Raw genomic sequence first — 57,671 nt, 5'->3', positions numbered from 1 at the left:
CAAGCCTCCGATACTGTTTGTCATTGATCATCGACTCCGCCGGAGCCTGGCATGAATCATTGATTGAATGAGCGTTCAGCCCCCGCAGGTGGTCAGGCCACCGCGACCTCCACCCGGCCTGCGTTCAGGCGCACCGGCCAGACCCGCAGGCGCTGCTGCGGATACTCCAGGCAACTGCCGTCCTCAAGGCGGAAATGCTGTTTGTAGAGTGGCGAGGCAATCACCAGATCGCCCTTGATGCTGCCGATCAGCCCGCGACCGATGACATTCGCCCCGGATTGCGGGTCATGATTATCGACGGCATAGAGGGTCTTGCCCTCGGCAGCCGGCAGGTAGAACAGCGCCACTTGTGCACCGTCGAGCCAAACGACGACGCCGGAGTTACTCACCAGATCCTCCTGGCTGCACACCGCTTGCCAGGCATCGGGATTGACCAGGGAGAAACTGGAATAAGCGCGCTGGGTATCGGACTGGCTCATCAGGCAATCTCCTCGATGACAGGGATAAGGTGGAGTTCAGAGGCCATGATCGGCCGGCGCTGACCGCGTTCCTGGACAAAATGGATGTCCGGGTCCGGGCGTTGATCGTTGACGAAGGTGCGAAAGCGCTTGAGTTTTTCCGGGTCTTTCAGGGCGTTGGCCCATTCGCATTCGTAGCGGTTGACCACCAGCTGCATCTGCGATTCGAGCTCAAAGCCAAGCCCCAGGCTGTCGTTGATGATCACGTCCTTGAGGTAATCCAGGCCGCCCTCCAGGCTCTCGCGCCAGACCGAGGTGCGCTGCAATTTGTCGGCGGTGCGGATGTAGAACATCAGGAAGCGGTCGATGTAACGGATCAGGGTGGCGTCATCGAGGTCGGTGGCGAACAGTTCGGCGTGGCGTGGGCGCATGCCGCCGTTACCGGCCACGTAGAGGTTCCAGCCTTTCTCGGTGGCGATCACGCCAACGTCCTTGCTCTGCGCCTCGGCACACTCACGGGTGCAGCCGGAGACTGCGAACTTGAGCTTGTGCGGCGAGCGCAGGCCCTTGTAGCGATCCTCGAGGGTCAGGGCCATTTGCACGCTGTCCTGCACGCCGTAACGGCACCAGGTGCTGCCGACGCAGGACTTCACCGTGCGGGTCGATTTGCCATAGGCGTGCCCGGTTTCGAAACCGGCCTCGATCAGCTCGGCCCAGATGTCCGGCAACTGATGCAACTGAGCGCCGAACAGGTCGATGCGCTGGCCGCCGGTGATCTTGGTGTAGAGGTCGTATTTCTTCGCCACCACGCCAATCGCGATCAGTTTGTCGGCGGTGATCTCGCCCCCGGCGATGCGCGGCACCACCGAATAGGTGCCGTTTTTCTGCATGTTGGCCATGAAGGTGTCGTTGGTGTCCTGCAACGGCACCAGCGACGTGTCCATGATCGGCTGGTTCCAGCACGAGGCGAGGATCGAGCCCACCGCCGGTTTGCAGACGTCGCAGCCGGTGTGGCCCCGGCCATGTTTGGCCAACAGTTCGTCGAAGGTGATCACGCCCTCTACCCGGACCAGCGCATAAAGCTCCTGGCGGGTGTAGGCGAAGTGTTCGCACAGGCTCTTGTCGACACTGACGCCACGGGCAATCAGCTCATGCTCGAACACTTGCTTGAGCAACCCGGCGCAACCGCCACAGCCGGTACAGGCCTTGGTCTGCGCCTTGAGCTGGCCCAGGTCGGTGCAGCCGCCGTCGATGGCCGAACAGATGGAACCCTTGGTGACGTTATGACAGGAGCACACCGTGGCCGACTCGGGCAGCGCACCCGGGCCCAGGGTCGGCGCGCCTTCGGAGGACGGCAGAATCAGGCTGGCGGGTTCCGACGGCAAGGCGATGCCGTTCTGCATGTATTGCAGCAAGGTGTCGTAGTAGCTGTTGTCACCGACCAGCACTGCACCGAGGACGTGTTTGCCACTGGCATCCACCACCAGGCGGCGATAGCTGGCGCTGGTTTCGTCGATGAATTGATAGCTGCGTGCGCCCGGGGTGTTGCCGTGGGCGTCGCCGATGGAGCCGACATCCACCCCCAGCAGCTTGAGCTTGGTCGACATGTCGGCACCGATGAACGGCTCGGCGACTTCGTTGCACAGACGGGCCGCGACGCTGCGCGCCATCTGGTAGCCCGGCGCGACCAGGCCGAACAGGCTGCCGTTCCATGAAGCGCATTCACCGATGGCGTAGATGTTCGGGTCGCAACTGAGGCACGTGTCGTCGATCACCACGCCACCGCGCGGACCGATCTGCAGCGCGCATTGACGAGCCAGCGCGTCTTGAGCGCGGATACCGGCGGAAAACACGATCAGGTCGGTTTCGAGGAACTCGTCATTGGCGAAATTCATGCGATAGCGGTACTGCTCGCCCGCACTGATCGATTGAGTGGCGCGGGACAGGTGTACACCGACGCCCAATCGTTCGATCTGCGCCTTGAGCGCCTGGCCACCGAGGTCATCGAGTTGTACCGGCATCAAGCGCGGCGCGAATTCCACCACGTGGGCTTCAAGGCCCAGGCTCTTCAATGCGTTCGCGGCTTCCAGACCCAGCAAGCCCCCGCCGACCACCACGCCACGCCGGGCATTGGCCGCCGCCGCCCGAATGGCATCGAGGTCTTCCAGGGTGCGATAGACCAGGCGCGATTGACCTTCGGCGCCTTCGATTGGCGGAACAAACGGATAAGACCCGGTGGCCAGAACCAATTTGTCATACGTGACGCAACCTTGCGAGGTGACCACCTGACGACGGACGCGGTCGATTTCCAATACCGGCACACCCAGATGCAGCGTAACGCCGGGCGTCTGGTAAAGCGACGCATCGGACAGCGCCAGCGACTCGGCATCACGACCTGCGAAGTACTCGGAAAGATGCACACGGTCATAGGCCCGCATTGGCTCCTCACTGAAGACGTGCAGCCGGTAATGCTCCAGCGCTCCCCGCTCGATCAGCTGTTCGACACAATGATGTCCGACCATGCCATTACCGATCACGATCAACGTTTGCATCTTGTTCAACGTGGCAACATTGGAATTCATAGAAAGCACCCAGCCCGAGCCAATCACGGTTTTAAAAGCAAAAAAAAACGCCTGAAACCTTGCGGTTCCAGGCGTCTTTGCCTGTTCTTTTGCGGTGTTGAAATCAGGCATCTATGCCCGGTCCACCGATGCTGCCCACGACCTGTTCGGCCAATCGATCGTCGTTGACCGAGGGGGCTGTCCACACGAATGCGTTCCAGGTGGACCTGATGTCAGCCTTGCAGCCTTTGTGCCAGCCTGCGACAGAGAGACTTCAACTGTCTGGAAACACTGACTCTTGAGCCCGGGAGGATTGTCACGACGCTGGAACTACCGCAGGCGAACGCGTTTTGCGGCGCTTCCGACTGGTGCACGTTGTTGCCCATGGCGCTTTATAAAAGTGCATGGACCGTTCGATTCCACAGCTCGTTGGAACTCAAGCCTGTTGTTGGCAGCGATCAGCTTTTCCGGTCAGCGCTGTCATGTCGTCGTCACATCTACCCATCACAATGGGATCAGCCAAAAGGATTTGGCCCATCTACAGAGAGTCCGACCGACGCCGGGCTTTTTTCATTGCTACGACATGCTTTTCACGAAACGCTCACAAGATGGGGCGCAGATTGGAAGCACAAAAGGATTTGACCCCAAACAGAAGGCCCGCCATTGCGCGGGCCTTTTGCTGCCTGCATTGATCGCATGACGAACCGATTCAATCCTTCGCAAGGTGAAACTGACGGCCAGAACCTGAACTGACAGCGAACCCGGCCATTACGCCGTGGTCACAACAGCTGATGGCAACGCAAATGTTCAGTGGCCTCAGGCCAACTTCATTCACGAGCGATGCCTGCAATTCACACCTTTCAGGGTGCGCCGGATAACCTCAGTGGGTTCGGTTCCTGCCTGATGCAGGTACTTGCCGCTGCTCTCATCCCCTGCTCCCTCGGCGGAGTACGCAAATGACTCAATCAATGCGCTTCTTCCTCTCGTTCTTCCTCGCGATTGCAACCTTGGCATCGGCCGGTTTCCTGAACAATGCCGCAGCGGCCACCGCCGAGGATCTGAATACCGACGCTCGACAAGCCTTGCAGGCGCTCTACAAGACCAACCCATTCTCCGAAACCATCTCGCATCAAGCCAAGGCTGTGCTGGTTTTCCCGAACATCATCAAGGCGGGTCTCGTGTTCGGCGGCAGCTATGGCGAAGGCGTTCTAATGAAGGGCACGAAAGTCGAGAACTACTACAACTCCGTCAGCGGTTCATGGGGGCTTCAGGCCGGCGCCCAGTCGTATGGCTATGTGGTTTTCCTGATGACCGACAAAGCCGTGGACTATGTCGCCAAAACCAAGGGCTGGGAAATCGGTGTAGGGCCAACAGTTGTGTTTGTGGATGAAGGGGTTGCGAAGAACCTGTCCAGCTCAACGCTCAAAGACGACGCCTACGCATTCATCTTCGACCAGCAAGGATTGATGGCGGGGGTCAGTATCGAAGGAACGAAGATTTCGCTGATCAAGCGCTGAAGTCAGGTGTCTGACTGCCCATCGCAAGCGTGATGGCAGCCTGTGCCAACCGGGATGGGTTTTCCCGTTTAGGCTAGGCTGTCCTCACCCCTGGCGCACAGACGCACCTGATGATTGGGAAGCTATCTGGACGAGCAAGGCTGTTTCGACCGTTCATTGATACAGGTCTAAACATTGGACGAACGAATCCTGATAATGACTTTCCGGTTTTCAGGTAGGCCTTAAATGACTTCACAGCTCTTCCAGGTTCACGGCCTCGTGAGTTTTACCCTTGCCATCCTCCTGCTTTTCCTCGGCAAGACCCTCGTCCAGCACAACGCCTTTCTCCGTCAATACTGCATCCCCGAATCCGTGGTCGGCGGCTTTGTCTGTGCGGCGGTGACGTCCTTGCTGTACTTCGGCCTGAATATCCAGATCGAATTCGATCTGCAAGTTCGCGACACCCTGCTGCTCTATTTCTTTGCCGGCATTGGCTTGAAGTCGGACATGCGCCAACTGCTCAAGGGTGGGCGTCCGCTGCTGATCCTGCTGTTGCTCGCCGCCGTGTTCATCCTGTTGCAGAACTCGCTGGGCATGGGCGTGGCCCAGGCGTTTGGGCTTGATCCCAAGGCGGGCTTGATGGTGGGCTCCATTTCCCTCACCGGTGGGGTGGGCACCACCCTGGCCTGGGCACCGCTCTTCGTCGAAAAACTGGGCATCGGTAACGCCCACGAACTGGGTATCGCCAGCAACACCGTCGGCCTGATTGCCGCTTGCGTCATCGGTGGCCCGATCGCCAACCAGCTGATTCGCCGTTATCAACTGACGCCGTCCAGGGATGCGGAGCTGGAAGTCGGCATTCTCGAGCAACAACCGGGCAAGGCGCTGGACTACTACGACGTGCTCTGGGCCTGGATGTGGCTCAACCTGACCCTGATGCTCGGCTATGGACTCAACCTGCTGCTGGTCGATGCTGGCATCACCCTGCCCAGGTTTGTCAGCTGCCTGTTTGCAGGCATCGTCATTCACCACCTCGTTCTGGCCTTTGTCGGTGATCAGCGACTGAAAACCTGGAGCGGTGCCAGCCTGGGCCTGTCGCTGATCTCCGACATCTGTCTGGGCATGTTCTTGACCATGGCCCTGATGGGGCTTCAGCTATGGCAACTCAACGGCGCGTTGATGTTCATTCTGTGCGCAATGACCCTGCAAATCCTGCTGACGGTCGCCTATACGTACTTTGTGGTCTTCCGCTTTATGGGGCGCAATTACGAAGCCAGCGTGATCGCTTCCGGATTCGGCGGGATTGCCCTCGGCTCCACGGCGACGGCCATCGTCAACATGTCGACCGTGACGCAAAAGTACGGTGCGGCGCACCAGGCCTTCCTGATCGTGCCGCTGGTGTGCGGCTTTTTCATTGACCTGGTCAATGCCGTGATCATCAGCCTGTTCAGTGGTCTGTAGCGACCTCAGCCCGGCTCTCGGAGGGCCAGACACACCGAACTCAGGAAAGCGGACGAAAGGAGCAGCAGGATCGATGCCGCAAGGATAGGCTCAGAGATAGAGTGTGCCCCAGCCCTGATCCGGCCAGGCACGATCTCAAATGCGCCTCTTGCTACAGGGGAACCGGGATGACGGGACACACTGCGCCCCCATGGTCGTCATGGCTCCTGCTATCCCTGCTCGCCGTCGATCTGGCGCTGATAGCCGGCTGTTCGGGCAAAGCCAGTACGGCTCGATATTCAGCCCCCGGCACTGGCTCGGCCTGCTATGCAAAAGCCCTCCCCACTGTCGGCGAAGGTGGCCTCGCCTGGGGCGACACCCTGGACATGGCTCGCCAGAAATCCCTGAGTAATTGCATACGTTATTCCGGCCGATCCGGCGGCACGCCAAGCACCTGCAAAGTGGTGATGGCGGAATGTAAGCATTGATAGAGCGGTTTTTCATTTCTGCGTCGCTTTTGCATTTCTGTGCGACAGATCCCACTTCAGGGGCTCCCGTTTCACACGCTCGCGGTGTTAGTTTTGAAAGGTTTCTGATCGACCGATCAGATATTTCTTACAAACCGCCTGCAAAGGAATGCCCCCAGCAATGGATTTTTCCCTCAAGCACCTGGCTGCGACCACCCTGATGCTCGCCAGCCTTTCGTCGTTCACCACCGCTGCCCACGCCAACATCACCCCGCAACAGAGCGCGATCATCCTCAAGACCTTCAGCGATGCATCGGTCAAGGATTTCCGGCAGTTCCTGGCAAGCCTGGCCAAGAGCGATATCGCCAAGACCGACGACCTCGGCGCGGCCATCCGTGCCTTCCTCGACAACAAGACGCTTAGCGCTGAACAGCAAAACGAAATCCATCGTTTGCTTGGCCTCTATGCCCGGGTGAAATACGGCAGCGCGGCCACCGAAACCCTGAAGGAGCTGGTGGCCATTCCGACCGTGAACGTGGACGGGGTGGCCCAGCACGACAACCCCGAATTCCTCAAGATTGCCGAGAAGATCAAGGGGCTGGCACAGGCGTTCAACCTGAACTTTCGCAACATCGACAACCGCGTCTACGAGATCTCCCTGGAAGGCAGCGGCGCTGAAGTCGTGGGCATTCACGCCCATGCCGATGTGGTGCCGGTGACGCCGGAAAATTGGGTGCTGCAGGACGGCACCCGCCTCGACCCGTTCAAGGTCACCCTGATCGGCGATCGCATGTATGGCCGCGGCACCGAGGATGACAAGAACGGCATCGTGGTGGCGCTGTACGCCATGAAGATCATCAAGGAAGAGAAACTGCCGCTGGCCCGCAATTTCAAGCTGCTGGTCGACACCACCGAAGAGACCACGGGTGACGCCATCCCCTACTACTTCGAACGCAACCCGACGCCCAACTACAACCTGGCGCTGGATGGCGGCTACCCGGTGGTAATCGCCGAGAAAGGCTACGGCACGGTCATGGCCAGCTTCGCCAAGCGCACCGCACAAGGCAAGGGCGCGCAAATCACCTTGATGACCGGCGGCCTGGCCACCAACCAGATTCCGTCGACATCGGTCGCGACCCTGGTGACCGACAAGCCCGCCGAGCTGGCCGCCAGCCTGCAAAAGGCCGGCACCGAGTATGCCAAGCGCAACGGCGGCAATTTCGAGATCGCCGCCAAGGTCGACGGCAAGGACGTCAAGCTGACGGTCACCGGTGTGTCCGCCCACTCCTCCGAGCCCGAGTCCGGCGTCAACCCGGTGGCCAGGATGCTCGACTTCATCAATGGCCTGGACGGCAAGGTCGCGCTCAAGCACAACCAGATCACCGACGCCGCCCGCTACGCCGCCGACAACTGGGGGCTGGACTACCTGGGTGGCAAGCTGGGGGTCGGTTTTGCCGATGAATTCATGGGCCCGCTGACCACCTCCCTGACCTATGTCGGGATGGACGACAAAGCCTTCAGGCTCGCGGTCAACCTGCGCGTGCCGAAGGGCAAATCCCCGCAAGTGCTCAAGTCCGAAATCGCCGCAAAGCTGGACGCCTGGAGCAAGCAAACCAGCATCACACCAACCTTTGACCTGTCGATTGCCGAACCGATGTACCGCAATCCCGAGGGTGAATGGGTCAAGGCCCTGCTCGCGGTGGCCAGCGAAAACCTCGGCATGGAACACAAGTTCGGCACCTCCGCCGGCGCCACCTCCGTGCATGAACTGCCCAACGGCGTGCAATTCGGCCTGGCGATGCCGAATGTCAAATACACCGGTCACAACGACAACGAGTTCAAGACCACCGAGCAGTTCCTGCTGGACTTGCAGATCGTGACCGAAATGATGGGCCGCATCGGGCAATTGCCGAAGCTTTGATCCCCCTTCGGACCCGCCGCCCTGGCGGGTCCATTCCTTTCACTTCCAAACCACATGCCGCCCCCTGTAGGAGCGAGCCTGCTCGCGAAAAACCCAAGGGCGCCACGGGCCGTCTGGTTTCCCGCGTCATCGTTACCCTCCATCGCGAGCAAGCTCGCTCCTACGGGTCGATTTGATCCAGCACCCGGTTCGCCGTGATCTCCGCCAGCATCACACTGTTGGAAATGCCCAGCAGCGCATTGCGCGACCCACCGTCCAGGTGATCCACCAACTGGTGGACCATCACATCGACCGACGCGAGAGTTTCGACCAGATAAACCATCAAGGTTTCGGGACTCGCCTGCGGGTCCACGGTGAACAAGGTGCCGGGGGTGCGCGGTGTGGCTTTGATATCGGCAATCGAGGGGATGTGAAAATCGGGGGCGGCTTCGTTGAGCCTGGTTGAGTCGGGTTCATGTGGGGAGACCGGATCGGCCTCCGGTGGGTTTGGCGTTACCTTGAACATGATCTTCAATTCCTGAGTGATGCGGTCACCACTTCGCGACTAAACGAAGGGGTGGCAGCTGTACGCAGGTTAGTCGACCGGGGAATTGAAGAAGCCGGCGCACCCGAAGGTGCCCTGCGCACAGCCACCATCAAATACAGGTGTAAATACCTGTCTGACGGACACTTGAGCGACTTCAATTACCACCAGGCGACTAAACCCGATCACTGATGAGCAGTGACACGAATCAAGTTACCGACGGCCTGCGAGGCGCACAAGCCGGCGGATTCTGGCGTAACCGTAGGCAACGGCGCAAGGTCTTGTAGCTTGCATGAAGTAACCTTAAACACCTTTAAACAAGCGCCCTCCGGCGCCTTTTGCCGGTTACCACCTCTACTACCCCAATCGCCGTGAGCATTCTTCAGCGTTCGGCGTAGTGGTGGACGCTCTGCGTTACAAGCGCTGAGTCATCCATGGTCAAGATGCCTGGATGGCACGGATGAAATACGTGAGTGATTCCGATTTCAAATAAACACCGGGAAATACTCGGTTTGATCTAGGCTTGAATGAAATCACGCGGGAAAAAACCATGTCCCTCGCTCCCGGAAATCTATTGGCCCTGGCTTTGGGTGTCTTCTTTTGCACAGCCGTGTGCGGACAAGGGGTAGCGGACACCGATTCCCCTCCGGCAATACTTCCGTTGGAATCCGAGACTGCGCCAACACTCATTGCCTACCCCCCGCTTGCCGAGCCACTCGCCCGCGGTGTTGTCATTATCCAGTATCGAACGGAACACGCCAGGATCATGCCGGTATTTGGCAAAACGGCTGTTGAAGTATCACCACGTCTCGGCCACCTCCACGTGACCGTCGACGACTGGAAAGGCACATGGGCGCACACCAGCGAAGACCCGATCATCCTGGTCGGACTGACGCCCGGCACTCACAAGGTTCTTCTTGAAGTGGCCGACCCGACTCACAAGATCCTCACCAGTACGACAGTGAGCTTTATCGTTCCGCAGAAGAAACCGGCGGACGTTCCCCACATTGACAATGATCACGCAGTAAAACCATGACGATTGAGTGTTCATAGCTGACTGCGGTGGTGTGAGTAGCCTCTGATTTCGAAAACACATCTAACTGACTACGCTGTTTTCAAGTCTTTTCGCCAACCTGCACTGCGTTTTACTTCTGGCTGCACAACGCCCCCCTCAGGGTGACGGCAGATAGCCCATCACTCGTGACTCGCCCATCAGCAGCGGGCGATTCAGTTCCGCGCTGGCACGCAGGTACTCGGCCACCAGGGTGATCCGCTTCAGCTTGCGCAGGTCTTCGCTGTAATACATCCAGAACTGCCGCGTGACCTCCACTTCACCCGGCAGCACTTCGCACAGGCGGGGATCGGGGCCGGCGAGGAAGCAGGGCAGGATGGCCAGCGCCCGCCCTTCCAGGGCTGCGTGGTAGTGGGCGACCACGCTGGTGCTGCGCAGGCGGCTGTTGGCGCCGGGCATCAGGTCGTTCAGGTAGAGCAGCTTGAAGCTGAAGGCCAGGTCTTCGACGTAGGTCACGAACGGGTGGCCGGCCAGGTCCTCGCGACAGCCGATCGGCGGATGATTGGCCAGGTACGCAGGCGTCGCATACAGGCGCAGGCGGTAGTCGCACAATCGCGAGCACACATAGGGACCGCGCTCGGGCCGTTCCAGGGTGATGGCGATGTCCGCCTCGCGCCGTGACAGGTTGATGAAGTGCGGGACCGGCAAAATGTCCGCCGAAATGTTCGGGTAGTGCTCGAGGAAGTGGCTCATCTGCGCCGTGATGAAACAGGTGCCGAAGGCTTCGGTACAGCCGATGCGCAGGTGCCCGGAGAGTCCCCCGGTGGTGCCGAAAACCTGCTCGCAGGCTACCAGCAGCGTACTTTCCAGGGATTCGGCGTGGCCGACCAGACGCTGCCCCTCCACGGTCAGGACAAAACCTGCGGTTCGCGACTTCTCGAACAGCAGAGCGCCCAGGCACTGCTCCAGGGCCCGGATGCGCCGTGACACCGTGGTGTAGTCCACTCCCAGGCGGCGGGCCGCACCGCTGGCGGTGCGAGCACGGGCAACTTCGAGGAAGAAACGCAAGTCGTCCCAGTTCAGCGGATTCTGCGTTGTGCTTTTTTGCATATCCATCGGGCTTTTCTGCCAATACATATGGGAAATATGCACTTATATACTCGCATCTCACCCAGCTTGGCCAGCGTCGTTTTCAGGCCGGGAAGGCACCCTCCCAAATAATAAATATCGAGGGCTGACAGCATGAGCGCATGGATAAACACCGGCTTGCACGCCGGACACAAGCAGCTGCGCAACAGCGCAATCGCGGCCACGATTCTCGTCTGCCGTTGGTCCGCCCTCCTGCACCGCCCTCTCTGCACTGCAGGGTCATCCAGGCGGCAATAACTCCAGCACATCAGCATTCAGGTGGCGTCCCGCATCGGGTCGCTGCCCGGGTACCCGTACGCCCCTCAAAAGGCCGAACAACAAAAACAACTAGAAATGCGGAGCCTCACCATGACGACCGACCATCCGAACCACGTCCAGACCTGTGCACGGGTCAGGGCCAACCCCAAGTTCCAGCGCCTCGCGCGTCAGCGTGCACTGCTGGCCTGGACGCTGAGCGGCGCGGTCCTGGCTATCTACTACAGCTTCATCATGGTGGTGGCTTTCGCCCCTGCCTGGCTGCACCTGCCGCTGCACGACGGCAGCCACCTCAGCCTCGGCATGCCAATCGGCGTCACGATCATCCTGTTGTCCTGGCTACTCACCGCCTGGTACGTGCACCGCGCCAACACCCGCTTCGACGTGCTCAGTTCGCAGATCCTGCAGGAGTCCCGCGCATGAAACGCCTGTCCGCCCTACTCGCCCTGAGCCCTGTGCTGGCCCATGCCGAGCCCATCGTTGCGCAGAAGCAACCGCTCAACCTGCACGCCATCGGCATGTTTTTCGTCTTCGTCCTCGCCACCCTGCTGATCACCTGGTGGGCGGCACGACGCACCCGCTCCGCCGCCGATTTCTATAGCGCCGGTGGCGGTATCACCGGCTTCCAGAATGGCCTGGCCATCGCCGGTGACTACATGTCGGCGGCCACTCTGCTGGGCCTGTCGAGCATGGTCTTCGCCAAGGGCTACGACGGCTTCGTCTATATCATCGGCTTCTTCGTCGGCTGGCCCATCGTCACCTTCCTGATGGCTGAGCGCTTGCGCAACCTGGGGCGCTACACCTTCGCCGACATCGTCTCCTACCGCCTCGATCAAACCCGCGTGCGCAGCTTCGCCGCCCTTGGATCGCTGACCGTGGTGTGCTGCTATCTGGTGGTGCAGATGGTCGGTGCCGGTCAACTGATCAAACTGCTGTTCGGCCTCGACTACCGCACGGCGGTGGTGGTGGTCGGATTGTTGATGCTGGTCTACGTGATCTTCGGCGGCATGCTCGCCACCACATGGGTACAGATCACCAAGGCGGTCCTGCTCCTGGCGGGCGGCACCACCCTGGTACTGATGGCCCTGAGTCGCTTCGACTTCAGCTTCGAGACACTGGCCGCCCAGGCGGTGGCCGTGCATGCCAGCGGCGTGCAGATCATGGGCCCCGGCACTTTGCTGGCCGACCCGATCAACGCGGTGTCCTTATCCCTCGGACTGGTCTTCGGCATTGCCGGCCTGCCGCACATCCTGATGCGCTTCTTCACTGTGCCCAATGCCAAGGAAGCGCGTAAATCCGTACTGTTCGCCACCGTGTTCATCGGCTTCTTCTTCCTGGTGGTCTGCGTCCTGGGCTATACCGCCATCGTCATCGTCGGCACGGATCCTCAGTACTACGTCGATGGCAAACTCGGCGGGGCCATGATTGGCGGCGGCAATATGGTGGCCATGCACCTGGCGAAGGCGGTGGGCGGCAACCTGTTTCTCGGTTTCCTCTCTGCCGTGGCTTTCGCCACCATTCTCGCGGTGGTGGCCGGCCTGGCCCTGGCCGGTGCCTCGGCCATCTCCCATGACCTTTATGCTTCGGTATTGAAGAAGGGCTGCGCCGACGAGAAAAAGGAAATGCGCGTGTCGCGCATCGCCACCATCTGCCTGGGCGTCGTTGCGATTGCCCTCGGCATTCTGTTCGAGGGCCAGAACATCGCCTTCCTGGTCGGCCTGACGTTCGGCATCGCCGCCTCGGCGAATTTCCCGGTATTGATCATGGCCATGTACTGGGGCGGCCTGACCACCCGCGGCGCCCTCTATGGCGGCCTGACCGGCCTGATCAGCGCACTGGCCCTGGTGATCGGTTCGCCGTCGGTGTGGGTCGGTGTACTGGGGCACGCCCAGGCGCTTTTCCCTTACGACCAGCCGGCGCTGTTCTCCATGCCACTGGCCTTCCTGGTCATAGTGGTGGCTTCCAGGCTTGACCGCAGCGAACGCGCCGACCGCGAACGCGCCGCCTATGCCGACCAGTTCGTCCGTGCCCAGACCGGCCTTGGAGCTGCCATGGCCAGCAGTCACTGACGCTGCTTTTTCCGGGGCTGACGCCCCGAGCGCGAGTCCGCTCCTTTGCTTCGCGCTTTTTTACGCCCGACCTGCGCCGCTCGGCGCAGGACACCCCAAAAGCGCCCTTCCCTCGCCAACGCCAAGCGGCGCGGGAGCGGCTCGTCGACAACAAAAACAACAAAAGGCATCCAATGAAACCCACCACCCTCACCCTGTTCCTGGCCGGTAGCGGGCTCGCCGCACAGGCTCACGCCGACTTCCTGGCAGACAGCACGGCCAGACTGGAAACGCGCAATTTCTATTTCAACCGCGACTTCCGCCAGGCAAATGCCGCCCAGTCCAAGCAGGAAGAATGGGCCCAGGGCTTCCTGCTGCGCTACGAATCCGGTTATACCGACGGCATGATCGGCGTCGGTATCGATGCCCTCGGCCAGCTCGGCATCAAGCTCGACTCCAGTCCCGATCGCGCCGGCTCCGGCCTGCTCAAACGCGATAACGAGCCGCCCAAGCGCGCCAAGGACGAGTACGGCGAACTGGGCCTGACGGCCAAGTTCAAAGCATCCAATAGCGTGCTCAAGCTCGGCACCCTGACCCCGAAGTTGCCGGTACTGCTGGCCAATGACTCGCGCCTGTTGCCGCAAACATTTCGCGGTGGCCAGTTGAACGTCCAGGAGATCAAAGGCCTGAGTTTCGATGCCGGGCGCGTGGATCGGGTCAACCAGCGCGACTCCTCGGACTACGAGAAAATGGCGATCACCACCACCGGCGCCAAGGGCATTGTCAGTGGCCAGGCCCGCAGCGACGCGTTCAATTTCGCCGGCCTTGCCTACCAATGGAACGACCGACTGAACACAGGCTACAACTACGGCGGCCTGGACGACTTCTACCACCAGCACCAGTTCAGTCTGGTCCACGTGCTGCCGCTGGGCCCAGGCCAGACGTTCAAGAGCGACCTGCGCTACGCCCGCTCCACCGACGATGGCAACAGCAACATCGACAACAACGCCTTCGGCGCCATGTTCACCTATGCCCTGGGCGGCCATGCCTTCGGTCTCGGCTACCAACGCATGAGCGGCGACACCGGTTTTGCCTACGTCAATGGCAGCGACGCCTACCTGGTCAACTTCGTGCAGATCAACGACTTCGCCAACAAGGACGAGCGTTCCTGGCAGGCGCGCTACGACTACAACTTCGCGGCGCTGGGCATTCCCGGCCTGACCTTCATGACCCGCTACCTGTCCGGCGACAGCATCGATCTGGGCGCCGGCAAGCCCGACGGCCGCGAATGGGAGCGCGACACCGACATCGGCTACGTGGTGCAGAGCGGCCCGCTGAAAAACATCGGTATGAAGTGGCGCAACGCTACGGTGCGCACCGCTCACTTCGGTAACGATCTCAACGAGAACCGCCTGATCCTCAGCTATACCCTGGCGCTCTGGTAAGCACCCGCACAAGGCGGGCGCAGCTCACATCGCTTGACGGTGCGGGCAGCGCCCGCCTTGTGCATTTACGGTGCATCAGGGATGCCGCAAGCCTGTGTTTTTTTGCACAACGCACGGGACTTTTTGAGCATTCTTATTTGATTTATGCCTGCCTATACTCGATTCAACCGCCTGGTCATGAACCAGGTCAGTCCCAATAAAAATAAACAGGGCACCCATCGTGAAGCCATTCTTGTTTGCCGTCGTCTCCCCACTTTCAGGCACCCGCGCGCACCTCGGGAGACTCCAATGAACAACCACTGCCAACCCTTCCTGGCCGCTCGTGACTTCCTGCTGGCCCACCGCACCGACTACGCCACCGCCGTGCGTGACTTCCGCTGGCCGCAGCTGAGCGAATTCAACTGGGCGCTGGATTACTTCGATGCCATGGCCGAGGGCAACCAGGCCAATGCCCTGTGGATCGTCGAAGAGGACGGCAGCGAACAACGCTACAGCTTCCAGCAACTGGCCGCGCGCTCCAACCAGGTGGCCAATCACCTGCGTGCCCTGGGCGTGCGCCGCGGCGAACGCATCCTGCTGATGCTCGGTAACGACGTTGCCCTGTGGGAAACCATGCTGGCCGCCTTCAAACTCGGCGCCGTCGTCATCCCCGCCACCGCCCTGCTGACCCCCGATGACCTGCGCGACCGCATCGAGCGTGGCCATGTTTCCCACCTGGTGGTCGGTAGCGCCCATGTCGACAAGTTCGTCGGGCTGGGTGAAGACTGCACCCGCATCTGCGTTGGCCCGTCCCCCGCCGGCTGGACCCCGCACAGCGCCGCTGGCGAATATTCCGAGCAGTTCGAAACCGAGGGCCGCACACTGGCCACCGACCCGATGCTGCTGTACTTCACCTCCGGCACCACCTCCAAGCCGAAGATGGTGCTGCACAGTCACCAGAGTTACCCGGTCGGCCACCTTTCGACCATGTACTGGATCGGCCTGCAGCCGGGCGACCTGCACCTGAACATTTCGTCCCCGGGCTGGGCCAAGCACGCCTGGAGTTGCCTCTTCGCACCGTGGAATGCCGGTGCCTGCATCTTTATCCACAACACCGCACGCTTCAGCGCGCCAGCCCTGCTCGGCGTGCTGGAACGCTACGGCGTCACCAGCCTGTGCGCGCCGCCTACCGTATGGCGAATGCTGATCCAGGAAGACCTGGCCAGCTACAAGACTCGTCTGCGCCTGCGCGAACTGGTGGGCGCCGGTGAGCCGCTCAACCCGGAGATCATCGAGCAGATCCTGCACGCCTGGGGCCTGTTGCTGCGCGACGGCTTCGGCCAGTCGGAAACCACCGCCCTGGTCGGCAACACGCCCGGCCAGCGGCTCAAGCCGGGCTCCATGGGCCGTCCACTGCCAGGCTACCGGGTGACCATGCTCGACCCCGATGGCCTGCCGGGTAACGAAGGCGAAGTAGCCCTGCCGCTGGACGTGCGTCCGCTGGGCCTGATGCTGTGCTACGAGGACAGCCCGGAAAAGACCGCCGAAGTGATGCGCGACGGCTACTACCGCACCGGCGACACCGCGCAGATCGACGAAGAGGGCTACATCACTTTCGTCGGCCGTGCCGATGACGTGTTCAAGGCCTCCGACTACCGCATCAGCCCCTTCGAGCTGGAAAGCGCGCTGATCGAGCACCCGGCGGTGATGGAAGTGGCCGTGGTGCCAAGCCCCGACCCGGTGCGCCTGGCAGTGCCCAAGGCCTATCTGATCCTGGCCCATGAAGCCCAGGGCAGCCACGAACTGGCCGGCAGCATCTTCGCCTTCGCCCGCGAGCACCTGGCGCCCTACAAGCGGGTACGGCGCATCGAGTTTGTCAGCGAGCTGCCCAAGACCATCTCCGGAAAGATCCGCCGGGTGGAACTGCGGCAAATGGAAACGCAGCGTCGCCAGGGCGACGCTCGTGGCCCGCAGGAATACTTCGAAGAAGACTTCCCGCAACTCAAAGGCTGAACCCCGGGCCGGCTCGCCGGCCCTCCCAAATCCAAACCCGACCGCTCGGCCAACCACGCCGAGGGGCCTCATTCGACCTAAAGAAAGCAGGCAGGACCCGTAAATGACCTCTTCCATCATTCCCAGCGTCAAGCTTCTCATCAACGGCGAATTCGTCGAATCGCGCAGCACCCAGTGGCGCGACGTGGTCAACCCGGCCACCCAGGAAGTCCTGGCCCGCGTCCCCTTCGCCACCGCCGAAGAAATGAACGCCGCCGTTGCCAGCGCCAAACAAGCCTTCAAGACCTGGCGCAAGACTCCGATCGGTGCCCGCTCCCGGGTCTTTCTCAAGTACCAGCAACTGATCCGCGAGAACATCAAGGAACTGGCCGCCCTGCTGACCGCCGAGCAAGGCAAGACCCTGCCGGATGCCGAAGGTGACGTGTTCCGCGGCCTGGAAGTGGTCGAGCACGCCGCCAGCATCGGTAACCTTCAGATGGGCGAACTGGCCAATAACGTGGCCAACGGCGTCGACACCTACACCTTGCTGCAGCCGCTGGGCGTGTGCGCCGGCATTACCCCGTTCAACTTCCCGGCGATGATCCCGCTGTGGATGTTCCCGATGGCCATTGCCACCGGCAACACCTTCGTCCTCAAGCCGTCCGAGCAAGATCCGCTGGTGACCATGCGCCTGGTGGAACTGGCGCTGGAGGCCGGGGTACCCAAGGGCGTGCTCAACGTCATCCACGGCGGCGTCGACGCGGTGAACCTGATCTGCGATCACCCGGACATCAAGGCCGTGTCCTTTGTCGGCTCGACCAAGGTCGGTACCCACGTTTATAACCGCGCCACCCAGAACGGCAAGCGCGCGCAATGCATGATGGGCGCGAAGAACCACGCCATCGTCCTGCCCGATGCCAACCGGCAGCAGACCCTGAACAACCTGCTGGGCGCCTCCTTCGGCGCCGCCGGCCAGCGCTGCATGGCGCTGCCGGTGGTGATCCTCGTGGGTGAAGCGCAAACCTGGCTGCCGGACCTGATCGAACGGACCAAAACCCTCAAGATCAATGGCGGCACCGAGCCGGGCACCGACATCGGCCCGGTGATTTCCTGCGCCGCCCTGGAGCGCGTCAACGGCCTGATCGCCAGCGGCATCGAAGAAGGCGCAAAACTTGAACTGGATGGACGCAACCCGAGCGTGCCGGGCTACCAGGACGGCAACTTCGTCGGCCCGACCATTTTCTCCGGCGTCACCGCGCAAATGTCGGTGTACCGCGAAGAGATCTTCGGCCCGGTGCTGTGCGTGATGCACGCCGCCAACCTGGACGAAGCGATCGAGATCATCAACGCCAACCCGAACGGCAACGGCACCGCCCTGTTCACCCGCTCCGGTGCTGCCGCGCGTCACTTCCAGGAAGAGATCGACGTCGGTCAGGTGGGCATCAACGTGCCGATCCCGGTACCGGTCCCGCTGTTCTCCTTCTCCGGCTCGCGCGCCTCCAAGCTGGGCGACCTGGGTCCGTACGGCAAGCAAGTGGTGACCTTCTACACCCAGACCAAGACGATCACCCAGCGCTGGTTCGACGAGGATGACACCGGTGGCGCGGTGAACACCACCATCACCCTGAAATGACCCTTGCCGGCCGGCGCCCAGCGTCGGCCGACGACAAGCGCGCGCTGGATTTCCTGCGCCACTGCCCCCCCTATCGTAAAGGTAGCCAACATGCATATCGGATTTCTCGGCCTCGGCAACATGGGCGGCCCAATGGCCCGCAACCTGCTCAAGGCCGGTCACAGCCTGACTGTCTTCGATCCCTTCCCCCAGGCGGTCGCCGCTCTGGTGGAGGCCGGCGCCAGCGCCGCCGACTCGCCCGCCGCCGTGGCCAGGGCCAGGGTTGAGGTGATCATCACCATGCTGCCGACCGCCGAACACGTGAAGCAGGTCTATCGCGGCAAGGACGGCCTGCTGGCCAACATCGGCCCAGGCATATTGCTGATCGACAGTTCGACCATCGACCCGCTGAGCACCCGCGAGGTGGCCAAATATGCCCTTGCCCAAGGCAACCCGATGCTCGACGCGCCGGTATCCGGCGGCACCGGTGGTGCGGCGGCAGGCACCCTGACCTTTATGGTCGGCGGCCCGGACAGCGTATTCGACCAGGCCCTGCCGATCCTCTCGGCCATGGGCAAGAACATCGTCCACTGCGGCGCAGCAGGCAACGGCCAGGTGGCCAAGATCGCCAACAACATGCTGCTTGGCATCTCCATGGTCGGCGTCGCCGAAGCCATGGCCCTGGGTGTATCCCTCGGGATGGACGCCAAGGTGCTGGCCGGGATCATCAATACCTCAAGCGGTCGCTGCTGGAGCTCGGAGGTCAACAACCCGTTCCCGGGCGTACTGGAAAACGCGCCGGCCTCACGTGGCTACAGCGGCGGCTTTGGCAGCGACCTGATGCTCAAGGACCTGGGCCTGGCCACCGAAGCGGCCAGGCACGCGCGTCAACCGGTCGCCCTCGGTGCTGTCGCCCAGCAGCTGTACCAGACCTTCAGCTTGCAAGGTAACGGCGGCCTGGACTTCTCCGCCATCATCAACCTGTTCCGCGGGGAAGCCTGAACATGAGCGAGCAGCAAGCCCCGGTGCTGGCCAGCGTACGCAACCGCGTCGGCCACCTGACACTGAATCGGCCAAGCGCGTTGAACACCCTGGACCTGCCCATGGTGCGCCTGCTCTGCCGGCACCTGTGGGCGTGGGAGCAGGACCCGGAGATCGTCGCCGTGACCATTCGCGGAGCCGGTGAAAAGGCCTTCTGCGCCGGCGGCGACATTCGCATGCTGTACGACAGCTACAAGGCCGGCGACAACCAGCATGAGCTGTTCCTCGAGGAAGAGTACGCCCTGGACGAGTACCTGCATGGCTACACCAAGCCAGTGCTGGCGCTGCTCGATGGCTTCGTCCTGGGCGGTGGCATGGGCCTGGCCCAGGCCGCCTCGATGCGGGTGATCACCGAGCGCACGCGGATGGGCATGCCGGAAGTCGGCATCGGCTTTTTCCCCGATGTCGGTGGCAGCTATTTCCTGCCGCGCCTGCCGGGTGAGCTGGGAACCTATCTGGGTCTCACCGGCTGCCAGGTGCGCGCCGCCGATGCCCTCTACGCCAACCTTGCCGACTACTACCTGCCCAGCGAACGACTGGCCGAACTGGATGCCTGTCTCGACCACCTGAACTGGACCGCTGCGCCGGACGAAGACTTGCAGGACCTGCTCGCCGAAATGGCCACCGAGCGTCTTGCCGGGTCCGAGCTCAAGGCCTGTCGCCAGGCAATCGACGAATATTTCGCCTTGTCCGATGTCCCGGCCATTCGCGCCGCGCTGCAGCGCGAACAGCGCCCCGAATTGCAAGACTGGGCCGAGCAGACGGTGAAATTGCTCGACAGCCGCTCGCCGCTGGCGATGGCCGCGACGCTTGAGTTGTTGCGCCGTGGTCGTTACCTGAGCCTGGCCGAGTGCTTCGCCCTTGAGTTGCACCTGGACTACCAGTGGTTCGCCAAGGGCGACCTGATGGAGGGTGTGCGCGCCCTGATCATCGACAAGGACAAGTGCCCACGCTGGAACCCGCCAACCCTGGCAGAGCTGGTACCTGCCCGGGTGCAGGCCTTCTTCAACGACTTTGAACGCGCCTCTGGCAAGCCCGTACGCACCGCCTGATCGGCAGGAGACATTGCAATGCACGATATCGAATTGACCGAAGAACAACGCATGATCCGCGACATGGCGCGCGACTTCGCCCGCAGCGAGGTCGCGCCACATGCCCAGGCCTGGGAGAAGGCCGGCTGGATCGATGACGCCGTGGTCGCGCAGATGGGCGAGCTGGGGCTGCTGGGCATGATCGTGCCGGACACCTGGGGCGGCAGCTACACCGACTATGTGGCCTACGCCCTGGCCGTGGAAGAAATCTCGGCCGGCGACGGTGCCCTCGGCGCGCTGATGAGCATCCACAACTCGGTGGGCTGCGGCCCCCTGCTGAAATACGGTACCCCCGCGCAGCAGGACAGCTGGCTGCCGCTGCTGGTCAGTGGTCAAGCGATCGGCTGCTTCTGCCTGACCGAGCCACAGGCCGGCTCCGAGGCGCACAACCTGCGTACCCGTGCCGAACTGCGCGACGGCCAATGGGTACTCAATGGCGCCAAGCAGTTCGTCAGCAACGGCAAGCGCGCCAGGCTGGCCATTGTCTTCGCTGTCACCGATGCGCAACTGGGCAAAAAGGGGCTCTCTGCCTTCCTGGTACCGACTGACAATCCCGGGTTCGTGGTCGACCGCAGTGAACACAAGATGGGCATCAAAGCCTCCGATACCTGCGCGGTGACCCTGAACGACTGCACCATCCCCGAGGCCAACCTGCTGGGTGAACGTGGCAAGGGCCTGGCCATTGCCTTGTCGAACCTTGAAGGCGGTCGCATCGGCATCGCCGCCCAGGCCCTGGGAATCGCCCGCGCCGCCTTCGAGGCCGCCCTGGGCTATGCCCGCGAACGCGTCCAGTTCGGCAAGCCGATCATCGAGCACCAGAGCGTGTCCAACCTGCTCGCCGACATGCACACCCGGCTCAACGCCAGCCGCCTGCTGATCCTGCATGCGGCGCGCCTGAAAAGCGCCGGTCAAGCGTGCCTGTCCGAAGCCTCCCAGGCCAAGCTGTTCGCCTCGGAAATGGCCGAGCGCGTGTGCTCCAGCGCCCTGCAGATCCATGGCGGCTACGGTTACCTGGAAGATTACCCGGTGGAGCGCTACTACCGCGATGCGCGCATCACCCAGATCTACGAAGGCACCAGCGAGGTCCAGCGCCTGCTGATCGCCCGCGAACTGAGCCACTACGCGCTCTGACCCCTTCAGCCGGACGCGACTGCCGCGTCCGGCCTTCACCTGCCTTCCCAAACGCGGAGTTTGCCCATGTTCGGCTTGCGCAATATTTCCATTAGCTGCCGTCTGTGGCTGATTTTGCTGACATCCATCCTGATGCTGCTGATTCTCGCCGGCCTGATGCTCAAGCAGAGCCATGACGACCTTTATACGGCCAAGGCGCTGAAAACCCGCCACGTGGTCGAGACCGCCAGCGGCATCCTGCGCCACTTCCAAAGCCTGGAAGGCCAGGGTCTGAGTCGTGAGCAGGCGCAGCAGCAGGCCATCGCGGTCATGCGCGACTTGCGCTACGACCGTGAGGATTACTTCTGGCTCGAAGACCTCGACACGCGAATGGTCATGCACCCCAATGCCAAACTCGAGGGCAAGCGCATGTCCGGCACACTCGATCCGGACGGCAAGGCGCTGTTCGATGAAATGGTTACCACGGCCAACCGCGATGGCGCAGGCCTGGTGCACTACCGCTGGCCCAAGCCAGGTTCCGACGCGCCGGTGGAAAAAGTTTCCTACGTTGAATTGTTCAAGCCCTGGGGCTGGATTGTCGGCTCGGGCATCTACATCGACGACGTGCAAGTCGAGTTCCGTCGCCAGTTGATTCAAGCCTTCGTCATATTGCTGACGATCACCCTGCTGCTCAGTGCGCTGATCCTGCTGATTGCCCGCAGCATCGCCTCGCCACTGGCGCGGGTGGTCGATGCCATGGAGAACATCGCCAGCGGCGAAGCCGACCTGACCCGCCATCTGGATAACCGTTGGCGCGATGAACTGACAGACCTGAGCGGCCATTTCAACGTGTTCACCAACAAGTTGCGTGGCGTGATCGGCCAGTCCATACAGTCCGCCGACAGCCTCGACCAGGCTTCGAAGTCCCTCAGCGAAATCGCCGCCGACAGCCATAACCACAGCCAGCAGCAATCGCAGCAGATGGAACTGGTGGCCGCCGCCATCCACGAGGTCTCCTACGCCGTGCAAGAAGTGGCCAGGAACGCCGAGCACGCTGCCAACGAAGTTCGCCAGGCCGAAGAACAGGCACGTCGGGGCCAGCACAACATCGACAGCAGCCTGCTCCAGATCGACCAGTTGTCCGATACCATCGGCCAGGCCGTCGAGGTGATCCAGAGTCTGGCCCGGGAAAGCACCCAGATCGGCAGCGTGCTGGAAGTGATCCGCGCCATCGCCGAGCAGACCAACCTGCTCGCGCTGAACGCCGCCATCGAGGCGGCGCGCGCAGGCGAGCAGGGTCGCGGCTTCGCTGTGGTAGCAGACGAAGTGCGCTTGCTGGCCCAGCGCACCCAGCAGTCGACCGCGCAAATCCAGGACATGATCGAGCGCTTGCACGGCAACTCGGAAGCCGCGGTGAATGTCATCGATGCCAGCAGCCTGGCCGCTCGACAAACCGTGGAACAAGCCCACCAAACAGCTGAAAGCCTGCGCCAGGTACTCGGCGCGCTGCGCAATGTCACTGAACTGAACGCCTCGATCGCCAGCGCCACCCTGGAGCAGTCGCACGTGGTCGAAGACATCAACCAGAACGTGACCCGCGCCGCCTCTCTGGCCAACGAAAGTGCCCGGGCCGCGGACCGGTCCAACGAGGCGAGCCAGGAACTGGGCCAGCTTGCGGGACAGCTCAATCGGCTATTGGGACAGTTTCGCGTATGAGGTGGATGAGCAACATGCAGCCCTCCAAAACCCTTTTTGCGGTGTCTGTCGACGAAGAGCGCAACACGCGCTACCTGGAAACGCGGCACAAGGCGGTCGAGCTGTTCGCCCGGCATGGTTTCAGCCGGGTCAGCATGCGTGACCTGGCCACATGTCTGGGGATCACCGCCGGCTCCCTCTACAACCACATCGAAAACAAGGAGGCACTGCTGTTTGAGCTGATCGAGGCGCTCTACGAAGCATTGCTCGATTGCGCCCGCCTGGTAATCCGGCGCAAATCCGCCCCCACTGTACGACTGCACGCCCTGCTTGAGGCGCACCTGCGGCTCCACGAGCGTATGGCCGCGCATTTCCGCCTGGCTGAGTACGACCTTCATTGTTTGAGCGGCGAACAGCAAGCCACGATTCTGACCCTGCGCCGACGCTACGAAGAGCATCTGCTGGAGGCCATGGAGCAACTCACCGGTCAACCGGCTGGCGCCACTCTGCGCGCGACCATGAGCGGTATCGTTTCCCTGCTCAATCAGCTACCGGCCTGGGTCGGGGAGCCCCGGGCCGGCATTGGAGCACGCCGCAAGCTGCTGCATGAGATGGTGATGGGTACTCTGCTGGGTGCATTGCGGGCAACTCAGGGCGACGGCAGATAGGCCATCTGGCGTGACTCGCCCATCAGCAGCGGACGATTGAGTTGCGCGCAGGTGCGCAGGTAGTCGGCCACCAGGGTAATCCTCTTGAGGTTGCGCAGGTCCTCACAGTAGTACATCCAGAACTGGCGGGTGACCTCCACCTGATCCGGCAGCACCTCGCACAAGCGCGGGTCGGGACCGGCGAGGAAGCAAGGCAGGATCGCCAGCGCGCGCCCTTCCAGTGCCGCATGGTACTGGGCGACCACGCTGGTGCTGCGCAGGCGGCTGCGCGCGCCGAGCATCAGGTCGTTCAGGTAGAGCAGCTTGAAGCTGAAGGCCAGATCATCGACGTAGGTCACGAACGGGTGACCGGCCAGGTCCTCGCGACAGCCGATCGGCGGATGACTGGCCAGGTACTCCGGTGTCGCATACACACGCAGGCGGTAATCGCACAACCGCGAGCACACGTACGGACCGCGCTCGGGCCGTTCCAGGGTGATGGCGATGTCTGCCTCGCGCCGTGACAGGTTGACGAAGTGCGGGACCGGCAAAATGTCCGCCGAGATATGCGGGTAGTGCTCGAGGAAATGGCTCATCTGTGCGGCGATGAAACAGGAGCCGAAGGCTTCGGTACAGCCGATGCGCAGGTGCCCGGCGAGCCCCCCGGTGGTGCCGAAAACCTGCTCGCAGGCTACCAGCAGCGTACTTTCCAGGGTTTCGGCGTGGCAGACCAGGCGCTGCCCCTCCACGGTCAGGACGAAGCCTGCGGTTCGCGATTTCTCGAACAACATGGCACCCAGGCTCTGCTCCAGGGCGCGGATGCGTCGCGCTACCGTGGTGTAGTCCACCCCCAGGCGGCGGGCTGCCCCGCTGGCGGTGCGGGCACGGGCGACCTCGAGGAAGAAACGCATGTCGTCCCAGTTCAAGTGACCTTGCGTTGTACTTGCTAGCATATTCATCAGGCTTTCCTGCCGTACTTTGAGAGGGCCAGTGAATAAAAAGCGCGGGCCAGGGCGTGGGAAGGCGCCGCGCAACGCTCAATCGTCAGAACTGTTCGTCAGCAAGGCCGTACAGGGGCGCACTGCCGGCACGGATGCTGGCTTCCAGACTCAGCGTCCGCGGCAGCAGGCGGGCGAAGTAGAAGTCGGCGGTGGCCAGTTTGGCAGCGTAGAACGGCGGGTCCCGGTCGAGTCTGGAGCGGGCCACGGCGGCCATGCGCGACCACATGTAGGCGTAGGCGACATAGCCGAACAGGTGCAGGTACTCCACGGAGGCTGCGCCGACTTCGTTGGCGTCGGCTTTGGCCCGCTCCAGCAACCAGTTGCTGAGACTCTCCAGGCGCTCCAGGGACTGCAGCAGTTCGCGGCCATAGGCGCTTTCGTGGTGCAGGGCGAAATGGCGGACTTCCCGAGCGAACAGGCGCAATGCGACGCCATCGTTGGCCAGCACTTTACGTGCGAGCAGGTCCAATGCCTGGATGCCATTGGTGCCTTCGTAGATCTGTGCAATGCGCACATCACGGACCAATTGTTCCTGGCCCCATTCGCGGATGTAGCCATGGCCGCCGAACACCTGCTGGCCGTTGATGCAGCTTTCCAGGCCGGTGTCGGTAAAAAACGCCTTGGTCACTGGCGTCAGCAGCGCAACCAGGATCTGTGCGTTATCGCGCTCGCTGGCATCGTCGGAAAACTTCGACAGATCCAGTTGTTGCCCGACATAGCTGGCGAACGCGCGACCGCCTTCGGTCATGGCTTTCATGCCCAGCAGCATACGTCGCACATCCGGGTGAGCGATGATCGGGTCGGCCGGTTTGTCCGGGGCCAAGGCACCGGTGGGAGCCCGACCTTGAATGCGCTCGCGGGCATAGGCGACGGCGCTCTGGTAGGACGCCTCGGCGCAGCCAATGCCCTGAATGCCAATCGACAGGCGTTCGTAATTCATCATGGTGAACATCGCCGCCAGGCCTTTGTTCTCTTCACCGACCAGCCAGCCACTGGCGCCGTCGAAGTTCATCACGCAGGTGGCCGAGGCCTTGATGCCCATCTTGTGTTCGATCGATCCGCAACTCACGGCGTTGACCGCGCCAAGGGAGCCGTCGGCATTGACCAACACTTTAGGCACGATAAACAGCGAAATGCCTTTCGGACCAGCAGGCGCGTTCGGCAGTTTGGCCAGTACCAGATGCACGATGTTCTCGGTCAGGTCCTGATCGCCCCCGGTGATGAAAATCTTGCTGCCGGTGATCTTGTAGCTGCCGTCAGTCTCAGGTTCGGCGCGGGTGCGGATCAGCCCCAGGTCGGTACCGGCATGGGCCTCGGTCAGGCACATGGAGCCGGCCCAGCGGCCTTCATACATCGGTGGCAGATAGAGGTTCTTCAGGGCTTCGCTGGCGTGGGCGTCCAGCGCCAGGCAGGCCCCGGAACTCAATGCGCTATACAGTGCAAAACTTGAGTTGGCGCCGTAGAGCATCTCTTCGAACTGCACGGCCAGCATTTTCGGCATGCCCATGCCACCGAACCCGGGGTTGCCGGACAGTCCCACCCAACCGCCTTCGATGTAGGTCGCGTAAGCCTGTTTGAAACCGACGGGGGTGGTAACCCGGCCGTCATGCCACTGCGCGCCCTCCTCGTCGCCGCTGCGATTGAGGGGCGCAATCAGGTGCGAGGTGACTTTTGCCGCCTCCTCGAGAATGGCGTCCGCCGTATCGGTGTCGATGCTGTCGGCCAAGGCCGGCAGGCGCGCCCACATGGCCGGGGCATCGAACACTTCGTGCAGCACGAAGCGCATGTCGCGCAGCGGGGCTTTGAATTCAGGCATAACGGAAACCTCGTTGGAACGGTTTTGTCATGGGCAGGGCACAGCCGAATTCGGCCTGCACGAACCCGCGGCAGCAGGTCAAACACCTGCTGCTCGATAGATGCAATGTCAGATCGGGTTAGAGCGCCTTGGCCCGGTCGCGCAAGACATACTTCTGGACCTTGCCGGTAGAAGTCTTTGGCAAGAGGGTAAAGATCACTGTGCGCGGTACTTTGAATCCGGCCAGGTGCTCACGGCAGAAACTGATGATGTCAGCCTCGCGAACGTTCTGGTGATCAGCCTTCAAGGTCACGAACGCACAGGGTGTTTCGCCCCATTTTTCATCGGGACGGGCAACCACGGCTGCTTCCATCACACCCGGGTGGCGATAGAGCACGCCTTCGAGTTCGATGGTGGAAATGTTCTCGCCGCCGGAGATGATGATGTCCTTGAGCCGGTCCTTGATCTCGACGTAACCGTCTGGATGCCAGACGGCCAGGTCACCCGTGTGGAACCAGCCGCCCTCGAACGCTTCGGCAGTGGCGGTCGGGTTCTTCAGGTAGCCCTTCATGACGGTGTTGCCGCGCAGGAAGATCTCACCGATCGTCTGGCCGTCACGCGGGGTTGGCTCCAGCGTTGTGCTATCGCCGACCATCACGCCTTCCAGAGTCGGGTAGCGCACGCCCTGTCGCGACTTGATCTGCGCCCTCTCCTCCAGGGAAAACTCATCCCATTCGGCGTGCCAGGCGCAGACCGTCACCGGGCCATAGGTTTCGGTCAGGCCAAACACATGAGTGACCTTGATGCCCATCTCTTCCACGGCACCGATGACTTTGGCCGGTGGCGCAGCACCCGCGACCAGGGCATTGACCGGGTGATCGATGGCCGCTTTCGCTGATTCGGGCATGTTCACCAGTGCATTGAGCACGATCGGCGCACCGCACAGGTGAGTGACCTGATGCTCGCGGATCAGCGTGAGGATTTTCTGTGGATCGACCCGGCGCAGGAAAACGTGCACGCCCGCCAGGGCGGTGATGGTCCATGGGTAGCACCAGCCATTGCAATGGAACATCGGCAGGGTCCAGAGGTACACCGGATGGTTGCCTATGGCCCAGGTCATCTGGTTGCCCAATGCGCTCAGGTAAGCACCGCGATGGTGGTAGACCACGCCCTTGGGGTTGCCGGTGGTGCCCGACGTGTAATTCAGCGAAATGGCCTGCCACTCGTCGACCGGCCATTGCCAGTCGAATGCCGGGTCGCCTTCGGCCAGCAGCGCTTCGTAGTCCAGGTCGCTCGCGGCCTGACCTTCACCGTATTCCGGGTCATTCACGTCGATCACCAGAGGCGGGTGATCGAGCATGCCAAGCGCCGCCTGGATCACCTCATGGAACTCGCGGTCGGTAATCAACACCTTGGCTTCGCCATGCTGCAGCATGAAGGCGATCGCCTCGGCATCGAGGCGCACGTTGAGCGGGTTGAGCACGGCGCCGATCATCGGCACACCGAAATGCACTTCAAGCATCTCGGGAATGTTGGGCAGCATCACTGCCACCGTGTCGTCCTTGCCGATACCGCGACCGGCCAGCGCCGAGGCCAGGCGTCGGCAACGGGTGTAGGTCTGCGCCCAGGTGCGGCGAATCGAACCGTGGATGACGGCGAGGTGATCGGGATATGTACTGGCTGTGCGCTCGATGAAACTCAGCGGCGACAAGGCAATGTGGTTGACAGCCGAAGGGCCTAGGCCTTGGTCATAGATAGACATGTGCGGGTACTCGATGGCTGATTGTTAGCTCTATGGTTGACCTCGTCGAGGTCACCTTCAAAGTCCGGATTGCTTTATATAACATCCAGCCATGAATATGGAAGTACAACCTACATCGTATAGTATATATACTATATATGGTCCTTTTGACTCCAAATCACCGCCGCCAGCCCTCCAAGGCTGGTATATGCTTGGTTTCCCTGAGAAAGTGGACCCGCAATGACCCTGACGCCCGTTCGATTGCACAGTTGGTTGCGCCTGCAGCGCGAGGGTGTGTCTCTGGCTGCCCGGGCCGATGCATTGTGTCGGGCGCTGCAGGAATGCCCTGAGGTACAGAGGGCGGTTTACCTGAGCTGGCAACCCAATGCGCGGATCTACAGCCATGAGGGCGCCGCCCAGCATTTACCGCCGGGACTTGGCGACCCGGCGCTGGCCAGCGACCAGTTGCTCTTCGAACATCTGGTCGAGGCAGGCCGCCTGGGCCTGGCTCAAGTCCGTCAACTCGATTGCTGGTTGTCCGGCCGCTTGCGCCGGGCCGCGATCAGCCATGGCCAGGTATTTGATCTGGCCTTGCAGCCGGGGCAGCCGGGGTTGTTGCTGGTGCAGGTGTGCGAGGGCGTGAGTCTCGATTGGCTGGGCTGGGTGCAGGATTTGCTGACGACGCTGCTGAGCAGCATCAACGGCATGTTGCGTGGTTCGCCGCTGCTGGGCCACGATCCACAACCGAGCCTGTTGCTCGATGCACAAGGTCGACCGCTGGAGTTCAACGCGGCACTGATGGCACTGCTCGCCGAGAAGTCGCTGACCGATGTGTTGGGTTTTTTACCGGTCAATCATCGGGTGCTGGTGCGTGCCTGCCTGGACCAGCAACGCGCCATCGAAGGCGTCGAGGCGCAGTTTGAAGCGCAGATCCTGATCTGGACGTTCATCCCCGACCCCCAGGACAACCGAGTGCTCGCCCGTTGCCGCGACGCCACGGCTCAAGTGCTGGCGGAGCGTGAAGCGGCCACCGCACGACGGCTGTACCGGCTGATCATCGAAAACACCACCGACCTGATTTCCCGCCACACGCCGGATGGGCGCGTTATCGATGCGTCACCGGCATCCTGGACCTTGCTCGGTTACTGGCCCGAAGAGTTGCGCGGGCAAATGGCCCAGGGTCTGTTTCATGGCCAGGATCTGGCCGGCCTGGTGCAGCGCGCGCGTGATGCGCTGGAGCAGGATGGCTATCACACCATGACCTATCGCATCCGCCATCGCGACGGCCATTACCTGTGGTTCGAAACCGCCAGCCGGGCAATCCGGGAAACCTACACCGGGGCGGTGGTCGAAATCGTCAGCGTATCCCGGGACATCACCGCCCGGGTGCAGGCCGAGGAAAACAAGCGACGCCTGGCCGAAGTGGTCGAGGCCAACATCGACCCGGTGTTGTTCATCGCCCCCGAGGGCCAGGTCACTTACCTCAATCCGGCCGCGCGACGGATCCTCGGGATTGATGAGCAACAACCCATGCCGGCCCTGGCCGAGTTGTTCGCCAGCGGCGACCTTGCGCGCCTGCAGCGCGATGGCTGGCGCAGCGCCGAGCGCGACGGTGTCTGGAGCACCGATGCGCGGTTGCAACCACCGAGTGGCGGCACATCGGTGCCGGTGTCGCTGGTACTGTTGGCGCACCGTTCCGCCGGCGGCGAACGTTATTACTCATTGGTCGCGCGCGACATGACCGAGCGCGAGTTGCGGGAAGTGCAACAGCGCCGTCATCAGGACGAACTGGCACACACCGCGCGGTTGGTCACGCTCGGTGAACTGGCCTCGGGGATCGCCCACGAAATCAACCAGCCGCTGGCTGCCGTGGTCAATTATGCGAATGCAAGCCAGCGCTATCTACAAACGCTGGATTCCAATCCCCAGGCCGCTGCCAGAGTGACCCAGGGCCTGGAACGCATTACCCATCACGCGACCCACGCCTCCGAAGTAATCCGACGTTTACGCGCCTTTTTGCGCAAGGGACAGCGTCGCATGCAGGCGCTGAACCTGACCGACGTCGCCCGCGAAGCCGTGCGCTTGTGTGCCTGGGAGGCGAGTAATTGCCAAGTGACAATCGAGGATCGACTGCCGGATAATCCGCCACCCGTTTATGCCGACCGCGTGTTGCTGGAACAGGTGCTGCTCAACTTGTTGCGCAATGCCATCGACGCCAACCGTGAGCAACATCCCGGGCAACCCTCTGTGATCGTGATGGCCGTGGAGCATGGCAGTGGCGCCTGCGTGGAAATCAGTGTGCGAGACCAGGGGCCGGGCGTCAGCGAGCCGGAACTGGAGCAGATATTCACCCCGTTCTACACCAGCAAGGCCGATGGCCTGGGGCTCGGTCTGTCCATGAGCCGCAGCATCATCGAAGGTTTCGGTGGCGAACTGAATGCCCGACGCCAGCCTGTCGGGCTGCTCATGTGTTGCCGCTTGCCGCTGGCCGGCCCAACAAAACAACAATAGGAATCAGGTAATGGCAGGTGTGACGGAGCACGTTGTGTACGTGGTCGATGATGACCAGGGCATGCTCGAATCGACGGTCTGGTTACTGGAGTCGGTCGGGATCAAGGCCTTGCCGTTTACCAGTGGCGTCGCGTTCCTCGAAGCCTGCGATGCAAGCCTCGATGCCTGTGTGCTGCTGGACGTTCGCATGCCCGGTATGGGCGGGTTGAACGTGCAGGAAGAAATGCGTGTGCGCCAACTGAACCTGCCGATCATCTTCGTCAGCGGGCATGCGGATGTGCCGATCGTGGTGCGCGCGTTCAAGGCCGGCGCCCATGACTTTATCGAGAAGCCCTACAACGAACAACTGTTGCTGGACAGCGTGCAACAGGCGCTCAGCAACTGTGCCGCCAACCGTTCGGGCAACCAGGGCCACGAAGCCTTGCAGGCGCGCTTGCTGACCTTGACCCCGCGCGAGCGCGATATCCTGTTGCCACTGGTGCAGGGTTACACCACCCGCGAAATCGCGGAGCAACTGGGCGTGAGTGCAAAAACCGTTGATCTGTACCGTGCGCGCGTTATGAAACGCATGCAGGCCAACACGCTGCCGGACCTGGTGGGCATGGCCATCGCCGCGCGGATGGTCGATCCGCTGAAGTTGCGTTGATCCCTCAGGACAGGTTTTCAAGCAACTCCAGCGCCTGACCGAAATCGAAGCGCTCCGCTTGCCAGACATGGACCATCCCGAGGCAACACTTCCTCTGCCGCCCCAGCGCAAGAAAGCCTGGCTGCGGTTCTCCAGGGCTGCCCGGCGTCGAGCGGCGCAGCCATCGCCCTCATATTGTTGGTCAATAGTCTGTTTGAGGTATTACCCGGCGCGGACCTTGATTGACTATGACGCCAGGGATTTTCGGTCATCCGGATGGACCAGACAGCACGACCGCTGCCCCATCCATCAACCGCAACGAGGAGCTTGATAGCTATGGAAAAAGTCATCTATCTGCTGTGGCGTGATACTCAAGTCAGTCCTGATACCTTCGCCCATCGCCTGCGCAGTGAGGTTGCCGGGCAATTGCAGGCACTCGGTGCCCATGGTGTGCAATTGAACCTGTGCGATGCCGATGTGCAGCCAGCCGCCGGTCTGCGTCAGGAGAACAACCGGCCATTGCCCGATGGCAGCCTGTCGCTGTGGCTGGACAGTGCCAACGGGCCGGCTCGTCGCCCGTTCGACCAGTTGATCAGCACGGCAACGGCGCGCATGGCCGCCTACCTGGTCTGCGAATCGGTCGCCATCGCCAATACCCGCTTCCCTTCAACCCCCGGTGAGCGTACCCACGGGTTTGCCCAACTGGCCCTGCTGACCCGCCCTCCACGCCTGACCCCGGAGGCCTGGCTGGACATCTGGCGCAACCATCACACGGCGGTGGCCGTGGACACGCAAGCCAACTTCCAGTACGTGCAAAACCTGGTGGTGTCGGCACTGACCCACGGCGCCCCACGGATCGATGCCATCGTCGAAGAATGTTTTCCGCCAGCGGCCATGACCGACCCCATGGCCTTTTTCGATGCGGCGGGCGACGAAGCGAAATTCCAGCGCAACCTGGCCGCGATGATGGACAGTTGCAGCCGCTTCATCGATTTCGACAAGATCGACGTGCTGCCCACCAGTCAGTACCGCCTGTAGGGCTGGGAAATCGTCAAGCGTGAAACGTGTCAGGGCCCGGCATCCGGGCCCTGATGCTCAGGTCTTCCCCAGGGCGCCATCGAAAGCGGGCGTCAGCCCCGACAACTCCAGCTTGCGCACAAAGTCGCCAAGGCGCTGCTGCTTGTAGGCGTCCACGTCCATGTCTCGGTAATCGTAGAAACCCTGGCCATCGCGCAAGCCATTGCGACCGTTTTGCATGTTGTCGGCGATCACTTGCGGCGACTCGAAACGCGGTGACAGTGCTCCACTCAGGTACCGCGAGGCGTAGTACAAAATGTCGCCGCCGCCCCAGTCGATGAACTCAAGCAGGCCCAGCACCGAGAAGCGCAAACCAAAGCCGACGCGCACCGCCGTGTCGATATCTTCTGCGCTGGCCACGCCCTCTTCCACCATCCGTGCCGCTTCGTTCATCACCAGTGCCTGAATGCGCGGCACGATGTAGCCGGCCACCGGATTGCACACCACGGGCACCTTGCCGATGCGCTTGAGCAGTTGCAGCAGCCGCTCGACCACCTGCGGGCAGGTGGCTTCGCTGCGGCTGACTTCCACCAGCGGCATCAGGTACGCGGGATTGAGCCAGTGCGCGTTCACGAAGCGCGCAGGCGTACTGACCATTTCGCTCAACTCGGTGACCAGGAAAGTCGAGGTGGTGGACGCGATGATGGCCGACGCCGGGACATGCTCGCTGACCCAGGCGAAGGTCTCCTGCTTGACCGCGATGACTTCCGGCACCGCTTCGAACACCAGGTCGCACTGAGTCAGTGTTGCTGCGGCCTGGGATTTCGATTGCAGCGTCAACCGGGCTATCGCGATGTCCGCCTGATCCCCCTCGAGCACACCAAGGCGTACCAGCATCTGCAGTTCGCTGCGGATGTTGTTGCACACATGCTCGAAGTAACCGTGCCGCTCATCCTCGGCGCGATCCTTGATGTCGATGAGGGTCACCGGCAGACCGGCATGGATGAACGCCAGGGCAATGCCCTCGCCCATCCGGCCGGCACCGACCACGCTGACTTGGGGCAGCGCGGCGTTCATCAGTTGTAGCCCTTGGTCAGAAGCTCGGTCATCTGCGCCCGACTCAGCGTGGCCAGATCGAGGTTTTCCAGGGTGCGACCTTCGGCGTAGAGATCCCGTGCAGCGACGACCGAGGCAATGCTCAGCAGGCCCTGCGCAACCGGGGTCGGCACACCGGCCCAGCGGCCGACGGACACCAGGAAGGACAGGCCCAGGCGGGTGTCTTCGAGCATGTAGCGGTGTTTCTGCAGGTCGATCTCTTCGCGCCAGTCACCGCTGTCGGTCAGCTTGCCATGGGCACCGCGACCGTACATCCACTCGTCGCCTTCGGTGGTGTTGTAGTGGTCGGCCAGGGGGAAGTGCGGAGCACCGTAGGTCAGTGCTTCGCGCACGGCCATGCGCTCGGCATCGAGCTGGTTGGTCACGCGACGAATCGACGGCTGGGTGCCTTCGTTGTGGATGTCCCAGGCCTCGAAATGCTCCAGTGGACCTGCGTTCATCATGATCAGCGGCGGATGGATGATGGGGCCTGCGTTCATCAGCGCACCGCTCAGGGCGTCTTCAATCGGCTCGACGCTCGGGTAGGCTTCGCGCAGTACCGCGAAAGCATGCTCGGACAGGTTGCTGGGGAATACACCGGTCGGCAGGCGGGTGGCGTAGCCGCTGATCACCAGGTCGCTGGCGCCATGCTTGCGCACCAGGTACGGCAACGTACCGGTTTCAGCGAAGGCGACCTTGCTCCGGTTGCCCGCATCGGCCATGGCCTTGGCGAACACGAAGCTGCCGAAGGTGCCCGGCGGCAGGAACACCACCTGACCGTCGTGCAGGTGCGGCGCAACATGTTTGGCCAGGTCTTCGTGGGAGGTCGACGGCAGCGGGATGATCACCAGTTGCGCATCGCCCAGGGCTTCGGCCAGGTCGTCAGTGAACGAGAGCTTGTCGCCCTGCTGGCCGACGGACAGTTTGCGAGTGCCCTTGTAGTCCTTGATGGTCAGGCTGCCGATGGCCAGCAGCTCCTTGAGTGCGGCGCAGTCTCGACGCCACAGACGGGTCTGGTGCCCCTTTTCAGCCATTTCGACAGCAGCGGCGTAACAGCCGTGACCACCACCCAGCACGGTAATATTCATGCAGATACTCCTTTTGTTAGAGACTCGATCCTATCGAGCCGCACCGCCCCGGACTCATCCGATTGCGCAGCCGAATGACGGATTGCGCAGGAGTCTCAATGCTTGCGCCGTCGCAGGGTGTCCGACGGCAGGCAGCCATAGCGTTGCCGATAGGCGCTGGAGAAATGCCCGAAACTGTTGATGCCGTGACGCAACAGGATATCGGTGACGGTTTCGTAGGCATTGCCCTGTTTGAGCGATTCGTGGATCACCGCCAGGCGACGGTCACGGATGTACTCGACCGGCGCCTGCTGAAGGAACTGGTTGAAGCCGTTTTGCAAGGTGCGCACCGAGACGCCACACAGTTCGCTCAGGGTCGTCAGGCTGATCGGTTCGTCGAGGTGTTCCTCAATGTAGTCACGGGCCTTTTTCACGTGGTGTGGCAGCGGCGCGCGCGAGTCGATCAACAGATCCGCCGAGTAGTTGTGGGGCAGCTGTGTGAGCAGCAGTTGCATCAGGTATTCGGACAGGCCGCTGGCGAGGCGCGAACCGTCCACGCCGCTGCCGTACAGCCGGCAGATGTAGTCCAGGGTGTGATAGAGGCTGACGACGCCGGCGCCCAGGTGGTCGACGCTGATATCAAAGATCACCGATTGGCGCAGACTGCGGTCTAGCAGACGTTGCAGTTGCGTCTCCAGGGCATCACGGTCGACGCGCAGAATCAGGTTGCGGCACTCGCCATCGGTGACGATGCGGCTTTGCGCGAACGGCGAGGAAACGCTCAGGTAGCCCGACTGCATCGCCGCGCTGCGCCGCCCGTGGGCCACTTCGCAATGCCCCTGCAAAGTGATGCGAAACAGGTACTGATCGGCAATGTCGCCGATGGTGATCTCCACTGGCGCGCCATAGCGCAGGTCGAGCAGCGCCGAATCGCCGAAGAATACGCCGTTGAGCCGGGTATGGATCGGCTCGTCACGCAGCACGTTGAAGCTGTGCGGGCACAGGTATTGGCTGACCTTGTCCTTGATCTCGCGGTAATCGGCCGAGCTGAGCAAGCTGTGCCGTTCCAGCAGGTGTACGTCATTCAACATCAAGGGTTCTCCTGACCTGGAGCGCCTCGACCCCGCGCCCTTCAAAGGGAGCGAGGCCGAGGCGCCGATCGTGGACTATGACCAATCAAGCCCGGGTCGGATACTCCCGGGCATAGCTTTCGCGAAAACGACGGCAACCACGCCAGAGCAGCAACACGGTCAGTGCCGACGCACCGGCGATTACCAGCGACATCGACGAACCCACCGCCGCGGGCGACCCGAAGTAGCGGTCGGTCAACAGCGCCACCAGCGTGGTGCCCAGGCCCAGGCCCAGCAGATTGCTGATCAGCAGGAACACCGCCGAGACCTGTGCGCGCACCTGATTCGGCGCGAGGATCTGCATCGCCGCCGTGGACGCCGGCATCGGGAACGAAGCGAAGAACATCGCCGGCACCAACAGGGTCACCGACAGCCACAGTTGATCGGCTTGCGGGAACAGCACGGCCGGTACCGCCATGCCCAGGGCACCGATGACGCCGGTGCGCATGGCGGCGTCCTGATGACCTTTCTTCGCCAGATAGTCGGTGAGCCATCCACCGAACAGCACGCCTGCGGTATTGGCCACCAACAGCACGGTGCCGAGCATGTAGCCGGCCTCCATCGGCGACAGGCCGAACTTGCGGATGTACAGCGCCGGGCTCCAGCTCATCATGCAGAACAGGGCCATGGCGTAGAACGAAAAGCCCAGGTAATGGCAGGTGAAGGTGGCACGGTGGCGGCCGAGGAAGCGCAAGCCATCGCTCATCGCGACCTTCTTGGCCCGCCCCTGCGCATCGACCTGCAGGCCTTTGCGCGCCGGATCGCGCACGGTGAGCCAGATCAACAGGCCGACCACGATACCGGGCAGGCCGACAATGAAGAACGCCAGTTGCCAGGCCTTCATCGCACCGAGGAAGGCGACCTCTATGGTGTTCATGTCCTTGAGCATCGCGATCACATAGCCGCCCACCAGGAAGGCCAGGCCCCCACCGACGAACGAGCCGATCGAATAAATACCCACTGCGCGACCGAGTTTTTCCTTGGGGAACATGTCGCTGAACATCGAGTAGGCCGAGGGCGACAGGGCCGCTTCACCGACGCCGACGCCAATGCGGGCGAGGAACATGTGCAGGAAGTTCTTGCTCATGCCACAGGCAGCCGTCGCCAGGCTCCAGAACACCACGCCGACGGCAATGATCTTCGGCCGGGAGAAACGGTCGGCCAGATAAGCGATGGGCATGCCCATGAACGCATAGAACAACGAAAAGGCAAGCCCGTGCAGCAAGCTGAACTGGGTGTCGCTGATCTGCAGGTCGGCTTTGATCGGCTCGATCATCAGCGCCAGGATCTGCCGATCCACAAATGAAAAGATGTAGGCGATCATGCACAGGCCGACCACGTACCACTCGTAAATGTAGGTTTTCTTCTTCTGCTGTTGCAGGACCGCGTTATCGACCTGGATATTCACTAGTGTTTGCTCCTCTTGGAATCCGCTCATGGGCGCAGCGCGCCGGGTAACGGTGCACAGCACACCGATTGGGAAGTTGCGGGGCAGATGCAAAGGACAAAGGGTTCGAACATGGTCAGGCCTCTTATTGTTATGGGGTCAATCCCTGGATGGACGGGCTTACCAGAATTTCCAGGTGTAGGTCGTGGCGACACGGAATTCGTTGTAGTCGTAGCCGTACTTCTGTTTCACGTCGATGTTGCGCAGGTCCAGCCCCAGGCCTTGCAGCGCCCCGCTCTGGACCACGTAGCTGAGCCCCAGGAAGCGTTCGCTTTCCTGGTTGTCGCTCAGGTTGTTGCCACGGTCCCAGTGGGTACCCTTGATATAGCGGGTGTAGAGCTTCAGCCCCGGCATGCCCATCCCGGCAAAGTCATAGCTGTAGCGCGCTCCCCAGGACTTTTCATCCGGGCGAACAAACCCCAGGGACGACCAGTGCACCAGGTAAGGTTGCGGGATAAAACCGTTCATCGTCGGGAACACGCTGTCACCGAGCATGCGCTGGTAACTGAGGCCAAACATGTGGGCGCCTTTGAGCAAGGTGAACAAGCCACCGTAAGAACGGTTGTCGATCTCACCGTTCAAGGCATTGCCATCTTCATTGTTATTGAAGTAGCGCAAGTCGGTCTTGAGTTTGTAGCCATGACCCAAGTCAGCCATATGCATCAGGCCGAAATAGTGCTGCTGATAAATATCGTGCAACACGCCGTAGAAATAACTGGCTTGCAGGTTCCTGGTAATGTCGTAAGTTGCGCCGCCGAAGTCCAGGCCATCACTGTCGAGATTATCGGTGGAGCCAAACTTGTACAGTTTCTCGTGGTTGGAAGATTCCCGTGTCACGGCAGACCAGAACCGGCCACCGGTCATCGTCAATCCATCGACTTCCCTGGACTCGACCACCGCCCCTTGATAGATCGTATCCAGTTGCCGGCTGGTGTCATCGTACGCCACCGGCAATTGTGGGCGAAGGTCACCGACCTTTAACTCGGTCTTGCTGTAGCGCATCTTGAAGGTTGCACCGGCGCGACTGTAGTCATCGGCCGTCTGCTGGTCACGGACGCTGTAGGGCAGCGAACCGTCGTTGCCCGATGAATCCAGGCGTACGGCGTACTGCGCATCCACATCAAGGCCGATCGCCAGGGCCGTGTCGGTGTAACCGGACGTAAACTGCGCATCGAAACCTTGAGACCAACTATGCACTTCAGAAACCGGCGCATTGTTATTGGTGTAGTTACGGTGCAAGTAGAAGTTGCGCGTATCCACTTTCAAGTGACTGTCATCAACGACATCGGCATAGGCTGCCAATGGCGAACAGATAATTCCCAACACGCCGGCAATACCGAGCCCACGGCAAGATTGTTTTACCTGATACATCTAACTTCTCCACACTTGTATGTGCTGGGCACTGTATTTATAGGAGCAGATTCGAACTAAAAACTAAAAATGCCGGCAGCCGAACACCGAGCCTTCTTGCGCATGAAGGCGGATTGCATCAGGGATATAAAGAACGGTGGGTTCGAGCATTGACAGGCCTATTGTTGTTATGGGGTAAAACGCCAGGCGGGCTCGATGGAACAGTCCGCCACGACGACACGCCTCTTGCCTACCCAAGGTAAGCCAGCAGGCGCCGCGCCGATATCGAGATGAACAGCATCCGTTGGGGGGAAAACTTCAACCCGGCTAAAGGTTTCCCTTAGTCGACTCAAAAGCGCGGGGCACACAGTGGGAGATGGCAAGCCTGAATTGCATAAGCCTTCCTTTAGCGAGGTCTTGTTGTTGGATGAGCCCTAAGCTAGCGATTGCACTGCCCGCCAACCTCCCCGATTGCGCAGGCGATTCTCCAATTGCGCAGCCTGATGCAGACCGCCTGGGTACTGCGGCCTGCGAGCGACTTTGATCGCTCCCCTCCCCTCAAGCGTCCCAATATGCGAAGAAGCTGTCCTGCAATGCCCATGACATCGCGACTTCGACACCTATTATTGGACCGGCATCCCTGCCCCACTGGCAGGGACCCGCTACCTATACCGGATGTGCACAAGCACGGATTGGAGACAACAATGACAACAGTCGCCGCAACCCAAGACGCTCCTTCACCTCTTCCCACCTCGGCACCCGCCATTATCCGGTCGTCAGTGCGCCAGCATTCGATCAAGGTGCAGATTTGCTCCCCCGCCATCGGTGCCGAGCTCAGCAACGTCAACCTGGCCGACGCCGCCCAGGATCCTGAACTGATCGCAGAAATCAGGGCGCTGTGGCTGAAGCACAAAGTGCTGTTCTTCCGCGACCAGGACATCACCCCCCTGGAGCAACAGCACTTCGCCGCGCAATTCGGCGAACTGGAAGCCCACCCCCTGGCACCGAGCCATCCGGAGGCGGACAAGCTGCTGATGCTGTATCGCAATCTCGATCCGGGTAAACCCAAGAGCTATGTCGAAAAGGCCAGCCGCGAAAACCTCTGGCATGCCGATGTCACCTACAAGCCGGCGCCGCCCCGCGGAGCGGTATTGCGCTGCGAGATGGGGCCGGAGGCCGGCGGCGATACCCTGTTTTCCAACATGGTGATGGCTTACGAAAACCTGCCGCAGGCCATCAAGCAACGAATCGACGGGCTGTATGCAAAGCATGGCGCCGAGCAGACTTTCGGCGCCCAGTTGCCACGCGAAGATCGTCATGCAATGGCTGCGAAGAACCCCGCCGCTGAACACCCGGTGGTGCTTACCCATCCGGAGACCGGCGAAAAGGTCTTGTTCGTCAACTCCGCGTTCACGACCCACTTCTCGAATTTCTTCAACTTCGAGGATATCCGCTACGGCCAGGACTTCATGCCAGAGGCTCATCACCTGATGAACTACCTGATGTCTCAGGCCGCCATTCCGGAGTACCAGGTTCGCCTGAAGTGGCGAACCAACACGATTGCGATGTGGGACAACCTGCAAGTCCAGCACTACGCGGTGGCTGACTACGGCAATGCACCCAGAAAGATGCTGCGCGCGACCCTCGCGGGTACCCCGCTCAACTGATCCGGACAGTCTCCCCAGAGCAACCGGGGCACCCGACCAGCAGAAATCGTCGGACGGTCCTGACTGCCGACAAATATTCGATCTGAACCGCATTATTGGAGAAATGACATGCTCTATGAACACGTCGACACCGCCGTCATCGATGGCCAATCACTGCCGTGGATTCCCTTTACGCCCTATGCCGAAAACGTCCTGCTCAAGTACTTCAAGCTTGACCCCATCCGTGGTGAATGGATCGTCATGATGAAGTCGCCGATCGACATGCAACTGCCCAAGCATCACCACACGGGTACGGTGATGGTCTACACGATCGAAGGCCAATGGAAATACAAGGAGCATGACTGGATCGCCGGCCCCGGCAGCATCGTCTATGAGACGGCCGGATCGACTCACACGCCGGAAGTCGTCAGCACGGCAAGCACAGACGGGTATGTGCTCACGCTGGTTCAGGTTAATGGCGATCTCGCGTTCCTGGACGACAACGACAACATCGTCGCGCTGGAAAACTGGAAGACCGGGTTACAACGCTATCTGGCTTATTGCGAGCAGCATGACATCGCGCCGAAAGACCTGACGGCATTCAACTGACCCGGATTTCACGGGAAAACCCGGCGCCTCGGGGCGACCGGGCCAGTTGCCGGTTAGCAATCATTAAGGGGAGGGAAACAGGCTGTGTCGGGTCGCGGTCTTGACGCGACATCTGACCCGGGCCAGGCCGCCTGCTCGCTCCCCGATCACAGACAAGCGAACGGAGCGATGCCATGAAAGGCCTGATGATGCAAAAGCAGCTTTTGATTTCCTCACTCATTGAACATGCCGACCGCCATCACGGCGATACGCAGATCGTATCCCGTCGGGTGGAGGGCGATATCCATCGCTACACCTTCCGCGACTGCCACCGCCGCGCGCGCCAACTGGCCAGCGCGCTGACCCGACTGGGTGTCAAGCCTTCCGAACGGATCGGCACATTGGCATGGAATGGCTATCGGCACCTGGAGTTGTACTACGGCGTTGCCGGCATGGGTGCCATTGTCCATACCATCAACCCTCGTCTGCATGAAGACCAGGTCGCCTACATCGCCAATCACGCGGAAGACCAGTACATCTTCTTTGACTTGACCTTCCTGCCACTGATCAAGGCCATCGCCGGGCGCTGCAATGGGGTCAAGGCGTTCATCGCCATGACCGATCAGGCGCGTATGCCCAAAGACACCGGCATCGACAACCTGCTGTGCTATGAAGATCTGCTTGAGCAGGGATCCTCCGGCTACGCCTGGCCGATATTCGACGAGGATGCCGCCAGCACGCTCTGCTACACCTCCGGCACGACGGGCAACCCGAAAGGGGTTTTGTACAGTCATCGCTCGTCGGTGCTGCACACCTATGCCGCCGCGCTGCCGGACGCCCTGAATTGTTCGGCGCACGACGTGATCCTGCCCGTTGTGCCGATGTTCCATATCAACGCCTGGGGACTTCCCTACATCGCGTGCATGGTCGGGGCAAAACTTGTATTTCCCGGACCGGCCCTGGATGGAGCATCGCTGTTCGAACTGCTCGAAGCCGAGCACGTGACACTGTCCGCGGGTGTCCCGACCGTGTGGCAAGGCCTGCTTGGTCATCTGGAAAAAACCGGCCGGCAATTCTCCAGCATGAAACGCAGCATCATTGGTGGCGCGACCTGCCCCCCGTCCATGCTGCACACCTTTGAGCAAACCTACGGCGTAGCGGTATTGCACGTCTGGGGGATGACGGAACTGAGCCCTATCGGAACCGTCGGCGCCCTAAAGGCCAGGCATCTCGAAATGTCCCCGGCAGAGCGTCATACCGTGCAATCCAAGCAAGGCCGGGCGGTGTTTGGCGTCGACATGAAGATCGTTGACGTCGATGGCATGGAATTGCCCTGGGACGGCGCAACCTCGGGTGAGTTGTTGGTGCGTGGGCCATGGGTAGTGCGCGATTATTTCAGGAACGAAGCAAACAATTCACCGCTGCTCGAGCACGCGGGCCAAGGGTGGTTCCCAACCGGCGATGTAGCGACCATCGATGTCGATGGCTTCATGCAGATCACCGATCGCAGCAAGGATGTGATCAAGTCCGGTGGCGAATGGATAGGCTCGATCGAACTGGAGACCATTGCGATGGCCCATCCGGCAGTCTCCCAGGCGGCCTGCATTGCCGCCAGACACGCCAAGTGGGACGAACGCCCGTTGCTGATCGTTGTCAGGAAGCCGCAAGCAACACTGACGCGCGAAGAACTGCTCGACTTTTATGAAGGCAAGATCGCGAAATGGTGGACGCCGGATGATGTGATCTTTGTCGACACGATTGCGTTGGGTGCTACGGGCAAGATCCAGAAGAACCGTCTGCGCGAGCAGTTCGGTGACCATCTGCTGGTCAAGGCTGCCGGCTGAAGGAGTGCAAGCACTGTGCGTGGCCGCGAGTGATCGCGACCACACACAGTGCACTTGTTTCTAGCGCTCCAGTTGCTCGAGAAAGGTCAGGAGTAATTCATTGACTTGATCGACGCTTTCTTCCGCGGCGCTGTGGCCCACGCCGGGTAGCAAGACCTTCTTCTGCAGCCCGGGCAGATAAGTGTCGAGCTGTTCGTAGAGCCCGCGGATTTCGACCGGCTCCAGCGAAGGGTCGGCGGCACCGCCGATGAACAGGCTCGGCTGGCGTACCACCGCACCGTCAAGAAACGCGGTGATCTCCCAGTTCCGGTCGCGACAGCGGTAGTAGTTCAAGGCACCGGTAAACCCTGTGCGCGTGTATTCAGCGACGTAGTAGTCGAGCGCCCGCGCGCTAAGCCATGACGGGAACTCGCCCTTCGGCTCAGTGAACGCGTTGAGAATGGGTTCACCAGGTTCGACGAACAGGCGCCAGCGTTCAGCCCCGACAGCGCTGCCGGAGATCGAGTAAAACACGCTGCGCAAGGTCTTGCGCGGATCGCTGGCCAACTCACGGTCCGGCTTGTGGAGCTGCTGGAAATACAGGTGGTGGTACACCCTGCCCTTTGCCATTGCCTGCAAGCCTATGGTCGGCTTGACCTTGCCCCGAGGTGGCACCGGCGTATTGAGCATCACCAGGCCACGGAACAGATCCGGCCGCAGCATGGCCGCCGCCTGGGCCACCCAGGCGCCCAGGTCGTGCCCGATGATCACAGCCGATGTTTCGCCCAGCGTCGCCATCAAGCCGACCATGTCGCCGACGGCCTGACTCATGTCATAGGCTTCAATGGCATCGGGTCGATCGGTTTGGCCAAAACCCCGTTGATCAGGGACCACGACTCGATAACCGGCCTCGGCCAACACCGCGATCTGGCGCCGCCACATGTACCAAAGGTAAGGAAAACCGTGCAGCAGGATGACGAGAGGCCCTTGTCCCTCGTCGATGTAATGCATGCGAATGCCGTTGAGTTCGGCAAAGCAGTGGTTGAATGCATCAGGGTCGTCGGCGTCCACCTGCGCCCTTGCCGCGAGCGGTTGGCCGATACCTGTAGCGGTGTGCGTGCCCATTATCTACCTCCATCTTTGTTGTCGTTGTCGGCGTGAAGGTAGCCTTGGGCTGGCGTCCTGCACTAAGCTTCCCGGGACACAATCTGGTGAAACTGGGACACGAGGCCAAGCATGTATACCTTGACGCGAAGCGCCAGCCTTACCGACTTTGAGCAGGTGGCCCGTTCAGTGGGGCTCGATCCATTTCGCATGCTGCGCATGACCCGGCTACCGGCCACTGTCCTCGACGATCCGAACATCATGATCAGCAGCGATTCGGTAGGCTGGCTGCTGGAGGAGTCAGCCCGCCTGTCCGGTCAGGAGGCCTTCGGGCTGCTGCTTGCGGAAACCCGGCACCTCTCCAACTTTGGCATGCTCGCGCTGCTCATCCGCGAAGAGCCAACACTTCGTGCAGCGTTGCAATCGTGCTTCCGCTATACGCGCTTGCATAACGCCGGTGTGCAAATGTGGCTCGAGGATGCAGGCGACCTGACCCTGCTGCATGTGGGTGTAAACATGCAGGGCCATCGTGGCGTCTGGCGCCAGGCGATTGAACAGGCAACCGGTATTATGCTTCGCACGTTGAGCATCCTGAGCGGCCATGCCTTCCGGCCGGTAAGGGTCAGTTTCACTCACGAGCGACCTTCCAGCCTTGAAGTGCACCAGCGCGTGTTGGGCACCAATATCGAGTTTTCCCAGGAATTCAATGCCATCGTATGCCGTCGGCATGATCTGGACCTGCCTATTCCCACGGCCGACCCCGCGTTGCATCGCGAGGTGAAGCGATCGCTGGACATGCAGTTGGCCAATCTGCGCGACGAACCGGCGCAGCGGGTACGCCAGATCGTCAAGATGCTGCTGCCAAGCGGACTGTGCTCTGTCGATGGCGTGGCCCAGCATCTGGGTATGCACCGACGCACCCTCAACCGACACCTGGCGGCAGAGGGAGAGAGTGTCACGACGATCATCAATGCCGTTCGCGCCGAACTCGCCGAAGAGTATCTGGCCAACAGCAAGCGCCGATTGTATGAAGTCGCCGAACTCCTCGGCTTTTCCTCTGCCGGTGACTTTTCACGCTGGTTCCGCAGCCGTTTTGGCAAGACACCCTCGGCTTGGGCCGTCTCCTACCGAGCGAGCAAGATGGCATCCGGGCCCCTGTCGCCTGAATAAGAAAGCAGGTTAATGGCCGACTCAAGCCTGCTGGCCAGCCACATTGCCTGAGCCAAGCACACCCGACGTATCTGACCCCGCCATCCCTGCGCAAGCGTCCCAATACGCGAAGATTATGTCCCGCAATGCTTATTTCATGACGCTCGCGCAACCTACTATGGGTCAGTGATCCCTGCTCCGTTGATGGGGGCCACAACACCTACCGGATACACGTAGACCGCCCAGGATCCTGGGTCCTTGATGGCTCCAGCGGTTCGTGAATTCGGGTCCAGCAACCCATTCGATGGTGATGCAAAAATACGATCCTGGATCTGATCGCGCCACTTGCAGTCCTCCACCGGGATCGACGCGCAAGCCACGCAAACGTCATCAGAACAGCGCCTGATCGCGCAACACATCTTCAATGGAAATGAAACGTCACCATCGGCCGAGGGAAGTCCTACGCATGCCCACGCTTGTTCGCGCCGCCGTTTTGACCAAATACCTGGAAGTTAGCCAGGACCTGGGATTCAACCCGCTCGACGTCATGGCAGTCGCAGGCCTGAACAAGGCTCAGCTGCAAGCCCCGGAATCGCGCATTCCCATCGATGCCGCCGTGCGTCTGCTGGAAGATTCGGCCATCGCCAGCGGTTGCCAGACCTTCGGCCTGAGCATGGCCGAGTCGCGCCAGTTTTCGGACTTCGGCGTGGTCAGCCTGCTGCTCAGCCATCAACGCACCCTGCGCGAAGCGCTGCAGGTGATGGTGCGCTACCGTCATCTGATGAACGACTCGCTGGCCATCTTCGTTGAAGAGTGCGGCAAGATGGTGATCATTCGTGAAGAGATGGTCACCGAATCGCCGATGCCCAGTCGCCAGGCCACGGAACTGGCCATCGGCGTGACGTTCGGTCTGTGCTCGGCCCTGCTCGGCTCGCACTGGCGCCCTTGCAGCGTCAACTTCATGCACCAGCCACCGGACAACCTGTACCTGCATCGGCGCGTGTTCGGCTGCAATCTGGAATTCGGCAGCGAGTTCAATGGCATCGTTTGCCCTGCCGTCAGTCTCGACATGATCAATCTCAATGCCGACCCGACCATGGCCCGTCATGCCCAAAGCTACCTTGACTCGCTGCAAGGCCCCGAGACCACCTCGACACTGTTCGAAGTGCGCAAGGCCATCTACCTGCTGTTGCCCATGGGCCGCGCCACCATTGAGCAGATCGCCCAGCACCAGGGGATGAACGTGCGCACCCTGCAACGTCGCCTCAAGGACCACGGCTGTGCCTTCAGCGACCTGATCAACGATGTGCGCCGCGCCCTGGTACTGCGTTATATGGAAAACCCGAACCACTCGCTGAGCCACATTGCCGACATGTTCGGTTTCTCCATGGCGAGCTCCTTCACCCGCTGGTTCATCAACCAGTTCGGCATGCCGCCGGCGGTGTGGCGCAGCGCGCAGAAACAGTCCGGTTCGGACGCTGCCGCCTCCAAGTCATTCTGAACACACGGCAAAAAAACGGCGACTGCTGGTACAGTCGCCGCAAAAAACGGTGTTTGTGGCACAGGTCGGGGTGTTAACGACGACTCACAGTTTCACCTCCAGCCCGAATTCGCTCATGGACTCAGGAACACTCTGCCCCTGAAGGCGGGCAATGTCTTTGTGGTAATGACACTTGGCATAAAAGAACACCGCCGCCGCGACGAGGCTGATCAATGGCACCAGTTGAAACGCGGCATGCAGACCGATGAGGTCCGACACCCGGCCGGTGATGAACGGCCCCGGCGCCAGCCCCAGCAGGTTGTTGGACAGGGTCAGCGTGGCGAACGCCGTACCGTGGACGGAGTAATGGGTCAGGTTGGCAACCATCGCGCCGGCGGGGCCGGTGGTGCCGGTGGCAATCGCCATGCCCAGGCAGATCAGCGCCAGTTGCACCGGCCCTGCTTGCAAGGCAAAGGCTGAAGACAGCAACAGGCAACTGCCCAGGCAGAAACCAATGGCCAGGCTGACCTTGCGCTCCGGGGAGTGCCGACACAGGCGATCGCTGAGCATGCCGCACACAATCATCCCCACACCGCTGCACAGCACGATGCCCGCCGCCATGCCACCGGCCTTGTCAGTAGGCAAGTCGTAGTAGCGGTTGAGGTAGCTGGGAATCCACACCATCACCGTACCGCCGACGAACAACTGCAAGCCGCTGGCGATGTAGGTCGAGACCACCGAACGGCTGGACCAGAGCGTGCGCAGCGGACGCTTGACCGCCACCGTTGCCTTGTTCGCCATTTGCGCGGCACGTGGCGGCGCAATGCGTGCTTCCTTGACGATGAGCGGATAAAGCATCGCCAGCACCAGGCCAAACAGCGACATGCCGGCGAACGACCAGCGCCAGCCCAGCTTGGCCGCTATGGCGCCGCCCAGGGCCATCCCTAATACAGCGCCGAACAAACCGCCGGCCATGAAGGCACTGGTCAGAGTGGCGCGCATGTGTTTGGGGAATACCGAGATCACCACGGCGATGCCGACGCTGCCATAGGCCGCCTCACCGACACCGACCATGAATCGCGCAATGAACATCTGCTGGTAGTCCTGAGCCAACGCGCAACCCAGGGTCGCTACGCTCCACAGCAATGCCATCAGCGCCAAGCTCTTGACCCGGCCGAAACGGTCGGCCAGCAACGACAGGGGAAACGTCAGCAGGCCCACCATCAGGGCAACGATGCCACTGAGCAGGCCGAGCTGTCCGTCGCTCAACGCCCACTCGGTCTTGAGCAACGGGAACACCGCGTTCAGTACCTGACGCGACATGTAATCGGAAATCAACAGGCCGAACGTCAGTGCAAAAACGATCCAGGCATATTGGCGCGAAACGCTGACGCAACCAGCGTCGTCATCGTCGGCGGCGATTGGATGAAAGGCCATGCAGCCTCCTCGAAGTCTTTATTTTATTGTTGTTATCAAGCGTGTAGCCGGACGGCGAGCGATAGTCTCTTCAAAGCCCGCACGGGAGTGCATCTACATGGCCAGGGTCATGTTGTTGCCCGGCGGAACGTTCTTGAGCAGGGGGTCGGCGGTCAGGATTGACCAATGCGCATTGCAGTGAGTGCATCCACTTTCTACCTCCATCTATTTTCAGTAGTCGGCTTGAAGGTAGCCCTCAGAGGGCGCCTTGCACTCAGCTTTTCAGGACACAATATTGTGATACTGGGACAAAAGACCGTTCAGTTTGGGCATGCTCGCGCTGTTTATCCGCGAAGAACCCTCCGATGCTCTGGGTCAAAGCGGTCGGTAGACAGGTCAATGGCAAACAGGTGGTGCCCTGCTACCCTCTTTTTTACCCTGGTCGGGCTTACCGTCAATAGCGACTGAGGAGAACTTCGCGGTGTCGAATCAGCTGGTCATACGCAACATGACCCGTCCCGAACTGGACGAGCTCGTCGAGTGGGCTGCCCGTGAGGGTTGGAATCCCGGCCTTCACGATGCCGAGCTGTTCTGGGCTACGGACTCTGCCGCCTTCATCGCGGCGTACCAGGGCGGCGAATTGATCGGCGGCGGGGCCATCACCTCCTATGATGGCGAATTCGGTTTCATGGGCTTTTTCATCGTCCGGCCTGAATATCGCGGTCAAGGTCTGGGCGATACCCTCTGGCACGCCCGCCGCGAGCGACTCCTCGCCCGCCTGCGCCCGGGTGCGAGCATTGGCATGGACGGCGTCTTTGCGATGCAGGACTACTACGCCAAGGGCGGTTTCGTCTTCTCCCATCGCAACCTGCGTTTTCGTGCCAACCTCACCACCCGTCCGACGACCTCGCAGGTCGGCGACCAGGACATCGTCCCGTTGGCCTCCTTCCCGTTCAGTCAGGTTGTCGATTACGACCGCACCTGCTTCCCCGCCCCGCGCGCAAACTTCCTGAGCGGGTGGACAGCCCAGGCCGATGCACTCGCCGTGGGTTGCCGACGCGAAGGCAGACTAAGCGGCTATGGCGTAGTCAGGCGCTGCCGGGAAGGCTACAAGATCGGCCCCTTGTTCGCCGACGACGCCCTGGCAGCCAATGCCCTCTACGCCCGCCTGGCGGCATTTGCCGAGGGTGGCCCGCTGTTTCTCGATGCCCCGGAGAATAACCCCGCCGCGATGGCGCTCGTGCACCAACAGGGCATGATCGAGGTGTTCGGCTGCGCACACATGTACCTCGGCCCTCCTCCGGCGATCGCGCACGAACGTGTGTTCGGCGTCACGACCTTCGAGCTGGGCTGATGTCCGCTCGCGACCTCATCGGTTACGGCGGCTGCCCACCCCATCCGCGATGGCCCGGTGAGGCGCGCGTCGCGGTCCAGTTCGTCCTCAACATCGAAGAAGGCGCCGAGTCATGCATCCTCAATGGCGATGCACAGTCGCAGGCCTGGCTTCACGAGCTACCGGGCCGCCCGCCGCGTGTAGGGGAACCGGACTTGAGCGTCGAGGGCATGTATGAATACGGATCGCGCGCAGGTGTGTGGCGCATTCTGGAGCTGTTCAGCGCCCGAGGCCTGCCGCTGACCGCCTTCGCCGTCGGCCGGGCGCTGGAACTCACCCTAGCGATCGGCCATGCGCTCTGCGCTGCCGGGCATGAGATTGCCGGGCATGGCTACCGTTGGCTGGACTATCGCGACATGCCTGAAGACCAGGAGCGGCGCCATATCCGCCTCACCCTCGACGTGATCGAGCAGATCTGCGGTAAACGCCCTACAGGTTGGTACACGGGAAGGGTCAGCCAGAACACCCGCCGCCTGTTGCGTGAGGAAGGCGGGTTGCTCTATAGCTCGGACGCCTACAACGATGACCTGCCCTATTGGCTCCCTGGCTCTCCCGCCCACCTGGTGATCCCTTACACACTGGTCAACAACGACGCCCGCTATCTGCTGCCCAATGGCTTCGCCTGCGGTGAAGACTTCTTCCAGCTGCTCAAGGATGCTTTCGACCTGCTGTGGCAGGAGGGCGCGCAACACCCGAAGATGATGAGCGTCGGCCTGCATGGGCGGATCAGCGGTCATCCTGGTCGTGCGCTGGCGCTGGCGCGCTTTCTCGATTACGTGCAAGGCCACGACGCGGTGTGGATCTGCCGGCGCGAAGAGATTGCCAGGCACTGGATCGCCCGATTCCCCGCCTGAGTGGCAAGTGGTTCGGTATGGCCTGAGCCCCGCTGGCGTTCTGAATTCGGCACACTCGCCCGAGCGCTGGCCCTGGCCGCGCTCGAGGCGTCATCGCAGACTATTCTTGATCTGGGTAACCGATCGGTCGCACCGAAGGAGGTCACTCGTTTATGCACTGTGTCCTTTTCGAAATCCGCCGCGGTTCGATCGGATGCATGATGGCAAATCGATCCGCGCGGTCATGGAGTTCCGATGAACTACCGGGCTGGGGCACGCCCCAGGCACTTTTGTCTGACACCCTGAAACGGAGACGCCAGCATGAGCACCTTGCAACTTCACCCTGCACTGGACAATGGTATCCAGCCCGCCGCCGCGAATTTCACAGGCGGCACCCTGCAATGCCTGTGTGCGACCGACAAGGTCGAGGTCAGGATCGACGCACAAACTCTGCATAACCACGCGTGTGGCTGCAGCAAATGCTGGAAACCACAAAACGCGACATTCGCCGTCATCGCCGTGGTGCCTCGAGACAAGGTCAGTGTCATTGCCCACGGCGAAAAACTGGCGATTGTCGACGAATCCGCCACCATCCAGCGCCACGCCTGCAAACAGTGTCACGCCCATCTCTTTGGGCGTATCGAGAACAAGGACCATGCGTTTTATGGCCTGGACTTCGTCCACACCGAGCTTTCGCCACAGAGCGGATGGGCTGCGCCGGGATTCGCGGCGTTCGTGTCCTCCATCATCGAAACCGGCACACCGCCAGAGCAAATGAAGGCTATCCGCGAGCGTCTGCGCTCGATCGGCCTGGAACCCTATGACTGCCTGTCCCCGGATTTGATGGACGCACTGGCGACCCATGTCGCCAAACAGAAAGGCTTGCTCCCCGCCGCCTGATTGATCGGTCGCCGCGGTTTCTTTTCCGGACCGCGGCTCCGATTCACCTTTGATGTTGTGAGCCCCACATAATTAACTGTGGGGTAGATATGTGCGCAGGCAGAGCGACTCGTCCCGTACGCGTTCATTGAATGTGGGCGTATATTGATATTGTCGATCCGGGTAGCTGAGGCGGTAGGTGGTCGCCAATAGTGTGGCGAACGAGAGTGCCGGCGGAAACTGACGAATACCCCTGAATGCTGGAGGTGCGACATGAGCCAATATCAACGCCTCTTTCTGATTGTCGGTCCAGCCATGCGTCACACGCCGGCGCTAGAGCGCGCAGTCGCACTTGCCAAAGCCACTGGCGCAGTACTGCATATCACGGTGTTTATCGAAGATGTCGACATCTTGGGGTTGATGAGCGGGAATGAGCAATTTCGCGAGATCTGTCAGCAAGAGAACCGGAAGTGGTTGCAAGATGAAGCCCAACTGATTCGCGGCAATGGGATTACGGTCACCACCGAAGTTGTATTGGCTCGGGACGTACTTCAAGAAATCCTTCAGCATGTGACGGACTTGCAACCGGACCTGGTTATCAAGGACGTACACTACGAATCAGCAATCAAACGCGTATTCGTCACGCCTCTGGATTGGCATCTGGTGCGCGATCTCCCGGTTGCTGTTCATCTGGTCAGCGAAGTCAGGTGTCCACTTCCACGGGTGATAGTGGCAGCAGTGGATTTATCGCATCCAGAGCACCAGATCACTGACATCAACGATCGCATCATCCTGGCTGCACAGCAGATGGCAATGCAGTGCAATGCAGAGTTGCACCTGCTGCACGCCTTCGATCCATCGCAAACACATATCTCTGACGCGGGGGCCGGAGCAGTGACGATGCCAGGCTTCAGCAACGACGTACGTCGGTCACTGCATAAGTCATTCATTACGTTGGCTGACAGTTACCACATACCCTCTGAACGACAACACTTCATTGAAGGGTCGCCAACCAAAGCGATGTCCGACTTCGCAGCCTATAGCCGAACCGATGTGATCGTAATGGGAAGTACACATCGAAAAGGGCTGCACAAGCTGATTGGCAGTACTACAGAGCACGTCCTGTATCAGGTGCCCTGCAATGTTTTGGCGATAAAGGGGCAAGTTGATCAGTAGGAATACTCTTCAGGTCCGCACTTCGATACGGCAGCAGCTGACAATCACGGCCTTGTTTTACCAAGAGTGTTGACTGGGCGGACACGGCTGGCCGTCTGCCTTTGGTTGATTTCTGCCAGTCGGGAACGGCTGCAACCAGGCATCACTCCCTGTTCAGCACATTGATGATAGGGCAAGCGGCCCCGCCGTCGCCTGCATCGCACTCCTGCACCAGTGCGCCCAGTACCTGCCGCAGCGCGGCAAGGTCGGCCATCTTTTGATCGATCAGGGCCAGCTTGTGCACGGCCAGTGCCCGAGTCTCGCGACAAGTGCAAGCCGCATCAAGTGTCAGCAGTGTGCCCACCTCATCCAGCGTGAATCCCAGCGCCTGCGCCCTCTTGATGAAGCGCAGCCGTTTGACCTGCTCCGGTAGATAGCATCGATAACCGCTGAGCGGCTTTGGCGGCTCATCCAGCAAGCCGCGTCGCTGGTAATAGCGAATAGTCTCGATGTTCACCCCGGCAGTTTCCGCCAACTTGCCGATACTCAGCCCTGTCACCATCACACGCCCCTTGATTCTGTACCCGGGTACGGAGTGTAAAGTGACCCTAGGTTAGATCAGTTCGATGGAGAAAACGATGGCTCAGGCTCCAGTGCAAACCGTCAGGCTCGACGCTCGGAACATGACCTGTCCGGTCTGTCCGATCGCGATCAAGAGTTCACTGGAGCAGTTGTCCTTCTACCGTTCACACGTGAGGCAACCATGAGCATCGTCATCTTCGAATCCGTATTGACCTGCCCGCATTGCGGTTTTGCCAAGCAGGAAGCCATGCCCACAGATGCCTGTCAGTTTTTCTACGAATGTGGCAGTTGCAAAGCCCTGCTACGCCCGAACCCCGGTGACTGCTGTGTGTTCTGTTCGTTTGGCACGGTGAAGTGCCCGCCGATTCAGGAGCAGCGCGGATGCTGTGGTACGGGCATGATCTAGGTTTATTCGGTTTATCGGACGCCCCTGACGCGCCTCAAACCGTGGTTATGGGAGGTCCGTGTCATGTGGAATCACTCTCTGGTGCTCGTGGTGATTTACCTGACTATCACCCTCGGCATCGGCTGGCTGTATACCATTGCGCTCCTGTATTGGCTTTGATCCGATAGGTGACGATCGGTCAGTGCGCATTGGGTACCGTTTTCGGCAGGTAGCTTTGTCCCAATCAGCGTCGGTGGGCAATGGCTGCAATGGGTTGTGCAGCCATTCGCGACGATCAGCCCCAGCCAGAAGGGACGCTCAGCAACTCAACCGCGCACCAGGTAGGCTCCTGAGGGAACCCGATATCGCAGCTTCTTGCATTTGCCGGGTGCAGGCTGCTGCCCCGGCGGACGATCAGGAAACCAGATTCGGCATTTACCCGGAGGCGGCATATGGCCGCGGGGAATCTCAACCTCAGCGTACGCCCGCTCAGACTCGACATTAGCCATTTGTAATTTTCCTTCGGGCCCGGCCCTGCCAGCCGCTGGCGCATCCGAAACCCCACCTGTCTCTGCGCCAGCGAAGTTGCCAGCGTCGCGCCCAGTGTCCGGAGTGGATTGCTCAACAACCGCCATTTCCGCATCGCGGCGCCTTTGGGTCTCCTCTTCCAGCCCCTTCTGTACTGCGACCAGATCCTCTTTTGCATTGGGTGGAGTACCCGAAGCCTGGGCCTGCTGCGCCGCCTGGATCAGTTGGAAGTTGCGGTTGCGTAACGCGACGTTGCGACCGACCCGCAAGTTCGAGCGCGCCGCCAGGGTTTCAGCCTGCTGGTACTGCCCCTGCTGAAGACGTAACACACCGAGGTAATGCAGCGTCGCGGGATTGTTCGGCTGAATATGCAGGGCACGCTCCAGCGTGGCAGCGGCCTGGTCCAGTTGGCCATTTTCATACTGCCGCGAGGCGGTTTCGATCAGGGTGGTTGATGCGCTGTTGCTTTGCGCGGGTGCTCTTCGCTCGGCAGCAACCGAACAAAGCGACGCGACGGCGCAGTACGCCAGGATGAGTCCCGACAGAAAACTCTTGGTTGGCATCAGGGGGGCGAACTCGGCTGATCTCGGACGGCACTGAAGTAAAACAGGCCAAAGCGCTGCTCGGCATCTGCGATACAGGGCCCCCATTGACCCGGGCAGTACCCTGAAGTTCCCGCTGCAAAGGCCATCGCAGCCAGAACTTTACCGCCAACAGACCCCATCGCGAATTTGTTCGCGATGGGGTCTGCAACCGCATGGCAACGTGCGGTCAGCGGCAAAAACATCATGTCGTCAGGATAAAGTCCGTCTGATCGATACCTGCACTGTTAACACCGACAAGGCGAATAGTGTCCACTCCGGTCCCGATCACTGTGTCCGCGCCGTCACCCGCAATGCTCACGTTGGCAGCGAACGTCTCGCTACTGATCCCCAGCCCCGCGATATTGAGCAAGTCCTGCCCTCCGGCCGGATTGATATCGAAGCCCTGGATCGAGTCGTTGCCGAAGCCTGCCGCGGAAAACATGAAGGTATCGTTGCCGAAGCCGCCGTTGAGCGTGTCGTTGCCCAGCCCGCCGAAGAACAGATCGTCACCCGCACCGCCGACCAGAGTGTCGTTGGCCTGGCCGCCCAGCATCGTGTGGTTTGCCGCCGCTGCGTCGTAGGCCAGCTCACTGCCGCTACCCTCGGCGTTCGCCTGCAAACCCGCCGCCGCGTATTGGCCATTCATCACGATCTGCGCCACATGCGCACCGCCGCTCACGCTCAGCATGCCGCCGGTGCCTGTGTCATTCGCTGCATAGGTGATCTGCGTATTGGCGCCGAACGCAACATCGCCAAAGTCCAGCTTGTCACCTTCGGCAAAACCGCTGACGCTGCCACTGAACGCCGTCGACTCATCGAGCTTGAGCGTGCCTGCCGCGCCGCTGTCGAACGTCACATGCTGATCGGAGGCTGCACCGAACTCCAGTATCGCCGAACCGCTGATAGTCGCGCTTCCCGCGCCACTGGCCTCTGCGTGGACGGTGATGTTGCCATCATTCGCCCACAGGCTGCCGCTGTTGAGGAGCGCACTTTCAATCACCAATCCGCCGCTGCCGCTGGCTTGCAGCACACCCGTGTTGGTGACGGCGCTGCTGCCGGTATCGATCACCAGCGCATTGACGCCGCTGGCAAGGATCAGGCCCGAGTTGACCAGCATCATCTGCCCCGCTCCCAATTGGCCGGCACCCGAGAGGGTGTTGTCGGCATTGGTGAGCACCGTGTCCGCGCTGCCACCAAAGATCACGTTCTGCGCGCTGTCGGACAACACCACTTGCCCGCCACCGCTCAATGTCGCGCCACGGAACAGAATCTCGAGATCGGTCCCGCTGCCGGTGGAGCCGAGCGCTATGGTGCCGCTGTTGTCGATGCTGCCACCAAACGGCATGATCGCGCCGTCGGCAATGGTGATGGTGCCCGTATTGGTCGTGACCGGGTCCACATCGAACAGCAAGTTGCCCGCGCCCAACGCCGCCGCATCCACGCCCTTGACCGTGATCGTCTGGTCGGCGCTGATGCTGAGCACGGCGTTGCCGTTCGTATCGTTGGCGATAGTCACATCCGCAAAATCGTTGACACCCGTGAAGCCGATCAAATCGATCTTGTCGGCCGCCGCATCGAAGCTGTAAATGACGTTGTTGCCGATCGGCCGGGCGAACACGAAGGTGTCGGCACCGGACGAGCCGGTCAGGTTGTCGTCGGTGGACAAGGCGAAGATCGGTGCGCCTGGGGCATAGATTTCGATGTTGTTGAACACGTAGGCGCTTGCGGTGCTGCCGTCGTCGTTGCTCCAGTACATGTTGACATCGAGCACCAACGCACCGGCGAATTCGCATGGCGTTGTCACAGTCAATGCGCCGGGATCGCTGGTCTGCACGGTCCAGGTGCCATCGCCATTGTCGGTTCCTGCATTGAACACCCACCCCGAAGGAACACCGCTGATAGTCACCGTCACGGGGCCGCTAATATCGGCCAGTGGAACGTTGAGGGCCAGATTGACGGGTTCGCCGGCAACGCCTGCCGGAAGGTTTGCACTGCTCCCGGCCGCACCCGGATTACCCGCCAGGTCGGTGTAGCTGTTCGCGGCAACGTCGACTTTTATGCTACCGAGCAGCGTTCTGGTCAGCGTTGCCGTGTAGGTATCGCCGTCAACCTGGGTAAAGTTACTGAAGGTTGCGCGTGGCGTTGCGCTCGTTGTCGTCACTGCGACATCAGACAGGTTGAAACCGCTCACCGTCTCACTGAACTGGAATGTGACCGTCGACGTTGCACCCATCGAATTCTCTAAGGCAGTCCCTGTCACTATCACCGTTGGCGCCACGGTATCAACTGGCGTCTCAATGACGTTCTGCACGTTCACCGTAATCGTCTGCGTGTCGATTCCGCCATTGCCGTCGGACACCTGAACGTCCACAACGTAGGCGTTGTCGCCGTCAGTACCACCGACATCCTGGGCATTCTCGTAATCGGGTGCTGAGTTGAACGTCAGCACCCCGCTCGAACTGATCGAGAACTTGCTGAAGTCCGTCCCGGCCGTATTCAGGAGCGAGTAGTTCAGCGTCTGCGCCGGCAGATCGGCATCGGTCACCACCACCGTCGTAACCGCCGTGGTGTTCTCCGCCACATTGACCGAAGCCGTCGCACCACCACCGTTGGAGGTGATCGTCGGTGAGTCGTTGCTGCCGGCGATATGCACGGTGACCGAAGAGAGAGTGCCGTCCGCACTGCTCACCGCGAAGGTGTCGGTGTAGGTGGTACCGGCGGCGAACTCGTTGTGGGCGGAGTTGGCGACGTAGGTCCAGGCACCGCCGGTACCGATGGAGAACTGGCCGTAGCTGCCGGTGGTGTTGGTTTGCGCGACGAAGGTGGCGGCGCTGTCGACGTCGCTGATGGTCAGGGTGCCGGCGGTGGAAATGTCGACGGCGGCATTGGTCTCGGTGAGGTTGGCGATGTCGGCGGACAGCACGGCGGCATCGTTGGTGCCGAGGATATGCACGGTGACCGAAGAGAGAGTGCCGTCGGCACTGCTCACCGCGAAGGTGTCGGTGTAGGTGGTACCGGCGGCGAACTCGTTGTGGGCGGAGTTGGCGACGTAGGTCCAGGCACCGCCGGTACCGATGGAGAACTGGCCGTAGCTGCCGGCGGTGTTGGTTTGCGCCTGGAAGCTTTCCGGGCTGTCGATATCGCTAATGGTCAGGCTGCCGCCGGTGGTCAGCGGAGCATTGGTTTCGCTCAGCGTAACGCTGGCCGAAGACAGCACGGCGGCGTCGTTGCTGCCGGTGACGGTGATAGTCACCAGTTGGGTGTCGACACCGCCGAGGCCGTCGCTGACCTGCACCGTAAACACGTCATTGTGACTCTCGCCCGCCTTCAGCGACTGCACTGCACTGGCAACGCCATCGCTGCCATTGGCCAGCGTGTAGGTCCATTGGCCGGTGGTGTCGACGG

At 61.2% G+C, this 57,671-nt stretch carries 45 protein-coding genes and 1 pseudogene; 29 read left to right on the top strand and 17 right to left on the bottom strand.

The window, feature by feature from the left end:
* Positions 1-92: 92 nt before the first annotated feature.
* Together nirD and nirB are read right to left on the bottom strand one after the other, a co-directional pair.
* Positions 93-479: a nitrite reductase small subunit NirD gene (gene nirD / locus ACM6J5_RS02920; RefSeq protein ID WP_095941829.1), complete on the bottom strand. Its 387-nt coding sequence runs from the start codon at positions 477-479 to the stop codon at positions 93-95.
* On the bottom strand, positions 479-3,040 hold the full coding sequence (nirB, locus tag ACM6J5_RS02915) for a nitrite reductase large subunit NirB (protein WP_414927773.1): 2,562 nt from the start codon (positions 3,038-3,040) through the stop codon (positions 479-481). Before nirB ends, nirD begins: the two co-directional genes overlap by 1 nt.
* Before the next feature lie 935 nt (positions 3,041-3,975).
* On the opposite strand from nirB, the gene ACM6J5_RS02910 reads away from it, so the two are divergent.
* The 4 genes from ACM6J5_RS02910 (at position 3,976) to ACM6J5_RS02895 (ending at position 8,343) form a co-directional block, all read left to right on the top strand.
* The gene (locus ACM6J5_RS02910; protein WP_095941827.1) at positions 3,976-4,536 is read left to right on the top strand and encodes a YSC84-related protein; all 561 of its coding nucleotides are present in this window, start codon (positions 3,976-3,978) and stop codon (positions 4,534-4,536) included.
* 225 nt (positions 4,537-4,761) lie between these two features.
* Positions 4,762-5,976, top strand: a complete 1,215-nt coding sequence (gltS, locus tag ACM6J5_RS02905) for a sodium/glutamate symporter (RefSeq protein ID WP_150673362.1) — start codon at positions 4,762-4,764, stop codon at positions 5,974-5,976.
* A gap of 167 nt (positions 5,977-6,143) precedes the next feature.
* On the top strand, positions 6,144-6,443 hold the full coding sequence (locus ACM6J5_RS02900; RefSeq protein ID WP_095941825.1) for a hypothetical protein: 300 nt from the start codon (positions 6,144-6,146) through the stop codon (positions 6,441-6,443).
* A gap of 160 nt (positions 6,444-6,603) precedes the next feature.
* The gene (locus ACM6J5_RS02895; protein WP_414927772.1) at positions 6,604-8,343 is read left to right on the top strand and encodes a dipeptidase; all 1,740 of its coding nucleotides are present in this window, start codon (positions 6,604-6,606) and stop codon (positions 8,341-8,343) included.
* Positions 8,344-8,503: 160 nt separating this feature from the next.
* Here the strand turns inward: ACM6J5_RS02895 and ACM6J5_RS02890 are convergent, their stop codons facing one another.
* Entirely contained in the window at positions 8,504-8,848 is a 345-nt protein-coding gene (locus ACM6J5_RS02890; protein WP_414927771.1) for a DUF6124 family protein, read from the bottom strand.
* 352 nt (positions 8,849-9,200) lie between these two features.
* On the opposite strand from ACM6J5_RS02890, the pseudogene ACM6J5_RS02885 reads away from it, so the two are divergent.
* Positions 9,201-9,293 (top strand): annotated as a pseudogene (locus ACM6J5_RS02885) (LysR family transcriptional regulator); the annotation flags it as partial.
* A gap of 123 nt (positions 9,294-9,416) precedes the next feature.
* Entirely contained in the window at positions 9,417-9,902 is a 486-nt protein-coding gene (locus tag ACM6J5_RS02880; RefSeq protein ID WP_095941822.1) for a DUF6130 family protein, read from the top strand.
* Positions 9,903-10,037: 135 nt separating this feature from the next.
* Here ACM6J5_RS02880 and ACM6J5_RS02875 read toward each other — a convergent pair whose 3' ends face one another.
* A complete protein-coding gene (locus ACM6J5_RS02875) occupies positions 10,038-10,988 on the bottom strand; it encodes a LysR family transcriptional regulator (RefSeq protein ID WP_191628406.1) in 951 nt (316 codons plus the stop codon).
* A 387-nt stretch (positions 10,989-11,375) separates the two neighbouring features.
* On the opposite strand from ACM6J5_RS02875, the gene ACM6J5_RS02870 reads away from it, so the two are divergent.
* From ACM6J5_RS02870 to ACM6J5_RS02825, 10 genes are all read left to right on the top strand, one after another.
* Complete coding sequence (locus ACM6J5_RS02870; protein WP_150673359.1) at positions 11,376-11,705, top strand: DUF485 domain-containing protein; 330 nt, start codon at positions 11,376-11,378, stop codon at positions 11,703-11,705.
* Complete coding sequence (locus ACM6J5_RS02865) at positions 11,702-13,351, top strand: cation acetate symporter (protein WP_414927770.1); 1,650 nt, start codon at positions 11,702-11,704, stop codon at positions 13,349-13,351. The genes ACM6J5_RS02870 and ACM6J5_RS02865 overlap by 4 nt, the downstream gene beginning before the upstream one ends.
* 173 nt (positions 13,352-13,524) lie before the next feature.
* The gene (locus tag ACM6J5_RS02860) at positions 13,525-14,775 is read left to right on the top strand and encodes an OprD family porin (protein ID WP_414927769.1); all 1,251 of its coding nucleotides are present in this window, start codon (positions 13,525-13,527) and stop codon (positions 14,773-14,775) included.
* A gap of 288 nt (positions 14,776-15,063) precedes the next feature.
* A complete protein-coding gene (locus ACM6J5_RS02855) occupies positions 15,064-16,767 on the top strand; it encodes an AMP-binding protein (RefSeq protein WP_150673356.1) in 1,704 nt (567 codons plus the stop codon).
* Positions 16,768-16,870: 103 nt separating this feature from the next.
* Positions 16,871-18,379: a CoA-acylating methylmalonate-semialdehyde dehydrogenase gene (locus tag ACM6J5_RS02850; RefSeq protein ID WP_150673355.1), complete on the top strand. Its 1,509-nt coding sequence runs from the start codon at positions 16,871-16,873 to the stop codon at positions 18,377-18,379.
* Between the two features lie 90 nt (positions 18,380-18,469).
* Positions 18,470-19,360 carry a 3-hydroxyisobutyrate dehydrogenase gene (mmsB, locus tag ACM6J5_RS02845; RefSeq protein ID WP_150673354.1) on the top strand — a complete coding sequence of 297 codons (891 nt, stop codon included), beginning with the start codon at positions 18,470-18,472 and terminating at the stop codon, positions 19,358-19,360.
* A 2-nt stretch (positions 19,361-19,362) separates the two neighbouring features.
* On the top strand, positions 19,363-20,451 hold the full coding sequence (locus ACM6J5_RS02840; RefSeq protein WP_414927768.1) for an enoyl-CoA hydratase/isomerase family protein: 1,089 nt from the start codon (positions 19,363-19,365) through the stop codon (positions 20,449-20,451).
* 18 nt (positions 20,452-20,469) lie between these two features.
* On the top strand, positions 20,470-21,621 hold the full coding sequence (locus tag ACM6J5_RS02835) for an acyl-CoA dehydrogenase family protein (RefSeq protein ID WP_414927767.1): 1,152 nt from the start codon (positions 20,470-20,472) through the stop codon (positions 21,619-21,621).
* A 66-nt stretch (positions 21,622-21,687) separates the two neighbouring features.
* Positions 21,688-23,316 (top strand): methyl-accepting chemotaxis protein, encoded by a 1,629-nt coding sequence (locus ACM6J5_RS02830; protein ID WP_150673351.1) that lies wholly within the window; start codon positions 21,688-21,690, stop codon positions 23,314-23,316.
* Positions 23,313-23,963, top strand: coding sequence for a TetR/AcrR family transcriptional regulator (locus ACM6J5_RS02825; RefSeq protein WP_414927766.1), 651 nt, complete (start codon positions 23,313-23,315; stop codon positions 23,961-23,963). The genes ACM6J5_RS02830 and ACM6J5_RS02825 overlap by 4 nt, the downstream gene beginning before the upstream one ends.
* On the opposite strand, the gene ACM6J5_RS02820 is transcribed toward ACM6J5_RS02825, so the two are convergent.
* The 3 genes from ACM6J5_RS02820 to ACM6J5_RS02810 form a co-directional block, all read right to left on the bottom strand.
* Entirely contained in the window at positions 23,945-24,901 is a 957-nt protein-coding gene (locus tag ACM6J5_RS02820; protein ID WP_150673349.1) for a LysR family transcriptional regulator, read from the bottom strand. The genes ACM6J5_RS02825 and ACM6J5_RS02820 overlap by 19 nt on opposite strands.
* An 85-nt stretch (positions 24,902-24,986) precedes the next feature.
* On the bottom strand, positions 24,987-26,759 hold the full coding sequence (locus tag ACM6J5_RS02815) for an acyl-CoA dehydrogenase C-terminal domain-containing protein (protein ID WP_150673348.1): 1,773 nt from the start codon (positions 26,757-26,759) through the stop codon (positions 24,987-24,989).
* Between the two features lie 118 nt (positions 26,760-26,877).
* The gene (locus tag ACM6J5_RS02810) at positions 26,878-28,500 is read right to left on the bottom strand and encodes an acyl-CoA synthetase (protein ID WP_150673347.1); all 1,623 of its coding nucleotides are present in this window, start codon (positions 28,498-28,500) and stop codon (positions 26,878-26,880) included.
* Positions 28,501-28,719: 219 nt separating this feature from the next.
* On the opposite strand from ACM6J5_RS02810, the gene ACM6J5_RS02805 reads away from it, so the two are divergent.
* The 3 genes from ACM6J5_RS02805 (at position 28,720) to ACM6J5_RS02795 (ending at position 32,653) form a co-directional block, all read left to right on the top strand.
* Complete coding sequence (locus ACM6J5_RS02805; RefSeq protein ID WP_150673346.1) at positions 28,720-30,990, top strand: PAS domain S-box protein; 2,271 nt, start codon at positions 28,720-28,722, stop codon at positions 30,988-30,990.
* A gap of 10 nt (positions 30,991-31,000) precedes the next feature.
* Entirely contained in the window at positions 31,001-31,636 is a 636-nt protein-coding gene (locus ACM6J5_RS02800; RefSeq protein WP_150673345.1) for a response regulator transcription factor, read from the top strand.
* Between the two features lie 315 nt (positions 31,637-31,951).
* On the top strand, positions 31,952-32,653 hold the full coding sequence (locus ACM6J5_RS02795) for an EthD domain-containing protein (RefSeq protein WP_095941821.1): 702 nt from the start codon (positions 31,952-31,954) through the stop codon (positions 32,651-32,653).
* Between the two features lie 57 nt (positions 32,654-32,710).
* On the opposite strand, the gene ACM6J5_RS02790 is transcribed toward ACM6J5_RS02795, so the two are convergent.
* From ACM6J5_RS02790 to ACM6J5_RS02770, 5 genes are all read right to left on the bottom strand, one after another.
* A complete protein-coding gene (locus ACM6J5_RS02790) occupies positions 32,711-33,709 on the bottom strand; it encodes a 3-hydroxybutyryl-CoA dehydrogenase (RefSeq protein ID WP_414927765.1) in 999 nt (332 codons plus the stop codon).
* A complete protein-coding gene (locus ACM6J5_RS02785; RefSeq protein WP_414927764.1) occupies positions 33,709-34,815 on the bottom strand; it encodes an NAD/NADP octopine/nopaline dehydrogenase family protein in 1,107 nt (368 codons plus the stop codon). The genes ACM6J5_RS02790 and ACM6J5_RS02785 overlap by 1 nt, the downstream gene beginning before the upstream one ends.
* 95 nt (positions 34,816-34,910) lie before the next feature.
* The gene (locus ACM6J5_RS02780) at positions 34,911-35,885 is read right to left on the bottom strand and encodes an AraC family transcriptional regulator (protein ID WP_414927763.1); all 975 of its coding nucleotides are present in this window, start codon (positions 35,883-35,885) and stop codon (positions 34,911-34,913) included.
* A gap of 85 nt (positions 35,886-35,970) precedes the next feature.
* On the bottom strand, positions 35,971-37,332 hold the full coding sequence (locus ACM6J5_RS02775; RefSeq protein ID WP_414927762.1) for a spinster family MFS transporter: 1,362 nt from the start codon (positions 37,330-37,332) through the stop codon (positions 35,971-35,973).
* Between the two features lie 159 nt (positions 37,333-37,491).
* Positions 37,492-38,742, bottom strand: a complete 1,251-nt coding sequence (locus ACM6J5_RS02770; protein ID WP_150673341.1) for an OprD family outer membrane porin — start codon at positions 38,740-38,742, stop codon at positions 37,492-37,494.
* A gap of 773 nt (positions 38,743-39,515) precedes the next feature.
* Between ACM6J5_RS02770 and ACM6J5_RS02765 the strand changes: the two genes are divergently transcribed.
* The 3 genes from ACM6J5_RS02765 (at position 39,516) to ACM6J5_RS02755 (ending at position 42,799) form a co-directional block, all read left to right on the top strand.
* Positions 39,516-40,388, top strand: coding sequence for a TauD/TfdA dioxygenase family protein (locus tag ACM6J5_RS02765; protein WP_218194539.1), 873 nt, complete (start codon positions 39,516-39,518; stop codon positions 40,386-40,388).
* A gap of 108 nt (positions 40,389-40,496) precedes the next feature.
* Positions 40,497-40,976: a 2,4'-dihydroxyacetophenone dioxygenase family protein gene (locus ACM6J5_RS02760; RefSeq protein WP_414927761.1), complete on the top strand. Its 480-nt coding sequence runs from the start codon at positions 40,497-40,499 to the stop codon at positions 40,974-40,976.
* A gap of 173 nt (positions 40,977-41,149) precedes the next feature.
* The gene (locus ACM6J5_RS02755; protein WP_095941813.1) at positions 41,150-42,799 is read left to right on the top strand and encodes a 3-(methylthio)propionyl-CoA ligase; all 1,650 of its coding nucleotides are present in this window, start codon (positions 41,150-41,152) and stop codon (positions 42,797-42,799) included.
* A gap of 60 nt (positions 42,800-42,859) precedes the next feature.
* On the opposite strand, the gene ACM6J5_RS02750 is transcribed toward ACM6J5_RS02755, so the two are convergent.
* Positions 42,860-43,903: an alpha/beta fold hydrolase gene (locus tag ACM6J5_RS02750; RefSeq protein WP_414927760.1), complete on the bottom strand. Its 1,044-nt coding sequence runs from the start codon at positions 43,901-43,903 to the stop codon at positions 42,860-42,862.
* A 111-nt stretch (positions 43,904-44,014) separates the two neighbouring features.
* On the opposite strand from ACM6J5_RS02750, the gene ACM6J5_RS02745 reads away from it, so the two are divergent.
* The gene (locus tag ACM6J5_RS02745) at positions 44,015-45,052 is read left to right on the top strand and encodes an AraC family transcriptional regulator (protein WP_414927759.1); all 1,038 of its coding nucleotides are present in this window, start codon (positions 44,015-44,017) and stop codon (positions 45,050-45,052) included.
* A gap of 445 nt (positions 45,053-45,497) precedes the next feature.
* A complete protein-coding gene (locus ACM6J5_RS02740; RefSeq protein ID WP_095941811.1) occupies positions 45,498-46,532 on the top strand; it encodes an AraC family transcriptional regulator in 1,035 nt (344 codons plus the stop codon).
* An 84-nt stretch (positions 46,533-46,616) separates the two neighbouring features.
* Here ACM6J5_RS02740 and ACM6J5_RS02735 read toward each other — a convergent pair whose 3' ends face one another.
* Positions 46,617-47,948, bottom strand: coding sequence for an MFS transporter (locus ACM6J5_RS02735; protein ID WP_414927758.1), 1,332 nt, complete (start codon positions 47,946-47,948; stop codon positions 46,617-46,619).
* A 460-nt stretch (positions 47,949-48,408) separates the two neighbouring features.
* On the opposite strand from ACM6J5_RS02735, the gene ACM6J5_RS02730 reads away from it, so the two are divergent.
* The 4 genes from ACM6J5_RS02730 to ACM6J5_RS02715 all read left to right on the top strand — a co-directional run bounded on the left by ACM6J5_RS02730 (position 48,409) and on the right by ACM6J5_RS02715 (position 52,208).
* The gene (locus tag ACM6J5_RS02730) at positions 48,409-49,281 is read left to right on the top strand and encodes a GNAT family N-acetyltransferase (RefSeq protein ID WP_150673340.1); all 873 of its coding nucleotides are present in this window, start codon (positions 48,409-48,411) and stop codon (positions 49,279-49,281) included.
* Positions 49,281-50,174, top strand: coding sequence for a polysaccharide deacetylase family protein (locus ACM6J5_RS02725; RefSeq protein ID WP_414927757.1), 894 nt, complete (start codon positions 49,281-49,283; stop codon positions 50,172-50,174). The genes ACM6J5_RS02730 and ACM6J5_RS02725 overlap by 1 nt, the downstream gene beginning before the upstream one ends.
* Positions 50,175-50,474: 300 nt before the next feature.
* Positions 50,475-51,053, top strand: coding sequence for an S-(hydroxymethyl)glutathione synthase (gfa, locus tag ACM6J5_RS02720; protein ID WP_095941808.1), 579 nt, complete (start codon positions 50,475-50,477; stop codon positions 51,051-51,053).
* Positions 51,054-51,305: 252 nt separating this feature from the next.
* The gene (locus ACM6J5_RS02715) at positions 51,306-52,208 is read left to right on the top strand and encodes a universal stress protein (protein ID WP_150673338.1); all 903 of its coding nucleotides are present in this window, start codon (positions 51,306-51,308) and stop codon (positions 52,206-52,208) included.
* Positions 52,209-52,350: 142 nt separating this feature from the next.
* Here ACM6J5_RS02715 and merR read toward each other — a convergent pair whose 3' ends face one another.
* Entirely contained in the window at positions 52,351-52,749 is a 399-nt protein-coding gene (gene merR / locus ACM6J5_RS02710; RefSeq protein WP_095941806.1) for an Hg(II)-responsive transcriptional regulator, read from the bottom strand.
* A 201-nt stretch (positions 52,750-52,950) separates the two neighbouring features.
* Here merR and ACM6J5_RS02705 point away from each other — a divergent pair, with 201 nt between their 5' ends.
* Entirely contained in the window at positions 52,951-53,175 is a 225-nt protein-coding gene (locus tag ACM6J5_RS02705; protein WP_150673336.1) for a GDCCVxC domain-containing (seleno)protein, read from the top strand.
* Positions 53,176-53,480: 305 nt separating this feature from the next.
* Here the strand turns inward: ACM6J5_RS02705 and ACM6J5_RS02700 are convergent, their stop codons facing one another.
* Positions 53,481-54,245, bottom strand: coding sequence for a tetratricopeptide repeat protein (locus tag ACM6J5_RS02700; protein ID WP_095941804.1), 765 nt, complete (start codon positions 54,243-54,245; stop codon positions 53,481-53,483).
* 223 nt (positions 54,246-54,468) lie between these two features.
* Positions 54,469-57,671: beta strand repeat-containing protein (locus ACM6J5_RS02695; RefSeq protein WP_414927756.1), on the bottom strand; the 3,203-nt coding region annotated here is incomplete at its 5' end.

Origin of the sequence: Pseudomonas sp. IT-P74 (assembly GCF_949768175.1) — a bacterium.
GTDB lineage: Bacteria > Pseudomonadota > Gammaproteobacteria > Pseudomonadales > Pseudomonadaceae > Aquipseudomonas.
This window is presented reverse-complemented; position numbering and strand designations above follow the sequence as displayed.

Excerpts from the sequence above, each read along its gene's own strand:
- nirD (WP_095941829.1), bottom strand. The coding sequence starts at position 479 with ATGAGCCAGTCCGATACCCAGCGCGCTTATTCCAGTTTCTCCCTGGTC.
- nirB (WP_414927773.1), bottom strand. The coding sequence starts at position 3,040 with ATGAATTCCAATGTTGCCACGTTGAACAAGATGCAAACGTTGATCGTG.
- ACM6J5_RS02910 (WP_095941827.1), top strand. The coding sequence starts at position 3,976 with ATGACTCAATCAATGCGCTTCTTCCTCTCGTTCTTCCTCGCGATTGCA.
- gltS (WP_150673362.1), top strand. The coding sequence starts at position 4,762 with ATGACTTCACAGCTCTTCCAGGTTCACGGCCTCGTGAGTTTTACCCTT.
- ACM6J5_RS02900 (WP_095941825.1), top strand. The coding sequence starts at position 6,144 with ATGACGGGACACACTGCGCCCCCATGGTCGTCATGGCTCCTGCTATCC.
- ACM6J5_RS02895 (WP_414927772.1), top strand. The coding sequence starts at position 6,604 with ATGGATTTTTCCCTCAAGCACCTGGCTGCGACCACCCTGATGCTCGCC.
- ACM6J5_RS02890 (WP_414927771.1), bottom strand. The coding sequence starts at position 8,848 with ATGTTCAAGGTAACGCCAAACCCACCGGAGGCCGATCCGGTCTCCCCA.
- ACM6J5_RS02880 (WP_095941822.1), top strand. The coding sequence starts at position 9,417 with ATGTCCCTCGCTCCCGGAAATCTATTGGCCCTGGCTTTGGGTGTCTTC.
- ACM6J5_RS02875 (WP_191628406.1), bottom strand. The coding sequence starts at position 10,988 with ATGCAAAAAAGCACAACGCAGAATCCGCTGAACTGGGACGACTTGCGT.
- ACM6J5_RS02870 (WP_150673359.1), top strand. The coding sequence starts at position 11,376 with ATGACGACCGACCATCCGAACCACGTCCAGACCTGTGCACGGGTCAGG.
- ACM6J5_RS02865 (WP_414927770.1), top strand. The coding sequence starts at position 11,702 with ATGAAACGCCTGTCCGCCCTACTCGCCCTGAGCCCTGTGCTGGCCCAT.
- ACM6J5_RS02860 (WP_414927769.1), top strand. The coding sequence starts at position 13,525 with ATGAAACCCACCACCCTCACCCTGTTCCTGGCCGGTAGCGGGCTCGCC.
- ACM6J5_RS02855 (WP_150673356.1), top strand. The coding sequence starts at position 15,064 with ATGAACAACCACTGCCAACCCTTCCTGGCCGCTCGTGACTTCCTGCTG.
- ACM6J5_RS02850 (WP_150673355.1), top strand. The coding sequence starts at position 16,871 with ATGACCTCTTCCATCATTCCCAGCGTCAAGCTTCTCATCAACGGCGAA.
- mmsB (WP_150673354.1), top strand. The coding sequence starts at position 18,470 with ATGCATATCGGATTTCTCGGCCTCGGCAACATGGGCGGCCCAATGGCC.
- ACM6J5_RS02840 (WP_414927768.1), top strand. The coding sequence starts at position 19,363 with ATGAGCGAGCAGCAAGCCCCGGTGCTGGCCAGCGTACGCAACCGCGTC.
- ACM6J5_RS02835 (WP_414927767.1), top strand. The coding sequence starts at position 20,470 with ATGCACGATATCGAATTGACCGAAGAACAACGCATGATCCGCGACATG.
- ACM6J5_RS02830 (WP_150673351.1), top strand. The coding sequence starts at position 21,688 with ATGTTCGGCTTGCGCAATATTTCCATTAGCTGCCGTCTGTGGCTGATT.
- ACM6J5_RS02825 (WP_414927766.1), top strand. The coding sequence starts at position 23,313 with ATGAGGTGGATGAGCAACATGCAGCCCTCCAAAACCCTTTTTGCGGTG.
- ACM6J5_RS02820 (WP_150673349.1), bottom strand. The coding sequence starts at position 24,901 with ATGAATATGCTAGCAAGTACAACGCAAGGTCACTTGAACTGGGACGAC.
- ACM6J5_RS02815 (WP_150673348.1), bottom strand. The coding sequence starts at position 26,759 with ATGCCTGAATTCAAAGCCCCGCTGCGCGACATGCGCTTCGTGCTGCAC.
- ACM6J5_RS02810 (WP_150673347.1), bottom strand. The coding sequence starts at position 28,500 with ATGTCTATCTATGACCAAGGCCTAGGCCCTTCGGCTGTCAACCACATT.
- ACM6J5_RS02805 (WP_150673346.1), top strand. The coding sequence starts at position 28,720 with ATGACCCTGACGCCCGTTCGATTGCACAGTTGGTTGCGCCTGCAGCGC.
- ACM6J5_RS02800 (WP_150673345.1), top strand. The coding sequence starts at position 31,001 with ATGGCAGGTGTGACGGAGCACGTTGTGTACGTGGTCGATGATGACCAG.
- ACM6J5_RS02795 (WP_095941821.1), top strand. The coding sequence starts at position 31,952 with ATGGAAAAAGTCATCTATCTGCTGTGGCGTGATACTCAAGTCAGTCCT.
- ACM6J5_RS02790 (WP_414927765.1), bottom strand. The coding sequence starts at position 33,709 with ATGAACGCCGCGCTGCCCCAAGTCAGCGTGGTCGGTGCCGGCCGGATG.
- ACM6J5_RS02785 (WP_414927764.1), bottom strand. The coding sequence starts at position 34,815 with ATGAATATTACCGTGCTGGGTGGTGGTCACGGCTGTTACGCCGCTGCT.
- ACM6J5_RS02780 (WP_414927763.1), bottom strand. The coding sequence starts at position 35,885 with ATGTTGAATGACGTACACCTGCTGGAACGGCACAGCTTGCTCAGCTCG.
- ACM6J5_RS02770 (WP_150673341.1), bottom strand. The coding sequence starts at position 38,742 with ATGTATCAGGTAAAACAATCTTGCCGTGGGCTCGGTATTGCCGGCGTG.
- ACM6J5_RS02760 (WP_414927761.1), top strand. The coding sequence starts at position 40,497 with ATGCTCTATGAACACGTCGACACCGCCGTCATCGATGGCCAATCACTG.
- ACM6J5_RS02755 (WP_095941813.1), top strand. The coding sequence starts at position 41,150 with ATGAAAGGCCTGATGATGCAAAAGCAGCTTTTGATTTCCTCACTCATT.
- ACM6J5_RS02750 (WP_414927760.1), bottom strand. The coding sequence starts at position 43,903 with ATGGGCACGCACACCGCTACAGGTATCGGCCAACCGCTCGCGGCAAGG.
- ACM6J5_RS02745 (WP_414927759.1), top strand. The coding sequence starts at position 44,015 with ATGTATACCTTGACGCGAAGCGCCAGCCTTACCGACTTTGAGCAGGTG.
- ACM6J5_RS02740 (WP_095941811.1), top strand. The coding sequence starts at position 45,498 with ATGCCCACGCTTGTTCGCGCCGCCGTTTTGACCAAATACCTGGAAGTT.
- ACM6J5_RS02735 (WP_414927758.1), bottom strand. The coding sequence starts at position 47,948 with ATGGCCTTTCATCCAATCGCCGCCGACGATGACGACGCTGGTTGCGTC.
- ACM6J5_RS02725 (WP_414927757.1), top strand. The coding sequence starts at position 49,281 with ATGTCCGCTCGCGACCTCATCGGTTACGGCGGCTGCCCACCCCATCCG.
- gfa (WP_095941808.1), top strand. The coding sequence starts at position 50,475 with ATGAGCACCTTGCAACTTCACCCTGCACTGGACAATGGTATCCAGCCC.
- ACM6J5_RS02715 (WP_150673338.1), top strand. The coding sequence starts at position 51,306 with ATGAGCCAATATCAACGCCTCTTTCTGATTGTCGGTCCAGCCATGCGT.
- merR (WP_095941806.1), bottom strand. The coding sequence starts at position 52,749 with ATGGTGACAGGGCTGAGTATCGGCAAGTTGGCGGAAACTGCCGGGGTG.
- ACM6J5_RS02705 (WP_150673336.1), top strand. The coding sequence starts at position 52,951 with ATGAGCATCGTCATCTTCGAATCCGTATTGACCTGCCCGCATTGCGGT.
- ACM6J5_RS02700 (WP_095941804.1), bottom strand. The coding sequence starts at position 54,245 with ATGCCAACCAAGAGTTTTCTGTCGGGACTCATCCTGGCGTACTGCGCC.